Origin of the sequence: Planotetraspora phitsanulokensis (assembly GCF_016863295.1) — a bacterium.
GTDB lineage: Bacteria > Actinomycetota > Actinomycetes > Streptosporangiales > Streptosporangiaceae > Planotetraspora > Planotetraspora phitsanulokensis.
The window spans coordinates 54174-111315 of sequence record NZ_BOOP01000019.1 but is presented as its reverse complement, the minus strand read 5'-3'; the positions used below and the strand labels follow the sequence as shown (position 1 = coordinate 111315).

51 protein-coding genes and 1 tRNA gene (2 of these 52 only partly in view) are annotated in these 57142 nt (G+C 70.0%); 28 read left to right on the top strand and 24 right to left on the bottom strand.

Translation table 11 applies throughout. The features are described from left to right. The 3 genes in view from fdh to nrfD are tightly spaced (each overlapping or abutting the next) and all read left to right on the top strand, a layout consistent with a single transcriptional unit that may run on beyond the window. Window positions 1–3101: the 3' portion of a formate dehydrogenase gene (gene fdh / locus Pph01_RS20490; RefSeq protein ID WP_204074734.1), read on the top strand. Its footprint begins 73 nt before the window's first position; 3101 of the gene's 3174 nt are visible here — the last part of the coding sequence; its start codon lies off the left edge, out of view; its stop codon occupies window positions 3099–3101. Next, on the top strand, window positions 3094–3843 hold the full coding sequence (locus Pph01_RS20485) for a 4Fe-4S dicluster domain-containing protein (RefSeq protein ID WP_204074733.1): 750 nt from the start codon (window positions 3094–3096) through the stop codon (window positions 3841–3843). Before fdh ends, Pph01_RS20485 begins: the two co-directional genes overlap by 8 nt. Then, on the top strand, window positions 3840–4802 hold the full coding sequence (gene nrfD, locus Pph01_RS20480) for an NrfD/PsrC family molybdoenzyme membrane anchor subunit (protein ID WP_204074732.1): 963 nt from the start codon (window positions 3840–3842) through the stop codon (window positions 4800–4802). Before Pph01_RS20485 ends, nrfD begins: the two co-directional genes overlap by 4 nt. 51 nt (window positions 4803–4853) lie before the next feature. Here the strand turns inward: nrfD and selD are convergent, their stop codons facing one another. Continuing rightward, entirely contained in the window at window positions 4854–5861 is a 1008-nt protein-coding gene (gene selD / locus Pph01_RS20475; protein ID WP_204074731.1) for a selenide, water dikinase SelD, read from the bottom strand. Window positions 5862–5966: 105 nt separating this feature from the next. Between selD and Pph01_RS20470 the strand changes: the two genes are divergently transcribed. Continuing rightward, a tRNA-Sec gene (locus Pph01_RS20470) sits at window positions 5967–6062 on the top strand. Window positions 6063–6378: 316 nt separating this feature from the next. On the opposite strand, the gene Pph01_RS20465 is transcribed toward Pph01_RS20470, so the two are convergent. Then, on the bottom strand, window positions 6379–7221 hold the full coding sequence (locus tag Pph01_RS20465; protein ID WP_204074730.1) for a helix-turn-helix domain-containing protein: 843 nt from the start codon (window positions 7219–7221) through the stop codon (window positions 6379–6381). A gap of 111 nt (window positions 7222–7332) precedes the next feature. On the opposite strand from Pph01_RS20465, the gene Pph01_RS20460 reads away from it, so the two are divergent. Beyond that, window positions 7333–8181 (top strand): helix-turn-helix transcriptional regulator, encoded by an 849-nt coding sequence (locus Pph01_RS20460; protein WP_204074729.1) that lies wholly within the window; start codon window positions 7333–7335, stop codon window positions 8179–8181. A 293-nt stretch (window positions 8182–8474) separates the two neighbouring features. On the opposite strand, the gene Pph01_RS20455 is transcribed toward Pph01_RS20460, so the two are convergent. The 5 genes from Pph01_RS20455 to Pph01_RS20435 form a co-directional block, all read right to left on the bottom strand. Further along, window positions 8475–8756: a DUF8825 domain-containing protein gene (locus tag Pph01_RS20455; protein WP_204074728.1), complete on the bottom strand. Its 282-nt coding sequence runs from the start codon at window positions 8754–8756 to the stop codon at window positions 8475–8477. Between the two features lie 331 nt (window positions 8757–9087). Further along, entirely contained in the window at window positions 9088–9744 is a 657-nt protein-coding gene (locus Pph01_RS20450; protein WP_204074727.1) for a permease-like cell division protein FtsX, read from the bottom strand. Then, window positions 9741–10313, bottom strand: a complete 573-nt coding sequence (locus Pph01_RS20445; protein ID WP_204074726.1) for a sigma-70 family RNA polymerase sigma factor — start codon at window positions 10311–10313, stop codon at window positions 9741–9743. Before Pph01_RS20445 ends, Pph01_RS20450 begins: the two co-directional genes overlap by 4 nt. Window positions 10314–10782: 469 nt before the next feature. Then, entirely contained in the window at window positions 10783–11223 is a 441-nt protein-coding gene (locus Pph01_RS20440) for a hypothetical protein (RefSeq protein WP_204074725.1), read from the bottom strand. Window positions 11224–11601: 378 nt separating this feature from the next. Next, complete coding sequence (locus tag Pph01_RS20435; protein WP_204074724.1) at window positions 11602–12114, bottom strand: hypothetical protein; 513 nt, start codon at window positions 12112–12114, stop codon at window positions 11602–11604. 323 nt (window positions 12115–12437) lie between these two features. On the opposite strand from Pph01_RS20435, the gene selA reads away from it, so the two are divergent. The 3 genes from selA to fdhA all read left to right on the top strand — a co-directional run bounded on the left by selA (window position 12438) and on the right by fdhA (window position 16817). Further along, complete coding sequence (gene selA / locus Pph01_RS20430) at window positions 12438–13709, top strand: L-seryl-tRNA(Sec) selenium transferase (protein ID WP_239116871.1); 1272 nt, start codon at window positions 12438–12440, stop codon at window positions 13707–13709. Then, complete coding sequence (locus tag Pph01_RS20425; RefSeq protein WP_204074722.1) at window positions 13709–15469, top strand: SelB domain-containing protein; 1761 nt, start codon at window positions 13709–13711, stop codon at window positions 15467–15469. Before selA ends, Pph01_RS20425 begins: the two co-directional genes overlap by 1 nt. A 133-nt stretch (window positions 15470–15602) precedes the next feature. Next, the gene (fdhA, locus tag Pph01_RS20420) at window positions 15603–16817 is read left to right on the top strand and encodes a formaldehyde dehydrogenase, glutathione-independent (protein WP_204074721.1); all 1215 of its coding nucleotides are present in this window, start codon (window positions 15603–15605) and stop codon (window positions 16815–16817) included. A 13-nt stretch (window positions 16818–16830) separates the two neighbouring features. On the opposite strand, the gene Pph01_RS20415 is transcribed toward fdhA, so the two are convergent. Continuing rightward, window positions 16831–17463, bottom strand: a complete 633-nt coding sequence (locus Pph01_RS20415; RefSeq protein WP_204074720.1) for a TetR/AcrR family transcriptional regulator — start codon at window positions 17461–17463, stop codon at window positions 16831–16833. A gap of 114 nt (window positions 17464–17577) precedes the next feature. Here Pph01_RS20415 and Pph01_RS20410 point away from each other — a divergent pair, with 114 nt between their 5' ends. Continuing rightward, window positions 17578–18762 carry an FAD-dependent monooxygenase gene (locus Pph01_RS20410; protein WP_204074719.1) on the top strand — a complete coding sequence of 395 codons (1185 nt, stop codon included), beginning with the start codon at window positions 17578–17580 and terminating at the stop codon, window positions 18760–18762. On the opposite strand, the gene Pph01_RS20405 is transcribed toward Pph01_RS20410, so the two are convergent. Genes Pph01_RS20405 through Pph01_RS20390 form a run of 4 tightly spaced genes read right to left on the bottom strand, consistent with a single transcriptional unit; the run spans window position 18740 to window position 24165 of the window. Then, window positions 18740–20029: a cryptochrome/photolyase family protein gene (locus Pph01_RS20405; protein WP_204074718.1), complete on the bottom strand. Its 1290-nt coding sequence runs from the start codon at window positions 20027–20029 to the stop codon at window positions 18740–18742. The two genes, Pph01_RS20410 and Pph01_RS20405, sit on opposite strands and share 23 nt — an antisense overlap. Window positions 20030–20071: 42 nt before the next feature. Continuing rightward, window positions 20072–21601, bottom strand: coding sequence for a cobyric acid synthase (locus Pph01_RS20400; RefSeq protein WP_204074860.1), 1530 nt, complete (start codon window positions 21599–21601; stop codon window positions 20072–20074). A 16-nt stretch (window positions 21602–21617) separates the two neighbouring features. Next, window positions 21618–23423, bottom strand: a complete 1806-nt coding sequence (locus tag Pph01_RS20395) for a sensor histidine kinase (RefSeq protein ID WP_239116869.1) — start codon at window positions 23421–23423, stop codon at window positions 21618–21620. Between the two features lies 1 nt (window position 23424). Beyond that, entirely contained in the window at window positions 23425–24165 is a 741-nt protein-coding gene (locus tag Pph01_RS20390) for a response regulator transcription factor (RefSeq protein WP_204074716.1), read from the bottom strand. Between the two features lie 217 nt (window positions 24166–24382). On the opposite strand from Pph01_RS20390, the gene Pph01_RS20385 reads away from it, so the two are divergent. The 4 genes from Pph01_RS20385 to Pph01_RS20370 all read left to right on the top strand — a co-directional run bounded on the left by Pph01_RS20385 (window position 24383) and on the right by Pph01_RS20370 (window position 28187). Further along, window positions 24383–25498 carry a peptidoglycan-binding protein gene (locus Pph01_RS20385; protein WP_204074715.1) on the top strand — a complete coding sequence of 372 codons (1116 nt, stop codon included), beginning with the start codon at window positions 24383–24385 and terminating at the stop codon, window positions 25496–25498. Continuing rightward, window positions 25495–26220 (top strand): ABC transporter ATP-binding protein, encoded by a 726-nt coding sequence (locus Pph01_RS20380; RefSeq protein WP_204074714.1) that lies wholly within the window; start codon window positions 25495–25497, stop codon window positions 26218–26220. The genes Pph01_RS20385 and Pph01_RS20380 overlap by 4 nt, the downstream gene beginning before the upstream one ends. A 28-nt stretch (window positions 26221–26248) precedes the next feature. Beyond that, on the top strand, window positions 26249–27460 hold the full coding sequence (locus tag Pph01_RS20375; protein ID WP_204074713.1) for an ABC transporter permease: 1212 nt from the start codon (window positions 26249–26251) through the stop codon (window positions 27458–27460). Between the two features lie 88 nt (window positions 27461–27548). Further along, window positions 27549–28187: a hypothetical protein gene (locus Pph01_RS20370; RefSeq protein ID WP_204074712.1), complete on the top strand. Its 639-nt coding sequence runs from the start codon at window positions 27549–27551 to the stop codon at window positions 28185–28187. A 178-nt stretch (window positions 28188–28365) separates the two neighbouring features. Here Pph01_RS20370 and Pph01_RS20365 read toward each other — a convergent pair whose 3' ends face one another. After that, complete coding sequence (locus Pph01_RS20365) at window positions 28366–29004, bottom strand: HD domain-containing protein (RefSeq protein ID WP_204074711.1); 639 nt, start codon at window positions 29002–29004, stop codon at window positions 28366–28368. Between the two features lie 194 nt (window positions 29005–29198). Between Pph01_RS20365 and Pph01_RS20360 the strand changes: the two genes are divergently transcribed. Beyond that, window positions 29199–30419 (top strand): DUF2786 domain-containing protein, encoded by a 1221-nt coding sequence (locus tag Pph01_RS20360; RefSeq protein ID WP_204074710.1) that lies wholly within the window; start codon window positions 29199–29201, stop codon window positions 30417–30419. A gap of 499 nt (window positions 30420–30918) precedes the next feature. Further along, a complete protein-coding gene (locus Pph01_RS20355) occupies window positions 30919–32841 on the top strand; it encodes an APC family permease (protein WP_239116868.1) in 1923 nt (640 codons plus the stop codon). Between the two features lie 69 nt (window positions 32842–32910). On the opposite strand, the gene Pph01_RS20350 is transcribed toward Pph01_RS20355, so the two are convergent. Then, window positions 32911–33198: a hypothetical protein gene (locus Pph01_RS20350; RefSeq protein ID WP_204074709.1), complete on the bottom strand. Its 288-nt coding sequence runs from the start codon at window positions 33196–33198 to the stop codon at window positions 32911–32913. Between the two features lie 253 nt (window positions 33199–33451). Between Pph01_RS20350 and Pph01_RS20345 the strand changes: the two genes are divergently transcribed. Continuing rightward, entirely contained in the window at window positions 33452–33967 is a 516-nt protein-coding gene (locus Pph01_RS20345) for a hypothetical protein (protein ID WP_204074708.1), read from the top strand. A gap of 477 nt (window positions 33968–34444) precedes the next feature. Here the strand turns inward: Pph01_RS20345 and lysA are convergent, their stop codons facing one another. Together lysA and Pph01_RS20335 are read right to left on the bottom strand one after the other, a co-directional pair. Then, window positions 34445–35758 (bottom strand): diaminopimelate decarboxylase, encoded by a 1314-nt coding sequence (gene lysA / locus Pph01_RS20340; RefSeq protein WP_204074707.1) that lies wholly within the window; start codon window positions 35756–35758, stop codon window positions 34445–34447. Beyond that, on the bottom strand, window positions 35755–36258 hold the full coding sequence (locus tag Pph01_RS20335) for an Lrp/AsnC family transcriptional regulator (RefSeq protein WP_204074706.1): 504 nt from the start codon (window positions 36256–36258) through the stop codon (window positions 35755–35757). The genes lysA and Pph01_RS20335 overlap by 4 nt, the downstream gene beginning before the upstream one ends. Before the next feature lie 213 nt (window positions 36259–36471). On the opposite strand from Pph01_RS20335, the gene Pph01_RS20330 reads away from it, so the two are divergent. Then, window positions 36472–37290 carry a histidine phosphatase family protein gene (locus Pph01_RS20330; RefSeq protein WP_204074705.1) on the top strand — a complete coding sequence of 273 codons (819 nt, stop codon included), beginning with the start codon at window positions 36472–36474 and terminating at the stop codon, window positions 37288–37290. A 9-nt stretch (window positions 37291–37299) separates the two neighbouring features. On the opposite strand, the gene Pph01_RS20325 is transcribed toward Pph01_RS20330, so the two are convergent. Continuing rightward, on the bottom strand, window positions 37300–38823 hold the full coding sequence (locus Pph01_RS20325) for an aldehyde dehydrogenase (protein WP_204074704.1): 1524 nt from the start codon (window positions 38821–38823) through the stop codon (window positions 37300–37302). 133 nt (window positions 38824–38956) lie between these two features. On the opposite strand from Pph01_RS20325, the gene Pph01_RS20320 reads away from it, so the two are divergent. From Pph01_RS20320 to Pph01_RS20300, 5 genes are all read left to right on the top strand, one after another. Beyond that, complete coding sequence (locus tag Pph01_RS20320) at window positions 38957–39598, top strand: GntR family transcriptional regulator (RefSeq protein ID WP_204074703.1); 642 nt, start codon at window positions 38957–38959, stop codon at window positions 39596–39598. Window positions 39599–40002: 404 nt separating this feature from the next. Beyond that, window positions 40003–41382, top strand: a complete 1380-nt coding sequence (locus tag Pph01_RS42855) for a galactose-binding domain-containing protein (RefSeq protein WP_239116867.1) — start codon at window positions 40003–40005, stop codon at window positions 41380–41382. Window positions 41383–41690: 308 nt separating this feature from the next. Further along, window positions 41691–42335 (top strand): LysE family translocator, encoded by a 645-nt coding sequence (locus Pph01_RS20310; protein ID WP_204074702.1) that lies wholly within the window; start codon window positions 41691–41693, stop codon window positions 42333–42335. A 516-nt stretch (window positions 42336–42851) separates the two neighbouring features. Next, window positions 42852–44636, top strand: coding sequence for a pectate lyase-like domain-containing protein (locus Pph01_RS20305; RefSeq protein WP_204074701.1), 1785 nt, complete (start codon window positions 42852–42854; stop codon window positions 44634–44636). Window positions 44637–44773: 137 nt separating this feature from the next. Continuing rightward, window positions 44774–45211, top strand: a complete 438-nt coding sequence (locus tag Pph01_RS20300) for a hypothetical protein (RefSeq protein WP_204074700.1) — start codon at window positions 44774–44776, stop codon at window positions 45209–45211. A gap of 16 nt (window positions 45212–45227) precedes the next feature. Here Pph01_RS20300 and Pph01_RS20295 read toward each other — a convergent pair whose 3' ends face one another. Further along, window positions 45228–45857 (bottom strand): SRPBCC family protein, encoded by a 630-nt coding sequence (locus Pph01_RS20295; RefSeq protein WP_204074699.1) that lies wholly within the window; start codon window positions 45855–45857, stop codon window positions 45228–45230. 269 nt (window positions 45858–46126) lie between these two features. On the opposite strand from Pph01_RS20295, the gene Pph01_RS20290 reads away from it, so the two are divergent. The 3 genes from Pph01_RS20290 (at window position 46127) to Pph01_RS20280 (ending at window position 48590) form a co-directional block, all read left to right on the top strand. Further along, window positions 46127–47119, top strand: a complete 993-nt coding sequence (locus Pph01_RS20290; protein ID WP_204074698.1) for an NADPH:quinone oxidoreductase family protein — start codon at window positions 46127–46129, stop codon at window positions 47117–47119. 309 nt (window positions 47120–47428) lie between these two features. Beyond that, window positions 47429–48253 (top strand): MOSC domain-containing protein, encoded by an 825-nt coding sequence (locus tag Pph01_RS20285; protein ID WP_204074697.1) that lies wholly within the window; start codon window positions 47429–47431, stop codon window positions 48251–48253. Between the two features lie 88 nt (window positions 48254–48341). Beyond that, entirely contained in the window at window positions 48342–48590 is a 249-nt protein-coding gene (locus tag Pph01_RS20280) for a hypothetical protein (RefSeq protein ID WP_204074696.1), read from the top strand. Window positions 48591–48619: 29 nt separating this feature from the next. Here the strand turns inward: Pph01_RS20280 and Pph01_RS20275 are convergent, their stop codons facing one another. Continuing rightward, a complete protein-coding gene (locus Pph01_RS20275) occupies window positions 48620–49522 on the bottom strand; it encodes an ADP-ribosylglycohydrolase family protein (RefSeq protein ID WP_204074695.1) in 903 nt (300 codons plus the stop codon). A gap of 194 nt (window positions 49523–49716) precedes the next feature. Here Pph01_RS20275 and Pph01_RS20270 point away from each other — a divergent pair, with 194 nt between their 5' ends. Next, a complete protein-coding gene (locus Pph01_RS20270; protein ID WP_239116866.1) occupies window positions 49717–50178 on the top strand; it encodes a cupin domain-containing protein in 462 nt (153 codons plus the stop codon). A 164-nt stretch (window positions 50179–50342) separates the two neighbouring features. Here Pph01_RS20270 and Pph01_RS20265 read toward each other — a convergent pair whose 3' ends face one another. Further along, window positions 50343–50795 carry a spore-associated protein A gene (locus Pph01_RS20265; protein ID WP_204074694.1) on the bottom strand — a complete coding sequence of 151 codons (453 nt, stop codon included), beginning with the start codon at window positions 50793–50795 and terminating at the stop codon, window positions 50343–50345. Window positions 50796–50902: 107 nt separating this feature from the next. After that, entirely contained in the window at window positions 50903–52339 is a 1437-nt protein-coding gene (locus Pph01_RS20260) for a BTAD domain-containing putative transcriptional regulator (protein ID WP_204074693.1), read from the bottom strand. A gap of 53 nt (window positions 52340–52392) precedes the next feature. On the opposite strand from Pph01_RS20260, the gene Pph01_RS20255 reads away from it, so the two are divergent. After that, on the top strand, window positions 52393–52596 hold the full coding sequence (locus Pph01_RS20255) for a helix-hairpin-helix domain-containing protein (RefSeq protein ID WP_239116865.1): 204 nt from the start codon (window positions 52393–52395) through the stop codon (window positions 52594–52596). Window positions 52597–52961: 365 nt separating this feature from the next. Here Pph01_RS20255 and Pph01_RS20250 read toward each other — a convergent pair whose 3' ends face one another. Continuing rightward, the gene (locus Pph01_RS20250; RefSeq protein WP_204074692.1) at window positions 52962–53231 is read right to left on the bottom strand and encodes a hypothetical protein; all 270 of its coding nucleotides are present in this window, start codon (window positions 53229–53231) and stop codon (window positions 52962–52964) included. A gap of 146 nt (window positions 53232–53377) precedes the next feature. Between Pph01_RS20250 and Pph01_RS20245 the strand changes: the two genes are divergently transcribed. Beyond that, complete coding sequence (locus Pph01_RS20245) at window positions 53378–54151, top strand: trypsin-like serine protease (protein ID WP_204074691.1); 774 nt, start codon at window positions 53378–53380, stop codon at window positions 54149–54151. 274 nt (window positions 54152–54425) lie between these two features. Here the strand turns inward: Pph01_RS20245 and Pph01_RS20240 are convergent, their stop codons facing one another. Next, the gene (locus tag Pph01_RS20240; protein ID WP_204074690.1) at window positions 54426–56987 is read right to left on the bottom strand and encodes a hypothetical protein; all 2562 of its coding nucleotides are present in this window, start codon (window positions 56985–56987) and stop codon (window positions 54426–54428) included. Between the two features lie 109 nt (window positions 56988–57096). Next, window positions 57097–57142: the 3' portion of a hypothetical protein gene (locus Pph01_RS20235; RefSeq protein ID WP_204074689.1), read on the bottom strand. Its footprint extends 275 nt past the window's final position; the window shows 46 of its 321 coding nt (coding positions 276–321); its start codon lies off the right edge, out of view; the stop codon is at window positions 57097–57099.

Below are 57142 nucleotides of genomic sequence, written 5' to 3'. Positions count from 1 at the left end.
CCGCGCGCTCGGCGCGGACCGACGCCCTTCGGCCGCGCACCGAGCAGGCCGAGACGATCGCCCGATCGGTGTGCCCCTACTGCGCGGTCGGCTGCGGTCAGCTCGTCTACGTCGAGGACGGCAAGGTCACCCAGATCGAGGGAGACCCCGACTCGCCGATCTCGCGTGGCCGTCTGTGCCCCAAGGGCTCGGCGAGCAAGCAGCTCGTGACCCACCCCGGACGTCAGACCCGGGTCCTCTACCGCCGGCCGTACGGCACCGAGTGGGAGCCGCTCGACCTCGAGACCGCGATGGACATGATCGCCGACAGAGTCGTCCGCACCCGGCGGGAGACCTGGGAGGAGACACACGAGGGCAAGGAGGTACGCCGGACGCTGGGCATCGCCGGCCTGGGCGGGGCGACGCTCGACAACGAAGAGAACTACCTGATGAAGAAGCTGTACACCGCCCTGGGCGCCATCCAGGTCGAGAACCAGGCGCGTATATGACACTCCTCCACCGTCCCCGGTCTGGGGACCAGCTTCGGACGCGGTGGCGCGACCTCCTTCCAGCAGGACCTGGCGGGCGCTGACTGCATCGTCATCCAGGGCTCCAACATGGCCGAATGCCATCCCGTGGGCTTCCAGTGGGTGATGGAGGCACGCCTTCGGGGCGCCAAGGTCTTCCACATCGATCCGCGTTTCTCGCGGACGAGCGCGGTCGCCGACAGGTATCTGCCGATCCGGGCGGGGACGGACATCGTGCTGCTCGGCGCGCTGATCAACCACGTGCTGAGCAACGAGCTCTACTTCCGCGAATACGTGCTGGCCTACACCAACGCGGCCACGCTGGTGTCGGAGCGGTTCCGGGACACCGAGGACCTGGACGGCCTGTTCTCCGGCTTCGATCCGGAGACCCGCCGGTACGACCCGTCGAGCTGGGCCTACGAGGGCGACGAGGGGGCCACGACGGACGAGATGCGGGAGGGCGGCGTGTGCCACGCCGAGGCCGCCGGGTCCGACTCGTACGGAGCCCGCGGCGCGGGGGCGTCGGCCACCCCGCCCACCGACCCGACGCTGCGGCACCCCCGCTGCGTCCTTCAGGTCCTGAAACGCCACTTCGCCCGCTACACGCCGGAGATGGTCGCCGAGCTGTGCGGGATCCCGCCGGAGGACTTCGCCGAACTCGCCGAGGCGATCACCGCCAACTCCGGACGCGAGCGCACCACCGCGTGGGTCTACTCGGTCGGCTGGACGCAGCACTCGGTGGGCGCGCAGTACATCAGGGCGGCGGCCATCCTGCAGCTCCTGCTCGGCAACATAGGCCGCCCCGGCGGCGGGATCATGGCCCTGCGCGGCCATGCCAGCATCCAGGGCTCCACCGACATCCCGACGCTGTTCAACCTGCTGCCCGGCTACCTCGCGATGCCGCACGCGCAGCGGCACGAGGGCCTGGCCCACTATCTCGAGACGGAGGGCGCGGACACCGGGTACTGGGGCCACAGGCGCTCCTACCTGGTCAGCCTGCTCAAGGCGTGGTGGGGCGACGCGGCCACCGAGGACAACGACTTCTGCTTCGGCTACCTGCCCCGGCTCACCGGCGACCACGGGCACTACACCACGGTGATGGGGCAGATCGACGGGACCGTCAAGGGGTACTTCGTCATCGGGGAGAACCCCGCGGTCGGCTCGGCGAACGGCAAGGCGCAGCGCCTCGGCCTGGCCAACCTCGACTGGCTCGTGGTGCGCGACCTGACCCTGGTGGAGACGGCCACGTTCTGGAAGAACGGACCCGAACTGGAGACCGGAGAGCTTCGAACCGAGGACATCGCCACCGAGGTCTTCTTCCTGCCCGCCGCCAGTCATGTGGAGAAGGAGGGCACGTTCACCAACACCCAGCGGCTCCTCCAGTGGCGGGAGAAGGCGCTCGATCCGCCCGGGGAGTGCCGCAGCGACCTGTGGTTCTACTACCACCTCGGCAAGCGGATCAGGCAGCGCCTGGGCGACGACGAGATCGACCGGCCGGCAAAGGAGCTGACCTGGGACTACCCCGAAGAGGGCGAGCACCGGGAGCCGTCCGCGGCGGCCGTGCTCCGGGAGATCAACGGCACCGGGCCCGACGGGCGCGCGCTGTCGTCCTATCGCGAACTCGCGCCCGACGGGTCGACGCGGTGCGGCTGCTGGATCTACTGCGGCGTCTACGCGGACGAGGTCAACCAGGCGGCCCGGCGCGAGCCGGGGAGCCGGCAGTCGTGGGTCGCGCCGGAATGGGGCTGGGCGTGGCCGGCCAACCGCCGCATCCTCTACAACCGGGCCTCCGCCGATCCCGACGGCCGGCCGTGGAGCGCGCGCAAGGCGTACGTCTGGTGGGACGCGGACAGGGGTGAGTGGACCGGCCACGACGTACCGGACTTCGACCTGCGCAAACCACCGGACTACGAGCCGCCCGAGGGCGCCCGCGCCGAGGCCGCACTCGCCGGGACCGACCCGTTCATCATGCAGTCGGACGGCAAGGGCTGGCTGTACGTGCCCTCCGGCCTGTCCGACGGGCCGATGCCCGCGCACTACGAGCCGCACGAGTCTCCCGTCCTCAACACCCTGTACGGCCGGCAGGCCAATCCGGCGCGCCGGATCTACGACCGGCCGGAGAACCCGTACAACCCGTCGGGGGCGGCTCGGTTCCCCTACGTGTTCACGACCTCCAGGCTCACCGAGCACCACACGGCCGGCGGAATGAGCCGGACGCTCGCCTACCTCGCCGAACTGCAGCCGGAACTGTTCTGCGAGGTGTCGCCGCAGCTCGCGGGGGAGGTGGGACTGGTCAACGGGGGCTGGGCGACGATCGTGACCAGCCGCACGGCGATCGAGTTGCGTGTGCTGGTGACGGATCGGGTCAGGCCGCTGCGGGTGCAGAGGCAGATCATCCACCAGGTCGTCGTGCCGTACCACTGGGGTCACGAGGGACTGGTGACGGGAGACGTCGCCAACGACCTGTTGCCGGTCGTGCTCGACCCGAACGTCTACATCCAGGAGAGCAAGGCGGGCACCTGTGCCGTCCTGCCGGGCAGGCGGCCCCGAGGGCAGGCGCTGCTCGATCTGATCGAGGAGTATCGCCATGGCTGAACGCGTCGGATTTTTCACCGATTCGTCCGTTTGTATCGGGTGTAAGGCCTGTGAGGTCGCGTGCAAGGAGTGGAACGGCGTGCCCGATGACGGGTTCGTCTTCCGCGCGACCTCCTACGACAACACCGGGCAACTCGGCGCCGACACCTGGCGGCACGTGGCGTTCATCGAGCAGGACGGCCGGTGGCTGATGTCGTCGGACGTGTGCAAGCACTGCACGAACGCGGCCTGCCTGGACGTTTGCCCGACGGGGGCGTTGTTCCGCACCGAGTTCGACACGGTGGTGGTGCAGCCGGACATCTGCAACGGGTGCGGCTACTGCGTGCCCGCCTGCCCGTTCGGTGTGATCGAACGCCGGGAGCGCGACGGCCGGGCCTGGAAGTGCACCATGTGCTACGACCGGTTGCGCGGCGGGCTCGAGCCTGCCTGCGCGAAGGCGTGCCCGACCGACTCGATCCAGTTCGGGCCGCTCGACGAGCTGCGGGAGCGGGCGGCGGCCCGCCTTGAACGGCTGCACGCGGACGGCGTGGACGAGGCCCGGCTGTACGGCGAGAGCCCCGAGGACGGTGTGGGCGGCACCGGGGCGTTCTTCCTGCTGCTGGACGAACCGGAGGTCTACGGACTGCCGCCGGAACCGGTCGTGACGACGCGTGACCTGCCGCAGATGTGGCGGTGGGCGGGCGGAGCGTCGATCGCCCTGGTCGGCGCCGTGGCGGCGTGCTTCCTGGGGAGCCGTCGATGAGCCGGGGCGGCGACTCAACGGCGACGGTGCCCGAGGCCGACTTCCGGTCCTACTACGGGCAGCCGGTGCTCAAGCCTCCGGTCTGGCACGTGCCCCACATGCCGCTCTACCTCTATCTGGGCGGGCTGTCGGGGGCCTCCTCGGTGATCGCCGCCGCTGCCCGCCTGTCCGGGCACGACCGGCTGGCCCTCGCCGCCGGGGTGACGGCCTTCGCCGGAGCGGGCCTGGGCTCCGGGTTCCTCGTGGCCGAGTTGGGCAGACCTGAGCGGTTCCTCAACATGTTGCGCGTCTTCAAGGTCACCTCTCCGATGAGTGTCGGATCCTGGACCCTCGCCGTGCACGGCGGTCTCACGGCGGCCGGAGCCGCCTCGGCGGTCACCGGCCTCCTCCCTCTCGCCGGGGACGCGGCCGTCTTGGCCGGCGCACTGACCGGTCCCGTCATGGCCACCTACACCGGAGTGCTCCTCGCGGACACCGCCGTGCCCGCGTGGCATGCCGCCCGGCGCGAGCTGCCCTTCCTGTTCGCGGGCAGTGCGCTGGCGAGCGCGGGCGCGGTCGGCATGCTGACGACCCCCCGCGCCGAGGCCGGGCCGGCCAGGGCGGCGGCGGCGCTGGGGGCCGTGATGGAGACCGCGGCGGCGGCCGTCATCGAGCGGCGTCTCGGCCTGGAGGGCGAGCCGTACCAGCGGGGAAAGGCGGGCCTGCTCATGAAGGCGTCACGCGCTCTGACCCTGGCGGGCGGGCTGCTGGCCACGGTCGCCGGGCGCAGCCGGACGCTCACCGCGGCCTCCGGCCTCGCCATCACCGCGGGTGTGCTGTGCACCCGGTTCGGCATGCTGGAGGCCGGCAAGGCGTCGGCGCTCGACCCGAAGTACACCGTGGTCCCCCAGCGGGAGCGGGCCGCGGGCAGAAGGCTCGCCGTCGTCCCTGACCAGGAGAACGGCTCGCACACGCCGTAGCGCCAGGTCGGCTCAGGCCGGCTCAGGTCGGCTCAGGTCGGTTCAGGCGGCTCAGCGCAGCCGCAGCGCCGCGCCCTCCTTGGGGACGAGTTCTCCGATGACGGGCGCGCCGGGTATCTCGCCCGCCACGAGCAGCCCGCCGGACGTCTGCGCGTCGGCGAGCAGCAGGAGTTCGTCCCCGTCCACCCGGCCGGAGTCCAGGTGCGGCTCCACCCAGGCGAGGTTGCGCCGGGTGCCGCCGCTCACGTAGCCGTCCCGCAGGGCCTCACGTGCCCCCTCCAGGTACGGCACGGCGGCCACGTCGACCACCGCGGTGACGCCGCTCGCCCTGGCCAGCTTGTAGAGGTGCCCGAGCAGGCCGAATCCGGTGACGTCGGTGGCGCATCGGGCGCCCGCCGCGAGAGCGGCCCAGGAGGCCGCGGCGTTCAGCGTGGTCATCGCCGCGACGGCCTGAGGGAAGACCTCACCGGTGGCCTTGTGCCGTGAGTTCAGCACGCCGATGCCGAGGGGTTTGGACAGGGAGATCGGCAGCCCGGCCCGTCCCCCGTCGATGCGCAGCAGCCGCCGGGCGTCGGCCAGGCCGGTCACCGCCATGCCGTACTTGGGCTCGGGATCGTCGACGCTGTGGCCGCCCGCGACATGGCATCCCACCGTCGCGGCCACGTCGAAGCCCCCGCGCAGGACCTCCCTCGCCAGGTCGAGCGGGAGCGTCTCCCGGGGCCAGCCCAGCAGGTTGACCGCGACGAGTGGCTCGCCGCCCACCGCGTAGACGTCCGACAACGCGTTCGCGGCGGCGATCCGCCCCCAGTCGTACGGGTCGTCCACGACGGGGGTGAAGAAGTCGGCCGTGGCGACGACCGCGCGGTCGCCCTCGACCCGGACCACGGCGGCGTCGTCTCCGTCGTCCAGGCCGATCAGCAGGTCGCGGGGCGGTCCTGAGCCGGCGAGGAGGCCGGAGACCACGGCCTCCAGCTCGCCGGGCGGGATCTTGCACGCGCAACCGCCTCCGTGCGCGTACTGGGTCAGCCGGATTCCGGCGGGCGCCGTCGTGTCGGTCATGCCGCACTCCTCAGGTCCGCGGATTCATCGGCTCCGCCTCTGACATGGCACGACACGGTCGTGGCGTGCCGCAAGAGCCGTACCCGGTCGAGTTAGGTTTCTCCCGGAGGCGTCTGGGCGCCTGGTGGCCCCCGCGGTCTTCAAAACCGACGAGGCCGAGGTCCTCGGCCTGGCGGGTTCGATTCCCGTCCGCCTCCGCCATGCGGATCTACCTGCGGTGACGCCCGGAGCGTGGGCGCGATGGCTTCTTTTGTCGGCTCCTCTCCGGCCCGTAACAGGGCGCGAGGGGAGCAAAAGGGGAGCAGCGTGTTTACGCTTCGACGACGATCTGGAGCTGGCCGCGCTCGACGCCCTGTAGGTACGAGGTCGAAGCGAGCAACCTCGACGGCCGGCGGCGGCCGCGGGTTTCCCGGATGGTGGGCGGCCGCCGCTACCTGATCGCGTACTGCCGCACGCCCGCGGAGGTGGCGGCCCACGTCGACCTGGCGGACCTGGTCGAGGTGACGGACTTCAGCGCCTATCGCCGCCTGTGACTAGTACAGACTAGGCCCATCATGGCGCCCAACTTGGCCAGAGCCTCTTCGGAGGGACTGCCTGGCTCCGCTTGGGTGGTGACAAGACGCTGGCCGGGGGCGCTGTCGACGGAGAACGACTCCTGCCAGAGGATCAGGTCGCCGACAAGGGGGTGGCGAACGTGAACGGCGTCGCCGCGCCTGTAGCGTACGTCGTGGCGAGCCCACATCTGTTGAAAGTCTTCGCTTTCCTCTGAGAGCTCCTCGACCAGCTCGAGAAGGGACGGATCCTCGTGGTCTGCCCCCACGACGGCACGTAGGTGGGCCACCACGCGATGGGCCTCCTGTTCCCAGGCCGTCCAGAACCCCTTGGCGGCCGGGTTGAGAAAAAGCATCCGCAGAACGTTGTCCGTGTGCTCTAAACCGTCGAGGAGGGCGACACACAGCGCGTTTTGGGCCAGCACGTCCGTTCGACGGTTCAGCACGTGCGCCGGCCCGTAGTTCCAGCTGTCCAGGAGTCGCAGGACATGCGGCTTGACCTGTTCGTCCTCGCCATCGACCCCACACCTGCGCGCCCGGGTACGGGCGAGCTGGTGAAGATACTCGGCGGCTTCGGCGTCAAGGTGAAACACGCGTGCCAGGGCGTCGAGCACCTGATCCGACGGGCGGCGTTCTCTGCCCTGCTCCAGCCTCGTGTAGTAGTCGAGACTGACCCCCGCCAGCAAGGCCACCTCATCGCGGCGCAAGCCCGGCGTGCGCCGGCGGTCGTCACCGCTTGGCAAACCGACCTCATCGGGGGACAAGAGCTGACGCCGAGCACGGAGGAACTCGGCAAGGGGGCTCCGCATAGCGGAGAGCATACGAAGAGCCAGGTCAAAGCCATGCAAAGCGAGGGAGACTCAAATGGGCCAGGACGCGGAGCCACCCTCACCGCGACAAATAAAGCACATACTGGACATATGGACCGCCTCGTGAGACTGGGGGACTTTCTCCGCTCACGCCGGGCCCGCCTCACTCCTGAGGACGTCGGGATGGAGGTGCAGCGACATAGACGTGTCCCCGGGCTGCGGCGCGAGGAGCTCGCACAGCTGGCCGGCGTCAGCGTCGACTACTACAGGAGGCTGGAGCAGGGCCGCAGCACGAACGCCTCACCGGTGGTGCTCGACGCCATCGCCCGCACCCTTCGGCTCAGCGAGACGGAACGCGCGCATCTGTTCGACCTGGCCAATCCCGTCTGCAACCCGACCCGCTGCGCCCCCGTGGCCCAGACGGTGCGACCCGCGACCCTCCAGTTGCTCGACACGCTCGACCGTGGCGACACCCCGGCCGCCGTGCTCGGCCGCTACACGAACTTCCTGGCCACCAACCGGTTGTATCGGGCCTTGCTGATGTGGGACGACGGCCCGCCGCAGAATCGGAACCTGGCGCAGCTCACCTTCCTGGATGAGAGTTGCCGCATACTGCTCCGGAACTGGGACATCGTGTCGGGCGACGTCACCGCCATGCTGCGGTTCGGCATCGGCCGGCATCCTCGGGACCCCGTACTCAATGATCTGATCGAGGAACTCCTGGCATCCAGTGACGCCTTCCGCCGACTGTGGGCCAATCACAACGTTCACGACCGCCCCTCGGGAATCAAGCATTACCACCATCCGGTCGCCGGAGACTTCAGCCTCAACTATCAAGGTCTGACACTGGCGGACCCCGACCAGTACATGTGCGTCCACACCGCCGACCCCGAGTCTCCGTCCGCCGCCGCTCTGGCCTTGCTCGCGAAGTGGGCCAGGACGCGGAGCTCGCCACCTTGACCTGGCCGATCTCGTCGAGGTCGTGGAGTTGCCTGCCCGGTAGCCGAACGGGCGTTCCCATTGGCATCACCAGAGCCAAGAGTTACGGTCCGGCCATGGAAGAGCTCGACGTCGACCAGGCCGCCGCGAAGCTGTCAGACCTCGCTGGAGAAGCCCGGGCCCGCGGGGCCGCTCACCTTCATCCTCGACGACGGCGACCGTCGGACGGCCGCTATCGTGCCAGCCGAGGTGGCAGAGCAGGCGCTGCGTCTCCGCGCGGAGGCCGAGGCGATCGAAGTCTGAACCGTCAGGCCTCAGGCCTTGGCTGCCTTCCGGAGTTCGAGCCCCGCTAGGTGCCGGTTGTCGACGGTGCTCCACCATTCGTGCCTGTGGAGCTTCATGACGAGGTCCAGCTGTTCCGCGCGGGCCGCCTGGAGAGCTTCCCGCTGCTCGTCGGTGATCTCGGCCTCCATGTTGGCGACGTCGATCGACGACGGCAGGGCGTCGCAGAGTTCCTTCACGCGGGCCTCGGCCGCGAAGAAGTCACGCTGCGCCTGGAGTAGGTCTGCCGGAAACGCGTACGTCGACTCGGCCATCGTCTTCCCCCGGGTTGCTCGGCTGTCGCCCGGGGCCACCCCCACGCCAGTGTCCGGTCCCCGTGGGTCCAGATCGCCGTCGGGCATTCCCCTTCCCTGTCGAGGGACAGGCACCAGTTCCAGGTGAGGTCCCCGATGTGCCGGTATCCCGTCGCCGGGAAACTCTGGACGGCCAGGGCCTGCATGGCGCGCACCGCCACAGGACCGGCGTATTCGCGGCGTCGCATGGCGCCATGCTGCCCGCTCTGGCACCGGAAACGATTCATCCCGGCGCCGGACATCGCGGCCGATGGACAGACCGCATCCTCTTGAATTCAGCAGATGGTCCGGGTCACCGTCCTGTGCCCCCGAAGGAACACTCGTCCTTCGATCCCAGCCACCTCTTGACGGATCCCCACGCGGAGAGGCTGTCGGCGATGCAGGCACCGTCGACGCTGTTGGACACGCCGGGGAACTCGCTCGCGGCACGGGCCACGGCGGAGAAGTCCGCATCCGGCCTGATCTGGACGCGGAAGGACTCGGACAGGTCCGACGCTACGACCGTCCGGAGGAGTTCCGGCTTGTCGGTCATGTTCCTGCGGAAGTTCTCCCATGCGTGTTGCTGATCTTCGAAGGAGACGACTTCCACATCGGGCCGTCTTTCCAGCGCCCGCCGAAGCTTCTCCCGTTCCGCATCGGTTGCCTTGCCGCCCTTGCAACTCGCGAAGACGTCGTTCTCCATGCAGAGGAAGACCGACACCACAGGCCTACCGGATGACTCGACGGCGCTCAGGGACACGGCGAGGGTGGTCTCCTCCTGCGGTTCCGGGGCCGGTGACGCCAGCCGTACCAACCCGAAAGCCGTCACAGTGACGGCGAGAGCCGCGGCGGCGATCTTGACTCGGCCTGTTCCGGCGGTACGCGGTGCGGGCAACGGGAGGTCGTCGTCCCGGACGGTCCGCGCACGGGCCGCCATGGCGTCGCGCAGCCGATCCTCGATGTCGCTCATGGGTTCTCTCCGGATTCGTCTTGTACGTCGCCCAGTTCGCGGAGCAATCTGGCCAGAGCCCGCGCGGTCGTGGACCTGACCGTGCTCCGCCTGACGCGCATGATCTCCGCGATCTCGGCCTCGGGCAGGTCGAGGTAGTAGCGCAGGACCAGGGCCTCTCGCTGGCGGCGCGGCAGCCGGCTGAGCGCCAGAAGCACCTCTCGTCGTGACTCTCCGATCAACGCGGCGGTCTCCGCCGAGTCGACCAGGTCCGTGGCCCGCTCGGCCCGCCGCAAGGCGACCGCCCTGCGGCGGAGCACCGATCGGGCGGCGTTAAGGACACAGGTCCTCACGTAGGCGAGTGTCGTGACGCCCGGCCGCCACTTGCCGTGCAGTCGTGCGAACACGTCCTGCACGATGTCCTCGGCCGTCTCCTGGTCGCCGACGAGGAGCACCGCCAGTCGGACCAGGTCGAGCCGGTGGTCGCGGTAGAGGGCGACCAACTCGACGTCGGGGGAGTCGGGGGTCAGGACCGACGGAGCGGGCGCCTGGGGCACCCGCTCCGTCAGTCGTAAGGTTTCACCGTCCATGTCATATGAACGCCGACCTCGGCCGATCCGCTGCTTCTCCGAATGATTCACCTGGTTCCTCGGCCGTCATCCGGGCCGCTATCTTCCGCGCCGTTGATGGTCCGTCCCTACCTGGGGCCGGCAGGTTCCCGGCGGGCCGCCTGCCTACAAGGAGTGTCGGCACCTACCGGTGGCGGGTGACTGTGGTCTTGCTGCGCCGGCTGAGCCAGATGAACGGCCACGCCATCCCGGCCCTGACGATGATGGCGTCTGGCCGACCGTCCACGCGGGCTTGGTGACCGACTTGTCGACTTGCTGCACCTGCATCGGCTGCTGGGGGTACGGCTGCGCGTACCCGGGAGGTGGGTAGCCAGGCGGCGGGTAACCAGGTTGACCGTACGGCGGCGCCTGCACGTACCCGGCATCGGGGTAGCCGCCCCCGCCGTAGCCGCCCTGGCTGTACGGCTGCTGCGGCGGGTAACCGGGCGAGCTACGAAGGCTTCCCGACTGGGGCTTCGGCGGGCGGATCGTCGCTAGACGACTGAGAGAGGGCTGCCAGGAAGCGATACGTTTTTAGGGCGTCCAGTCGCGAGGGGTCCACATACACGGTGCGGATTTCTCGGATTCGGCCCAGCTCTTCCGCTTCTGCGGCCAGTCGGCGCGCCGCCTCCCGCCGCTCCTCTTCGTCGCGGTCAGGTGCCACAACCTCTTGCTCTAGTTCCTCCACCTGGGCCTCTTTGCCGGCGATTACTCCGGAGAGGTCGATCTCGCCTCCCGGGAAGCCCACTTTCGTGATGCGGTCGATCAGGCGCTCTATCGCGTTGCGGTGCCGGCGCATGATCAGCCACACGGCGACGATGACGGCTAATGGCCAGGCGATTGCATCCACCAGCCCGGCGATCGAGTCGATCACCTTGGCCCAGTCGTCCAAAGCTGCCGATCATGCCGTGAAGCGGGTCGGCGGACGGGGGAGTCGTCCGATCGTGATGCTGGATGCCCCAAGCCGTCGGCCTCCAGCCGGACGGCTGATCGGTTCCCGATGGGAACACGATGGGCACAACAGGCCCGAAGACAACCGGTCGCAGTCAACGACAACCAACGGTCTTTTTCCCGGCAGAGCAGCACAGTCAACGACAACCAACGGTTGCCGACGTCAGCCGATGACGGCAGCAGCTGTCTTCGAAACCGACGAGGCCGAGGTCCTCGGCCTGGCGGGTTCGATTCCCGTCCGCCTCCGCCATGTGCATCTACCTGCGGTGACGCCCGGAGCGTGGGCGCGATGGCTCCGCCGCGTACCGTCTGAGATGTCCTATACACGGCCCTGAAGGATCTTTGCCAATCCCAGCCCGGCCTCTTGGCGCCCATCCGAGCTGGCGGTTCTCACCTTGATCCCGCAGTAGTCCCCGCCACGGCAAGGGAACCACAGCTCGCCGTGCGTCTCGTCGTACGTGGCGCCCTCGACGAATCCGCCCAGCGGCTCCCCGATTTCGGCCACGGACTCGTACTGCGCCTTGGGCAGCACCGCCGCGTAAATCGCCTCGTTGATGCCGTCCTTGGCGCTTGAGGCCGTCCAGACGCATCCGCCGAACATGTAGTCGTGCTGGCCGCCGTCATTCGGGCCGATCACGTCGGCGACCTCGTTCTCGGTAAGGAAATCGCAGCTGCCGTCGCTGTTTCCGGAGCCTTCCCCGGCGGGGGCTTCCACACCGGGCAGGCCGACCGGGCTGGAATCTTCCGAGCCACCGCCGCCTCCGCAAGCCGTGACCAACGCCAGCGCGCCGGCGAGAATCGCCGCCTGCGTGAACTTTTTGAAGACGTTCATGATTCATCCTTTTCATACATAGGGGTGATGACGGGAGAATTCCGGAGTCGGGTCGGGGCTTGCATCACCAGTGATAAGCCGGGCCGCTTGCAAAGTGCTTTCAGCGGCCTGACCTCCAGTTGAGGAACCCGACATCACCGCGACGCTCACCAACGGCGAGGCGGTGGTGAGCATGTGCCTCACCCGTCCGGAGGCCGGGTGTTCGCATCGCCGCTTGTCTGATCCACCTCCGAACCGCCGTCCGTCATCAGGCAGAGGCTGCGCGTCTTCCCAGGTGAAGCGGGATGGCGCTTGTACGTTGAGGTGTGGACCGACGAAGGCGCGTGCCGCGCACCGACGCCGTGCTCGCCGACCCGCGCCTGGCCGCGACGGCGGAGCGGCTCGGCCGCGCCGTGGTCAAGGACGCGGTCGCCGCCGCCCAGCAGCGCGTACGGCAGGGCGAGATCGAGCCCGAGGACGTCGCCGACGCGGCTCTGGCGGCCCTTCCCCGGCACGCCGCCCGACTGCGTGCTGTGATCAACATGACCGGGGTGCTCCTCCACACCAACCTCGGCAGGGCGCCCCTGTCGCCGGCGGCCGTCGAGGCCGCGGCCGTGGCGGCGGGTGCGGTCGACGTGGAGTTCGACCTGGCCGCGGGCGTCCGGGCCAGGCGCGGCAGGACCGCCCTGGCGGCGCTCGCCGACGCCGTGCCCGTGGCGGACGACGTGCACGTGGTCAACAACAACGCCGCCGCGCTGGTCCTGGTCGCCACCGCCCTCGCGGCGGGGCGGGAGATCGTGATCAGCCGCGGCGAACTGGTGGAGATCGGGGACGGTTTCCGCATCCCCGACCTCCTGGTCTCGACCGGGGCGCGCCTGCGCGAGGTCGGCACCACCAACCGCACCGCGCTCGCCGACTATCGCGCCGCCGTGGGGCCGGAGACCGGGTTCGTGCTCAAGGTCCATCCCTCGAACTTCAGGATCGAGGGGTTCACCGGTTCGCCCGCAGTGGCGGAGCTGGCCGGGCTCGGCGTCCCGGTCGTGTCGGACATCGGTTCGGGGCTGCTGGAGCGGGAGCCACTCCTCCCCGGCGAGCCCGACGCGACGAGCACCCTGAAGGCCGGCGCCCACCTGGTCACGGCGAGCGCCGACAAACTCCTCGGCGGTCCCCAGGCGGGGCTTCTGCTCGGGCGGCGCGACCTCGTCGAGCGGTGCAGGCGGCATCCGCTCGCTAGAGCGCTGCGGGTCGGCAAGGTGACGCTCGCGGCGCTCGAGGCCACCCTCCGGGGTCCCGTCACCCCTCTCCACCAGGCGCTGCACGCGGACTCTCGGGCGCTGCTCGACCGCGCCCAGGCGTTGGCGAGCGTGCTGGCCAAGTCGGGGATCGACGCGAGAGCCGTACCGGCGGAGGCGACCGTGGGCGGCGGCGCGGCTCCCGGAGCGCGCCTGGCCAGTGCGGCGGTGAGCCTGCCGGAGCGGCTCGCGGCGCCGCTGCGGACGGGGGATCCGCCCGTCGTGGGGCGGGTGGAGGGCGGCAGGCTGCTGCTCGACCTGCGTGCCGTCCCCGCGGACCGGGACGGCGACGTGGCGCGGGCCGTGGTGACGGCGAGCCGCTGATGCATGTCATCGCGACCGCGGGCCACGTCGACCACGGGAAGTCGACCCTGGTCAGGGCCCTCACGGGGATGGAGCCCGACCGGCTGGAGGAGGAGCGCAGGCGGGGGCTGACGATCGAGCTCGGCCATGCCTGGACAGCCCTGCCGTCGGGGGAGCGGATCGCCTTCGTCGACGTCCCCGGCCACGAGCGCTTCCTCGGCACGATGCTCGCCGGAGTCGGCCCGGTTCCGGTCGTGATGTTCGTGGTGGCCGCCGACGAGGGATGGATGCCCCAGTCGGAGGAGCACCTGGTGGCGCTGGAGACCCTCGGCGTACGGCTGGGCCTGCTGGTCGTGACCCGCGCGGACCTGGCCGACCCCGGGCCCGCGCTCCTGGACGCCCGGGCGCGTCTGGCGCGGGGCGGTCTCGGTCAGGCGGAGGCGCTGGCCGTGAGTGGTCGCACGGGTGAGGGCCTGGCCGAGTTGCGGGCGGCGCTGGACCGGCTGGTGGCGGGCCTGCCCGCTCCCGACCCCGGGGCGCCGGTGCGGTTGTGGATCGACCGGGTCTTCAGCGTGCGCGGCAGCGGGACGGTGGTGACGGGGACGCTCCCAGCGGGCCGCGTCTCCACCGGCGACGAGTTGGAGATCGACGGCGAGGCCGTACGGATTCGCGCCATGGAGTCGCTGAAGGAGCCGGTGGACTCGGCGACCGGCGTGGCGAGGGTGGCGCTCAATCTGCGGGGCAGGGTCGCGCCGGAACGGGGACGTGCCCTCGTGACCGCGGGCGCCTGGACCTCGACCGACCTGGTCGACGTGCGGATCCACGCCGCGCCGGGCTTCGACGGTCCGCTGCCGAGGCGGCTGACCGCCCACATCGGCTCGGCGGCGATCACGTGCGACGTGCGGCCGCTCGGCGGCCAGGTCGCGCGGCTGCGCCTCGGCCGGCGGGTGCCGCTCCACCTCGGTGATCTCCTGCTGCTGCGTGATCCCGGCGGACACCGGGCGCCGCGCGTGCTCGCCGGGGCGCGGGTCCTCGATCCGCGGCCGCCCGATCTGGTACGGCGGGGCGCGGCCCGGGCACGCGCCACCCAGCTCGCCGCGGCGACCCTGGACGCGGAGTCCCTGCTCCGCGTGCACCGTCTGCTCCGCGGCGAGCAACTCCTGGCCATGGGCTGCGATCTCCCCGGCCCGCCGGTGGAGGGGGACTGGTACGCGGACCCGGCCCACTGGTCCCGGCTGGGCGAACGGCTGGCCGAGGCCGTGCGCAGGCACGGGGACGACCACCCGCTCGAGCGGGGGATGCCACTGGAGGCGGCCCGCCACGAGCTGGAGCTGCCCGACCGGAGGCTGGTCACCGCGCTCATCCGCCCCCCGCTGGAGACGGCGGGCGGCCGGATCGTCTCGGGACCGTCCGGCGGCCTTCCCGCGTCCGTGGCCGGAGCCGTTCAGCGGCTGGCAGCCGAGTTGTCCGAGCACCCCTTCCTCGCGCCGGAGGCGGGACGCCTCACGACTCTCGGCCTGGGCTCCCGAGAGGTGGCCGCCGCCGTACGGGCCGGGGCGCTGCTGCGAGTGGCCGACGGGATCGTGCTGCTCCCGGGCGCGGACGCGCGGGCGGCGGCGGTGCTGGCGGAGCTGCCGCAGCCCTTCACGGTCAGCCAGGCCAAGGTCGCACTGGGCACCAGCCGCAGGGTCGCGGTGCCCCTCCTGGAGCATCTCGACCGCCGCGGGTTCACCGAACGGGTGGACGACTACCTGCGCATATGCCGGGTAGGCGGCTCCTGACAGGCAGGTATACCGTCGATTCAAGGGGCCGTCGTCGCCCGAGGGCCCGGTGACGGCCTCGCGGCCGCCCCCCACCCCCCGTGCTCGTCGCAGGCGGCGGCCGGAGTCTCGGCAAGGAAGGAAGGCCGCCATCATGCCGGGCAACAAGGCTGTCGTCTACGAGGGGCCAGGACGTGTAGAGGTCGTCGACACCGACTATCCCGAGTTCGAGCTCAAAGAGGGACCGGGGGTGCCTCCGGCCAACGTCGGCAGGAAGGTCGGGCACGGCGCGATCGTGCGACCGGTCGCCACCAACATCTGCGGGAGCGACCAGCACATGGTCAGGGGCCGCACGACCGCTCCGCCCGGGCTGGTGCTCGGACACGAGATCACCGGTGAGGTGGTGGAGGTCGGGCCCGACGTCGAGGTCGTCAAGGTCGGCGACCTGGTGTCGGTGCCGTTCAACATCGCGTGCGGCCGCTGCCGCAACTGCAAGGCGGGCGACACCCACATCTGCGAGCGGGTCAACCCCGAGCAGCCGGGCGGGGCCTACGGCTATGTGGACATGGGCGGCTGGCCGGGCGGCCAGGCGGAGTACGTCCTGGTGCCCTACGCCGATTGGAACCTGCTCAGGTTCCCCGACAGGGATCAGGCGATGGAGAAGATCCTCGACCTGGCCATGCTCGCGGACATCTTCCCGACGGGCTACCACGGCTGCGTCTCCGCCGGTGTGACCAGCGGGTCGACGGTGTACATCGCGGGCGCCGGCCCGGTGGGGCTCGCCGCGGCGTGCTCGGCCCAGTTCCTCGGGGCGGCCGTGGTCATCGTCGGCGATCTCAACAAGGACCGGCTGGCCCAGGCGCACAGCTTCGGCTGCGAGACCGTCAACGTGGCGGACGGCGACCCGGGCGAGCAGATCGATCACATCCTCGGCGTGCCCGAGGTGGACTGCGGCGTCGACGCGGTCGGCTTCGAGGCGAAGGGACACGGCCCGGGAGGCGAGGAGGCGCCCGCCACCGTGCTCAACTCGCTGATGCGGGTCACCAGGGCCGGCGGCAGGCTGGGCATCCCCGGGCTGTACGTCACGGGCGATCCCGGAGCGAAGGACGAGGCGGCCAAGGAGGGGTCGCTGTCGATCCGGCTGGGCCTGGGATGGGCCAAGGCGCACGCGTTCGTCACCGGCCAGTGCCCGGTGATGCGGTACCACCGCAAGCTCATGATGGCGATACTCAACGACCGCGTGCAGATCGCGAACGCGGTCAACCCGACCGTCCTGCCGCTCGACCAGGCGCCGCACGGTTATGAGGAGTTCGACCACGGCGCGGCGCGCAAGTACGTCCTCGACCCGCACGGTCTGATCAACGTCTGACGCGTTCAGCCGATCACGACGGGCGGGACGGCGTTCCGGCGAGGCCGCGGTGCAGCAGGGCGGTGAGAGCATCGATGATCTCGTCGTCCGCCGCCCCCGGGCCGTGCTCGCCCGCCGTGAGGACGGCATATCCCAGCATCGAGATCATGGCGCCCATGGCGGCGGCCACGAGCGCGGGGTCGCCGGGAAGCGCGCGGCCCTGATCACGCATGTACTCCAGGTGTTCCCGCAGGTCACCGGTCTGGTCGGCGAGGCTCTGCCACGCGCGTCCCGAGCCCGGCGGGTCGGTCATCATCGACTGGGTCAGGGCGACGACCACCGGGAGATGGTCCCGGTAGGTGCGCCAGGCCACCGCCACGTGCTCGCGGAGCGGGCCGGCTTCGGCGAGATCGTGCTCGTGGGGACGCTCGGCCGCGCGCCCCGCGCCGATCGTTGCGTCCACCTGCGACTCCATGTCGGCCAGCAGGGACTGGAGGAGGTCCTCCTTGCTGCTGAAGTGGTCGTAGAACGAGCCGGTGGCCCGGCCCGCGGCCCGGGTGATGTCGGTGATCTTCGTATTGAGGTAGCCGCGCTCGACGAAGAGCCGCCGCGCCGCCTCCTTGAGCGCGGCCTCGGTTCCCGCCGCCTTCTCCTTGCGCACTCCCACCGGCGTGCTCCCCTTCCCTGTCCCTCAACGGGTTGACATCCATCTTGGCGGCTCTCCATACTGAATGTATATTCACCGAATAGAGATTCAGTGAATGGGTGTTCAGGAGGGCTCATGGAAGTCATCGTGGCGGGCGGAGGCGTGGCCGGGGCGGCGAGCGCGATCGCGTTGCGGCGGATCGGCGCGGAGGTCACCGTCTACGAGGCGTACCCCGACCCGGCGGGAGAGGTGGGCTCGTTCCTGAGCCTGGCGAGCAACGGCCTGCGCGGTCTCGAGGTGCTCGGGTGCCTGGGGGAGGTCCAGGGACTCGGCTTCGCCGTACCGACCCAGCGGATGATCGCGAGCTCGGGCCGCGTGCTCGGAGAGATGGCCCGCGGGCGGATGCCGGACGCCCGACTGCTCAGCGTGGCCCTGATGTGCGGCCGGCTGGTGGAGACGCTGCGCGACCAGGCGATCGACGCGGGTGCGCGGATCGTCACCGGAAGGCGGCTGGTCGGCGCGGCCCCGGCGGGCGACGGGGTCGAGGCCGAGTTCTCCGACGGTTCCGCCGCGAGCGCCGACCTGCTCGTGGGCGCGGACGGCCTGTGGTCGGCGACCCGCTCGATCCTCGATCCGGACGCCCCTCGTCCCGCCTACGCGGGGATGTACAGCGTCTCCGGGGTCGCGGAGGGCGTCCCCGGCGTGTCCGGTCGGCCCCCCGTCTTCACCATGGTCTACGCACGCAACGGCGCCTTCATCCACATCCCCGCACCCGACGGCACGGTCTGGTGGTCGGCGCAGGTCATCGCTCCACGGCAGCCGGAGACGTCGGGCGTCGGCGACGCCGATTGGCTGGAACACCTCGCGGAGCTGTACCGCTTCGAGAAGACGCCCTCGGCGATCATCGAGGCCACCGGCCGGCTGCACCGTCCGACGTTCATGCACGTCCTCGCCGAGGTCCCCGCCTGGCACGACGACCGAATCGTGCTCGTCGGGGACGCCGCGCACCCGGTCGGCGCCGGGCAGGGGGCGTCGATGGCGATCGAGGACGCGGTGGTCCTCGCGCAGGCGCTGAAGCGGAACACCTCCACCGCCGCCGCCCTGGCGGACTACGACCGATTGAGGCGGGCCAGGATCGGCAAGATGGTGAAGATGGCGAGCGCCAACCGCGAGGCCAAGAAGGCGGGCCCCCTGGGCCGCCGCCTGAGCGACGTCTTCATGCCCGTCGCGTTCCGTCTCTTCTACACGAGGGCCACGTCCTGGCTGTACACCCATGACCTGGGGACGTTGCCCGAGGTCACGAGAGGAGCCGCTCGTTGAGCATCGGCGCCGGGTACCCGGGGACACGAGCCGGATGCCGCCACGGCTCGTGGACGACCGACCCGGGAAGGTCGGCGAGCTCCGGGACGTACCGCCTCACGCACTCGCCGTCGGGGTCGACCTTCTTGGCCTGGCGCAGGGGGTTGAGCACGCGGTTCGGCCGGGTGTCGTTGCCGGTGCCCGCGACCCACTGCCAGTTGCCGCAGTTGTTGGGGATGTCGGCGTCCAGCAGCAGGTCGTTGAAGTGGTCCGCGCCCACCCGCCAGTCGACACCGAGCCGTTTGGTGAGGAAGGAACCGACGATCATCCGGAGCCGGTTGTGCATCCAGCCCTCGGCCCTGAGCTGGCGCATCCCGGCGTCCACGATCGGCACGCCGGTCATCCCCTGACGCCAGGCCTCCGCGGCCTCCTCGTCGTCCTCCCATTTCGCCCGCCTCGGCCGGTAGTCCCGCCGGGGCAGCTCGGGGAAGGCGTGGGCGACCTGGTAGTAGAAGTCGCGCCAGCACAACTGCCGCACGTACTCCTCGCCGCCGGGCCGGTCCGCCGACCTCGCCACCACCTCGATCGGGGAGACGCACCCGAAACGCAGGTAGGGGCTCAGCATCGAGGTGCGCCCGGCCGCCAGGTCACGGCCTTCGGCGTACCCGGCCAGCCCGCCGCGCAGCCATTCGTCCAGGTGGCGTCTTCCCTCGGTCTCACCCCCCTTGAGCAGCCCGAACGGATTCCGCGACGGCTCGGGGAGCGACCCGGTCGCCACCTTGGCCGGCAGCCGCACCTGGGCGGGGGGATCGAGGACCCGCCGCTTGGGGGCCTGCGACCAGGCCCGCCAGTAGGGGGTGAACACCCGGTAGTGATCACCCCCGATGGGCACGAGGTCACCGGGCGGGACCACGGTCAGGCCCTGGAACAGCCGGAAGTCGAGCCGTTCGCCCGCGCACGCGTCCGCGAGGCGCTCCTCGCGCCGGCGGGCGAACGCGCTGACGTCCGCCGCCGCCCAGATTCCGCCCGCCTCCACCTGACGCGCCAGCTTGATCGCTTCGGCGACCGGTTCGCCGTGCCGTACCACCAGGTCGCCGCCCAGCTCGCGGAGGCGGCCCCTCAGGTCGTGCAGGGCGGCGTACAGGAAGTCGGCACGGTGCCGCGGTTCGATGGCCGGATCGACCACGAACAGCGGGACGACGTGCCGCGCCTGCTCGCACGCCTCCGCCAGGGCCGGGTTGTCGTGGACGCGCAGATCCCTGGTGAGCAGCACGATGACCGTCTCCACACACTTCTCTTCGAGACGGATCCGGTGATCGGTTGCCGCGACTCAGGAACCCCCGCCGGGCGGGAGCGCGGGCAGCCCCGCCGGGACCCCCTTCTCGATCAGGGCGAGCAGCGCGTCGGTGTCGACGTACCTCTCGATCATGTCCCCCAGCGCGTCGAGCTGGCGCTCCCGCAGCGCGGAGAAGGAGACGCCGGGAGCCGGTGAGAAGTCGTCCTTCCCGGCCATGGAGGCGACCTCGGCCAGGAAGGCCCGCCGGAAGGCGTCGTTCTCCAGCGCGCCGTGCCAGGTGGTGCCCCAGACCGCGCCCACCCGGCACCCATCGAGGAACGGCTCGGCCTCCCCGTCGAACGACACGACCCCGTGGTGGATCTCGTAGGCCGCGACCGGCTGGCCGTACGCCTCGCCGACCGGGCGGGAGAGGATCTTCTCCGGCCCGAACTCCACGGTGGTGGGAAGCAGCCCGAGCCCCTCGACCAGCCCTTCGCCGGACTCCACGTCGTCCATGATCGAGCGGGAGAGCATCTGGTAGCCGCCGCAGATCCCCAGGACGGGACCCCGCCGTGCGGCCACGGCCGAGGCGAGGCCCGTACGGCGCAGCCAGTCGAGATCGCTCACCGTCGCCCGGGACCCCGGCAGGACCACCAGGTCGGCCTCCCTTACCTCCGCCGCCTCGGCGGCCGAGGACACGAACCTGACCACGACCCCCGGCTCGGCCGCGAGGGCGTCGATGTCGGTGAAGTTCGAGATCCTCGGATAGCGCACCACGGCCACCCGCAGGCTCCCCCCGGTGTGTGATCCGGCGTACGGCTCGGCCGGCGGCTCCGCGGTCCGCCTGTTGTCCAGGGCGAGGGAGTCCTCGAGGTCCATCCACAGGCCGTCGAGCCAGGGCAGCACGCCGTACACCGGGCGTCCGGTGAGCTCTCTGAGCGTGTCGAGCCCGGGTTCGAGCAGCTCACGCGCCCCACGGAACTTGTTGACCAGGAAGCCGGCGATCAGGGCCTGGTCCTCGGCCTCCAGCAGGGCCAGCGTGCCGTACAGCGAGGCGAACACGCCGCCCCTGTCGATGTCGCCGACCACGACGACGGGGATGTCCGCCGCGCGGGCCAGCCCCATGTTGGCGATGTCACCCCTGCGCAGGTTGATCTCCGCCGGGCTGCCCGCGCCCTCGCACACGACGACGTCGTACTCCGAGCGCAGCCGCCGGTAGGACTCGAGGGCGACGGACCTGAGCCGGTCCTTGTAGGCGAGGTACTCCATGGCGTCCACGTCGGCCAGGGGTTTGCCGAGCACGACCACCTGGCTTCGCCGTTCGCCGCCCGGCTTCAGCAGGATCGGGTTCATGTCGGCGGTGGGCTCCAGCCCGGCGGCCTGCGCCTGGGCGACCTGGGCCCGCCCGATCTCGGCTCCGTCGGCGGTCACGAACGAGTTCAGCGACATGTTCTGCGCCTTGAACGGCGCCACCCGCACGCCCTGGCGGGCCAGCCACCGGCAGATTCCGGCCGTCACCACGCTCTTGCCCGCGTCCGAAGTCGTCCCGGCGACCAGCAGTGTCCCCTTCGGGGTCCCTTTCAGCACGGACCCAACCCTTTCAGGCGGGCAGGCGCAGGGTGAAGACCGATCCCCGTCCCGGCTCGCTCGTCGCGGAGACGGTCCCGCCGTGCGCCTCGGCGAGCTTCCGGACGATGGACAGGCCGAGCCCGCTGCCGCCGGTGGCCCGGTTGCGCGATTTGTCGGCCCGCCAGAACCTCTCGAAGACGTGCGCGAGGTCCTCGGCGGCGATCCCGGAGCCGGTGTCCTCCACGTCGATCACGAGGTGATCGCCTTCGAGACGGGTGCGCACGGCAACGGATCCCCCGCGAGGCGTGTGCCGTACGGCGTTGGAGACGAGATTGCCCACGGCCTGGCGCAACCGCAGCGGGTCGGCGACGATCTCGAGACGGCCCTCCGCCTGCGAGGTCAGCGTGACGCCCGCGGCGTCCGCGCCTCCTCGGTGGGCGGTGACGACCTGGGCCACGAGGTCGGGCACGCCGACCGGCTCCTTGTGCAGTCTGAGCTCGCCCGCGTCGGCCATCGCAAGGTCCTGCAGGTCGTCGATGACGTGTTGCAGGAGCACGGCCTCCTCCAGCAGTGAGGCGGTCAACGTGCGGTCGGGGTCGACGACGCCGTCCTCCGCCGCCTCGAGCCAGCCCCGGATGTTGCTGAGCGGGGTGCGCAACTCGTGCGCCACGTCGCTGACCATCGCCTTGCGCAGGTTCTCCAACTGCTCGCGCCGCTCCGACATCGCGTTGAAGGCCGTCGCGAGCCTGCCGATCTCGTCGCCACGCTCGACGTCGACGCGGGCGGAGACGTCGCCCTCCGCCATCCGCCTGGCCGCGCCGGTCAGCGCCCGCAGCGGGCCGATCAGCCGGATGCCCGCCAGGGTGGTGACGGTCACGGTGATCAGCAGCACCAGTGCCGCCACCCCCGCGATGCGGGCCTGGTTGGCCGAGGAGAGGTCGAAGATCGTCGACGGTGCGGAGCTGCGGCTGCTGACGAACATCAGCGTGGTGGGCGCGACGTACGGCGCGAGTTGCTCGCGCCTGCCGGAGGTGACGCAGTCCTGCACGATCTTCCGGTTCTTCGCGCTGTCCTGGCGGGGGGCCGTCTCCCTGGCGGTGGTGACGCTCGCCGGTGCGGGTATCAGCGACCAGCTGAAGTCGAGGGCGAGCTTCACGTCCGGTTGCCCCTGATGCGCGAGGCAGCTGTGGACGAGATCGCTGAGCCGGGTGAGCGCCTTCGCCTCGGTGCGGCTCGGCGCGTCCAGGACCGGGGCGGCGCACCTACTGGACTGATCCAGGCTCGAATTGGAGGTCTCGACGTGCGGCCGCCCGTTGGGGCTCTCCACGATCTTCGTGGTCAGGGCGAGGAAGGCGTCACGCAGGCATGCCGCGCGCCGCAGGGCGGCCGCGCGCAGCGTGTCACGCTCCGCGCGGGTCAGCCGGTACGGGCCGACGGCGCGAGGATCGATGTGGTCGGCCGGGGAATCGGCCACCAGGGCGCCGTCGACGGACAGCGGGTCGATCACCGCCGTCGGCTTCGCGGGCAACGAGATCGGGCCGGTGTCGGAGTCGAGGATCGGCGTGCGGTCCTCGGTGGTCAGCGTGATCCTGTGCTTGATCTTCCGTGCCAGGTCGCTCACCGCCTGCCGTGCCCCGTCCCAGTCGGGGTGGGTGGCCGCGTAGCCGACGAGCGCGTCGTAGGTCCTGGCGTCGTCGGCGAGGGCCTGGCCCTGCTCCTGCTGGATGGCCACCGTGGTGCTCCGTACGGTCAGCCAGGCGGTCGCGGCGATGGAGCAGACGGACACGAGCACGGACACCGCCAGCAACCGCATGAGCAGGCTGCGGCGAAACGGCACGTCACGGCGCATCGTGGGTGTCCCGCCGGCCGTTCACGCCGTTCTCGGCGCCGTGGGAGCCGTCGGTCAGCTTGTAGCCCACGCCGTAGACGGTGACCAGCCGGACGGGACGGCGGGGCTCGGGCTCGATCTTCCGGCGGAGGTTCATCACGTGCACGTCGACCGTTCGCGAGGTGATGTAGCGGTCGAAACCGTGCAGGTGGGCGAGGATCTGCGTCCGGGTGAACACCCGGCCGGGCTCCGCGGCCATCAACTCCAGCACCTGGAACTCGCCGGGGGTGCACTCGATGCGCCGGCCGTCCACGCTGATCTCATGGCGGACCGGATCCACCGCCAGCGGGCCGACCCGGAGCATCGGGTCGATCTTCGGGGCCGTGGGGTGGGTCCGCCGGAGCAGGGTGCGGACGCGGGCGGTCAGCTCACGCGGGCTGTAGGGCTTGGTCATGTAGTCGTCGGCGCCCAGGTCGAGGCCGAGGAGCAGGTCGTCCTCCGTGGAGCGGGCGGTCAGCATCAGCACGGGGAGGTCCGACTCGGCCCTGAGAATGCGGCACACGTCCAGCCCGTCGACCTTGGGCATCATCACGTCGAGCACGAGGAGGTCGGGGGGCGTGCGGCGGACGGTGTCCAGTGCCTCACGGCCGTCGTGCACGGTGACGACCGAATGTCCCTCGCGCTCCAGATAGCGGCGGACCAGTTCGGCCTGCTTCACGTTGTCCTCCGCGACCAGGACGTATGCGCACATAACGGCGATCCTAGGCGCGGTCAGGGCGCGCTCGAACGCCACCTGCCTGGTGGTTCATGGGAGCGCTAAGGGTTCCTGACAGGTTTCTAACAACCCCGGCCCATCCTGTCCGCCATGCCGAGAACCAGTGGCCGAATCCGCAGGACGCCGTCCGCCGGCCTGCGCCCCGCGGCCGCGATGAACGAGATCGATGAGGACTGCATGATGGAGGCCTTCCGTGGCGGAAAGTGACGACGAGCCGCGGCGGGGGAGGAAGCGGGTCCTCCTGGGAGCGGTCGCCCTGCTCGCGATCGTGGCCGCCGGCGGGGCCGCGGTCGTCGTGATCGGCCACGGGGGCGAGCCTGAGAAGACCGGGGCGGCCAAGGCTCCGGTGGCGACAGCCTCCGTGGTCAAGACCGATCTCTCGGACACCCGTACCCTCCCGGGCACTCTGGGCTTCGGCGCCGAACGCTCGGTGCGAGGCGCGGGCACCGGACTGGTCACCCGGCTGCCGAAGGCGGGGGTCACGGTGGTCAGGGGCAAGCCGCTCTACTGGGTGGACGATCACCCCGTGCCGGCGTTCGTGGGGGACACTCCGCTGTTCCGCAAGCTGGACAAGGTGGGGACCCGGGGCCGTGACGTGACCGTGGTGGCGAACAACCTGCGGGCCCTCGGGTACGCCATCGGCTACCTGCCGCCCCAGACGCCGGTCACGGGGAAGCCCTCCGTGCCGGGTGACGTCTTCACCGCCTCTCTCAAGTCGGCGCTCAAGCAGTGGCAGGTGGCCGCCGGACTGCAGCCGACCGGCACGCTGGACGTCGGCCAGGTCGTCGTGCTCTCCGGACCGTCGCGGGTCGCGTCCGTGAAGGCCCAGCTCGGCGACCCCGTCGCGGAAGAGCTGATCACGGTCACCCCGACGGCCAAGGTCGTGACCGTGCCGGTGGACGCCACCGACGTGGGCACCATCCGCCCGAAGGCCCGCGTGAGCATCGTGCTCCCCAGCGGCAAGAAGATCGTCGGGCAGGTCACGGCGATCGGGAGGACCGTTCAGGACGTGACGGACGGCTCCGGCCAGAACACGGCCCAGCTCAACATCACCGTCACCCCGCGCAAGGCCGCCGACGTGAAGGCACTGGACGCCGCGGGCGTCGAGGTGACCTTCACCTCCCAGGTCCGGCGAGGTGTGCTCGCCGTTCCCGTCGGTGCGCTGCTGGCCCTGCGCGAGGGCGGCTACGCCCTCCAACTCCCCGACGGGAAGCTGGTCGCGGCGGAGACCGGGATGTTCGTCAGGGGAATGGTGGAGGTCACCGGCAAGGGCGTCACCGAGGGCCTCGAAGTGGTGACGAGCTCATGACCCCTGGGGTCCCCGTCATGCGCGTCGATCGGGCCAGCAAGCTTCATCCCGGTGGCGTCACCGCTCTCGACGACGTCTCGCTGCTGATCGACGAGGGTGAGCTGCTCGCGATCGTCGGGCCGTCGGGATCGGGCAAGTCCACGCTGTTGAACATCATGGGCACGCTCGACCTGCCGACCAGCGGCACCGTGGAGATCGGCGGCCAGGACGTCGCCGCCCTGAGCGACCGGAGGCTTTCCGCGCTGCGGGGCAGGCTCCTGGGCTTCGTCTTCCAGCAGTTCCACCTGACGGACGGGCTGAGCGCCGCCGAGAACGTGGCCACCGGGCTTCTCTACGCCGGGGTGCCGCACCGCAGGCGCCGCCCCATGGCGCTTGAGGCGTTGGCGCGGGTGGGGCTGGCCCATCGGGTCGGCCATCTGCCCCATCAGCTCTCCGGCGGGGAGAGACAGCGGGTCGCCATCGCGCGGGCCCTGGTCAACGAACCGGCGCTGGTCCTCGCGGACGAGCCCACGGGCGCCCTCGACACGGCCAACGGCCAGGCCGTACTCGAACTGCTGATCAAGCTGAACGCCGAGGGCACCACGATCGCGATCGTCACCCATGACAGGGACATCGCGGCACGGGTGCCCCGGCGGGTGGAGATCCTCGACGGCCGGATCGTGCGCGACACCCGTTCGGGGCAGGTCATGAGGCGGGTCACGCCTCCAGGAGGTATGTCATGAGGCGGGTCACGCCTCCGGGAGGCAGGTCATGAGGCGGGCCACCCGGACCGATCCCGTCCGTCTCGCCCCGGGAGACATCCTGCGGCTCGGGCTCCTGGGCATCCGCACCAGGAAGATGCGAGCCGCGCTGTCCGCGCTGGGCATCTCGATCGGCATCGCCACCCTGATCATCGTGATGGGGATCCCGGCCTCCAGCCAGAAGGCCCTGATGAACGAGTTGTCCGCGCTCGGCACCAACATGTTGCGCGCGGAACCCATGCCCAACCAGGACCCCCCGGTCCTGCTGCCCGATTCGGCCGACGGCATGGCCGCCCGCATCGCCCCCGTCACCGTGGCGAGCGCGGTCGCCAACACGCACGCCGTCGTGGCCCGGTCGGACAAGGTGGACGCCGGCGACGCCGCCGGCATCAGCGTGCTCGCGAGCCGCGTCAACCTGCTCGCCGCGGTCAACGGCTCGGTCCAGTACGGACGATTCCTCACCACCTCGACCGACAGGTTCCCGACCGTCGTCCTCGGCTATGAGGCCGCGTCACGTCTCGGGGTCAACGAGCTGGTGCCCGGCCAGGAGCCCCCGCAGGTGTTCGTCGGCGACCACTGGTTCACCGTGATCGGCATTCTGCGGCCGATGCCGCTCGCTCCCGAGCTGGAGCGCTCGGTTCTGGTCGGCTGGGAGGCCGCACGGAGGTACCTGCACTTCGACGGGCACCCGACGGTCGTCTACGTGCAGGCCAGGGAGGACGCTCTGGAGGACGTGCGGGACGTCCTGCCCGCCACCCTCCACCCGGAGACTCCCGACCTGGTCGTGGTCAGCCGTCCCTCGGACGCGCTCGCGGCCAAGCGCGTGACGGAGACGACGTTCTCGGCGCTGTTCCTGGGGCTCGCGGGCGTCGCGCTGCTGGTCGGCGGCATCGGCGTGGCCAACACCATGGTGGTCTCGGTCCTGGAACGCCGCCGTGAGATCGGCCTGCGCCGAGCGCTGGGCGCCACCCGCGGCCACATCCGGGCCCAGTTCCTCACCGAGTCGGTCGCGCTCTCCGGGCTGGGAGGTGTGATCGGCACCCTGCTGGGGGTGGCGGTGGCCGTGGGCTACTCGGCGTACCAGGGGTGGCCGCCGGTGATCCCGCCGGCTGCGGCCTTCGGCGGCATCGGCGGGGCCGTGGTGGTCGGCATGGTGGCCGGGGTCTACCCCTCGATCCGCGCGTCCCGCCTGACCCCGACTGACGCTCTTTCCGCGCCGTGATTTTTCGTGATTTTTCGCTCTCTGACCACGACGGGAACCTCATCGCTCCCTGACAGGTTCCTCACAACTCCTGGAGATGCTCGGCCCCATGATTTCCCTCACTGATCGCACCGTCCGGCTCGCCGCCGTGATGCTCGTCGGTTGTTGCTGGCTCACCGCGTGCGGGGGCTCGGACGGCAAGGCGGCGACGCAGAACGACGGCGTCGCATCCCTGGTGACCGAGTCTCCCGCCAGTACGTCCGGTACGGCGAAGGCCGATCCGGCGGGAGATTCCTCTTCTTCTTCCGATTCCTCTTCGGAGTCCAAGCGGCCCCAGTTGCGCCTGGACAGCACCGCGGAGGACGTGGCGATGTACCGGAAGGCCTACGCCGACTGTCTGACGGACCATGGATCGCCCACCAAGACGAGCGGCGAGCCCACCAAGGCGGAAGTGAAGGCGTACGAGGCCGCGAGGAAGGCCTGCGTGAACAAGATGCCGCTCATGCCGCCGGAGTTCAGCCCCAAGACGAACCCCCACTACGCCGACGACGTGCGTAAAGAGGTGGCGTGCCTGAAGCGGCACGGGTTCAAGGTGCACATCACGCCGGCCACGGGTTCCGACCCCAACGCGATCGGGTGGACGTACGACAGCATCCCCGGAGAGGGCGTGGACATCGAGAAGATCCAGAACCAGTGCCGAGCGGAGGGATACGGCGGCGGAGCGGCCCTAGCCCCAGGCGCCGCCTGACCTTCAAGGTGATTGAGCCGCCAACCCCAGCGTGATCATGCACAGGTTCGGCGAAGTGTGCGTTGAGCTGCGGAGATACACGGCGTGATCATGCATGGATTCGGAAGATGACGCGCTGAGCTGGGAAGACCGACCCCGTGATCATGCACGTGCGGGGGCCGTGCATGATCACAGCGGGTCACTCGGGCCAGGCGGAATTCCGGATGACGTCGACGAAGTCGATGTGGCGGAAGCCCGGGACGAAGTGCTCGAGCACGTCCGCGTTGACCGTGCCGAACGTGGACGCCGGCCGATCCTTGAACCCGTTGGTGAACGCCGCCAGGATCTGGCGCTTGAAGTCGGGACGCGGGTGGGCCGCGACGACCGCAGCGACGTCGCCGGGGTCGAGATCGCCGTACCCGATGCCGAGGACGTCCGTCTCCACACCCGCTGTCACCAGGGCGATCTCGGGATCCAGCCGGTACGGGATCTCCGGCGTGGTGTGCAGGGCGATCGCCTCCCAAACCCTGCGGACGTCGGCCGCGGGCACGCCGTGGGAGTCGAGGAACCGGCGAGCCTCGTCGGCCCCGTCGAGCTCGAACCGCTGGTCGGTGCGGCGGTAGGTCTCGGTCAGCCCCAGGTCGTGGAACATCGCGCCGATGTACAGCAACTCAGCGTCGGCCGACAGCCCGAGTCGCCTGCCCTGCAACATCCCGAAGAGGTAGACCCGCCGGGAGTGGTGATAGAGCAGGGGAGGCGCCGCGTCCCGGACGAGTTCGGTCGCCTCGGCGGCGAGTTGCGAGTCGGGTACGGCGACGCCCGCGATGGTCTCCGACATGACAACGATCTCCTTAGCCCGCCTGCGGTTCTGGCTGGAACATGCCCTGGAGTTCGACCGAATTGACTCCCCAAAAAGACAAGAACGCCTGGTAGGACATGATCTGCCCGGCTTGCGGCGCACACCCGAGACCGTCGGTGGCGTCTGCGAGGATGCGGTCTCCGGACGTTCGAGGGGGTCGGCCGATGGGCCAGATGGATGCAGCCGCGATGACCCGCAAGGCCGAGGCGCTCGTCTCCGAGGCGCTGCGCACCTGGCGGCACTGGGACGAGCCCCGGTTCCGCCGGTCGGTGGAGGTTCTGGCCGATCGGTCCGATCATGCGGGGTGGGAGCGGGTGGTCGACCGTACGCTGCTGTCCGGTCTGCGGCAGACCGTCACCGCGGCGTGGCACGGTGGCTGGCAGCCCGCGGACGTCGCCCGGAGGATTCGCCGCGCATTCGGCGGCGAGCACGTGCAACTCGCCGTCGACGCGATGGCCGAGGAGATGCGGGCGTACGCCGCCGCGACCGTGGCCGACCGGTGGCTGGCGCAGCTTTCCGCGCTCGACGCCCACGTGTGGTGGGAGGCCGACGAGGAGATCCTGCGCGAGAAGGGCGACCGGCTCGCGATGGTGACCCGCGCCGTCGAGGTCCTGTCGGTGCTGACCATGCTTCCCCGGCTGGAGCGGCTCTGCCCGCTGCCCGGCATGGCCCGCCGTGCCGTACACGTCTCGGGCCGGGCGGCGGGCGAGCGGACCCTCGCCCGCATCCGCGCCCTGCTGGCCAAGGCCGAGTCCACCGAGTTCCCCGCGGAGGCGGAGACCTTCACGTCGGCGGCGCAGTCGTTGATGGCCAAGCACAGCATCGACGCCGCGATGCTTGCCGCCGAGCCGGGCGGCGCGGAGGAACCGACCGGCCGCCGGGTGGGAATCGATCCCCCTTACGAGAAGCCCAAGGCGATCCTGCTCGACGTCGTGGCCACGGCCAACCGGTGCCGCGCCGTCTGGAGCAAGGACCTCGGGTTCTCCACGGTGCTCGGGTTCGACCCCGACCTCGACGCGGTGGAGTTGTTGTTCACATCGTTGCTGGTGCAGGCGACCTCGGGGATGGTCCAGGCCGGCGCCCGCCGTGACCTCGCCGGCCGGTCGCGTACCCGGTCGTTCCGCCAGTCGTTCCTCGCGGCGTACGCCCAGCGCATCGGGGAGCGGCTCCGAGCGGCTTCGGGTGAGGCGGTACGGCAGGCCGTGGCCGAGGCGGGAAGTGATCTTCTGCCGGTGCTGGCCGCTCGGGAATTGGCGGTGGACCAGGCCGTCACCGTGCTGTTCCCCCGCCTGTCGCGGACCGGTGTCATGTCGGTCAACGACCGGGAGGGCTGGGTGTCCGGGAGGGCCGCCGCCGACCTGGCCACCCTTCACGCCCGCGACAAGATCGCCTGAGGGTACGGGGGGTTCGGGGGCTCATTGCGCCCCGGGCCTCACCTCTCGCGCCCTTTCTCGCGCGTGATCATGCTCACGTTCGGGCGTTGGCCGGATGAGCTGCGCGAACGTCTTGCGTGATCATGCACGGATTCTGTCAATGCCGCTCCGACCTGCCGTGATTCGTTTCGTGATCATGTAATGGCGCGTGATTGTCGGGCCGGTTGCAATGCGTGATCACGAAAATGCGAATGCCCAGGTCGGGACGTGCGTTGCCGAACCCGTGCATGATCACGAAATGTGAACGGCCTGCTCGCGAGGTGTTTCTTGTGCATGATCACGCGGGTGTGGGCCGTGTGTTGCCGAATCTGTGCATGATCACCCCAAAGGGGGGGCGTGATCACGCCGGGAGGGAGGTGGCGATATATACGTTTTCTTGACGCCCTGTGGCGGTAACAACCCTCTCCGGCCTTAGTAGTGTGCATTCGGCTTTATGCGCATTTGACGGGGAGGTGACCGAGTGGCCGGGTTAGTGCGGTCCCCGGTGGCGGGCGATCTGCGGACGTGGCTGCTCGACGGGCTCCAGCAGGAGGACCTGAAGGCTGTGGGGCCGCACGGTCCCGAGGCGCCGCACGTACGGCATCCGTGGTGGCAGGTGATGTGCCTGACCGGCGTCGACTACTTCTCGACGCTGGGTTATCAGCCGGGCATCGCCGCGCTCGCGGCGGGCGCGCTGTCCCCGATCGCCACGCTCTTCCTCGTACTGCTGACCTTGTTCGGGGCGTTGCCCGTCTATCGGCGGGTGGCGGCGGAGAGCCCGTACGGTCAGGGGTCGATCGCCATGCTGGAACGGCTGGCCCCGCAGTGGTGGGGCAAGCTGTTCGTGCTGGTCCTGCTCGGGTTCGCCGCGACGGACTTCGTCATCACGATGACCCTGTCGGCGGCCGACGCCACCGCGCACATCCTGGAGAACCCGTTCGTTCCCCGGCTGTTCGACGGCCATCAGGTCCTCGTCACCCTCGGCCTGCTGACGTTGCTGAGCGCGGTGTTCCTGAAGGGCTTCAAGGAGGCCATCGGCATCGCGGTGGTGCTGGTCGGCGTCTACCTGGCGCTCAACGCGGTGGTCGTGGTCACGGCGCTCACACATGTTCTGGAGCAGCCCGATCTGGTCGTGAACTGGAAGGCGGCCCTGACCACCGACCACAGCAGTCCGCTCGCGATGATCGCCGTCTCGTTGCTGGTGATGCCGAAACTGGCCCTCGGCATGTCCGGGTTCGAGACGGGGGCGGCGGTGATGCCGCTGGTCAAGGGGGATCTGAAGGGCCGGATCGCCGGGACCAAGCGCATGCTGACCGTCGCCGCGCTGATCATGAGCGTCTTCCTGATCTTCAGTAGCTTCGCGACGAGCGTGCTGATCCCGGAGAAGGAGTTCCATGAGGGGGGCAAGGCCTCCGGCCGTGCCCTGGCCTATGTCGCCCACGAATACCTGGGCAACTACTTCGGGACGCTCTACGACGTCAGCACGATCGCGATCCTGTGGTTCGCCGGGGCGTCGGCGATGGCGGGCCTGATCAACCTGGTGCCCCGCTACCTGCCCCGGTACGGCATGGCCCCCGACTGGACCCGGGCCGTCCGGCCCCTGGTCCTGGTGTTCACCGCGATCGCGTTCGCCATCACGATCATCTTCCACGCCGACGTCGAGGCCCAGGGCGGCGCGTACGCCACGGGCGTGCTCGTGCTGATCCTCTCCGCGGCCGTCGCGGTGGCCGTCGCCGCCGCCCGCGCCGGGCAGAAGAAGCTGATGGGCGCGTTCGCCGTGATCGGCGTCGTGCTCGTCTACACGCTGGTGGCCAACGTGATCGAACGGCCGGACGGCGTGAAGATCGCGTTCTTCTTCATCGTGGCGATCATCGTGACCTCCATCGTCTCGCGTGCCACGCGCTCCACCGAGTTGCGGGTGACGGAGGTCCATCTCGACCCGCTCGCGGAGAAGTTCGTCGTCGAGGCATGTGGCGAGGTTCACCTGATCGCGAACGAGCCGAACCAGCGCGACCAGAGCGAGTACACCGACAAGCGCCGCGAGCAGTGGCTGAACCATCGGCTGCCCAGCTCGGAACCGATCATGTTCGTCGAGGTGACCGTGCCGGACGCCTCGGAGTTCGAGACCGAGCTCCGGGTCAGCGGCGAGGAACTGTACGGCCACCGCATCCTGCGCATCGAGAGCTCGACGGTGCCGAACGCGCTGGCCGCCCTTCTTCTCTACCTGCGCGACCGCACGGGACAGGTGCCGCACATCTACTTCCACTGGACCGAGGGCAACCCGATCGCCGCGATGCTCCGTTACCTGCTCTTCGGCGGCGGGGACGTGCCGCCCCTGACCCGTGAGGTGCTGCGCCAGGCCGAGCCCGACGTCGAGCGACGGCCGCATGTTCATGTCGGCTAGCGCTGTGGCCGGAAGGGTTTCACCGGACGTCGGGGCCCCGGCCGTCAGCTCGGGACACGGACGAAGTGGTCACTCTCGGCCGGTCAGGCCGGGGGTGTCCGTCTGGGCGAAGGTGATCACGATGTCCCGGCCGTTGGCGTAGCTGACGACAGGTCGCTGGAGCAGGTCGCCCACCTTCCGGGCGACTCCCTGGAACATCTCCACCATGTCCGGCGTCTCGGCGGTCACTCGGAACCGCCCTTTGGCGACGAGCGTCTCGGCGACGAGGGGGGCGAAGTTCACCTCGCTCCGGGCCTTCTCCTCCGCGCTGAGAGGGGTGCGCCGGGGTGCGGGCTGCGTGCTGGGAGGGTGGGTCATCAATGATCTCCTCGTGATCGCCGTCCGTCCAGCATGCCACTCGTGGCTGCCCGGCGGGCAAGCGCCGAGCAGACGGCGACCCGGGCCTCAGCCGACGTGCTCGAACAACGGACGGCGCCGCACCCGAGTCGACGTCTGAGGAAGGTCAACATCGAATCCCGGATGATAGGGATTTCATCAATATCCGGCCTGGACACGTAGGAAGTGCGTCAAGACCGACGATCTGCCAGCTTGTCTGTACTTGGCTGGACACATGAGGATCGTAGGTCCGGCAGGTCCCCGGCACACCGAGTTGCTGGTCGCGGCGGGATTCGCCGTGGTCGTGGGGGGCTGCCTGCTGGCGACCGCGATCTTCTCCCCGGGGGAGACCACAGGACGTATCGCCGTTCTCGCCGTCGTTCTCACGGTGTTCGCCGCCCGGACGGCCGATCCTCTCGCGGCCCTGGCCACCGCCGTCATGGGCTGGCTGGTGGCCACCGGCTTCCTGGTGAACCACGAGGGTGAGCTCCGGCTCGCCGGCTGGCCCGATCTGTTGCGCCTCGGCGTCCTCGTCGCGGCCGTCATGGCCGGGACGCTCTGGGGGCGGATCCGGATCGCCCGCCGCGCCGCCGCCGCGAGGGTCATCGAGATCGCCCCTGACGACTCGCTGCTTCCCGCCGCCGCCATGATCCTCGACGCCACGCTGCCTGACGCCATGCTTTCCGGTGAACGTCGCTCCCGGACGGCGTCACGCTCGCCGGTGCCGGCCAGAGTCCGGCGTCCCGTCTGAGAACTCGCGCGGACAGGCGCGGGAGTCTCTGCAACCGGCCTATCTGAGAGCTCGCGCGCGGGCCGCGGGGACGTCCCTTGTGTCACCGGGCTATGAGGCCTATTGCGGTGTGGTCGTCTCCCGGATTCTGTGGAAACCCGAGAACTGCGGCAGCCCTGGGGAGTTGGGGAAACCCTGGGGGCTGTGGAAACGACGGGGAACTGCGGCGCCGGCGCGACCTGGCAGAGCTCGCCATGCGCCGCCGTACCGGCTCGCGTGCATGATCACGAAGAAGGTTTCGCGAGGTCACGTGGCATGTGAGCGGATCTGTGCATGATCACCAACCAGGTCGGCCCGGTTCACGGCCCACGTCCGCGAGCCTGTGCATGATCACGCGCAAAAGCGACGTCCTGGCCGGGTGCCACTGTGACATCGGCCAGGACGTGGTCTACGTACGGATGACTCGCCATCCCGAACCGGCTGACCGGTTCGTGGGGATCAGAGGCCGACGTCCCTGCGCGTCAGGTCCTCCAGGCTTTCGCGGCGGACGACCAGCCTGGCCTTGCTCTGGCCGACGGCCACCACCGGCGGGCGGCAGGTGAGGTTGTACGTGGACGCCATGGAGTGGTGGTAGGCGCCCGTGGCGGCGACGGCGAGGACGTCGCCCGGGTGGAGGTCGGCCGGCAGCGGCACGTCCTCCGCGATCACGTCGCCCGCCTCGCAGTGGTGCCCGACCACGGTCACCTCGCGGTCGCCCTCGTGGGACGCGCGGCCGATGAGCTTGACCTCGTAGCGAGAGCCGTACAGGGCAGGGCGGGGGTTGTCGCTCATGCCTCCGTCGACCGCCACGTAGGTGTGCCCGAGGCCCTTCTTGACGGAGATCACCCGGTAGAGCGTGACGCCGGCCGTTCCCGCGATCGCACGGCCGGGCTCGATGGTCAGGCGGGGGACGGGCAGCCCGAGTCCGGCGGCGCGTTCCTCGACCGCGTCGGTCACCCGGGCGGCGAACGCGTCCAGGTTCAGCCGGGAGTCTCCCGGCCGGTAGGCGATGCCGTGGCCGCCGCCGAGGTCGAGTTGGGGCAGGGCCACGCCATGGGTCTTCCAGACCCCCGCGAGATGCTCGATCATGGCACGGGCGGCCCTCTCGAACGGCTCGACCGAGGTGATCTGGGATCCGAGGTGGCAGTGGAGGCCGACCAGTTGCAGGCGCGGCTGCCTGAGCACCCGGCTCACCGCGTCTCCCGCGCCTCCGGTCGCGACGGACAGGCCGAACTTCTGGTTCTCCCCTCCGGTCCGGACCGCTGCGCTCTCCCCGGCCTCGATGTCCGGGATGACCCTGATCAGGACTTTCTGGCGGTAGCCGGCGGGGACCAGCGCGGCCAGCCGGTGGATCTCGTCCACGCTGTCCACGACGATCCGTCCCACACGCTGCTCCACGGCCAGGTGGAGCTCGTGCGGCGTCTTGGCGTTGCCATGAAAAATGATCTTCGAAGCGGGGAAGCCGACGGAACGCGCGACGGCCAGCTCGCCCGCCGAGCACACGTCGAGGCTCAGGCCTTCGCTGCTCAGCCAGCTCGCCATCGCGCGGCACAGGAACGCCTTGGCGGCGTAGGCGATCTCCGCCGAGGGCAGCGCGGCCCGGTAGGCGCGCGCCCGCAGGCGGACGTCGGTCTCGTCGATGACGTAGAGCGGCGTGCCGAACCGGTGGACGATCTCCATGAGCGACACGTTGCCGACGGTGGCAGTCCCGTCGTGCCGGAAGCGGGTGGTGGCCGACCACGGACCATGAGCGGTCTCGGTCATGACAGTCATGCGGGCTCCTCCTCGGTGAGCAGGGCCTGCCCCAGGCCCACGACGGTTCGTGCGATGAGTTGGGTGTGGGTGGTTTCGGCGCCGGCTGCGCGCAGTTCGGTGACGGCACGCTCGAGATCGACCATGTCGCGGCAGGCGAGGTGGACTTCCAGGTCGTAGTCCCCGACGAGGCTGACTGCGCCAAGCACCGATCGCATGGTGCGCAGCCGTCCTTCGTAGACGTGGGACGACGTGTGCGGGGCGAGCCTGACGCCGACGAGGGCCTGAGTCGTGAGGCCGAGCAGTGCGGGATCGAAGTCGGCGTGTACGCCCGCGAGAACACCCCGTTCACGCAGGCGGCGCAGCCGTACCGACACCGCGCTGTCGGCGAGCGCGAGTTCGCGGGCGAGCTCCCGGACCCGGGCACGCCCGTCCATCCACAACGCACGCAGTAGACGCAGGTCGACGTCGTCGACGACTTTCGCGCGCCTGGCCGGGGATTCGGCCTCCTCTGCCGCCATGGACTCCTCCAGGATCACCCCAATGGTTACAAAAAGGACGCTAAATCCTGGGTGGCGGCGAATTCGTGATCAAGACGCGATCCCTACGCGGACGCGGGGAATGTTGACGCGTGGTTGACGACGCCCCTCCGTCGCGGTGCCGTAGTCCCTGGTGAACGACCTGCGGACGGGCTGGGGCTGGATGTTCGGCCCGGCCCCACGTAGCGTCGAGTGGTGACCGTCTCCGTCTCACCGTGCGGCCACGCGGCATCGTCCGGTCCCGTCGTCCTCCGCGCGCTGCGGCACGGTCAGAGCACGGCGAACGCCGCCTGGGCCCAGCCCCCGGCCGATCATGCTGCGACGCCCCCTGCGGATCATGCGGCGACCTTCCCGGCCGATCATGCACCGACGTCTCGGGCGGATCATGCGGCGACGTCTCGGGACGGCCGCGCGGCGACCTTCCCCGCCGACGACATGAAGATCGCGCTCACCGGACTCGGACGCCGCCAGGCCGCCGACGTGGGGCGCTGGCTGTCGGCCCCGGACCGTGTGCCCGACATCGTGTGGTGCTCGCCGTACCTGCGGGCCGGGCAGACCTGGTCGCTGGCCCGGCGCGAACTGATCGCCACGGGACGGCGCGTGCCGTGTGTGCGGGTGGACGCCCGGCTCCGCGACCGCCATCGCGGCCTGCTCCACCATCTGCCGCCCGCCGAGGTCAGGGAGCGCTTCCCCGAGGAGGCGGGGCGCGAGGAGCGAGAAGGCATGCTGCGCTACCGGCCGCCGGACGGCGAGTCGTTCATGGACGTCGCGGCGCGGCTGCGCACGGTCTGGCAGGACATCAGTGGCGACATGGTCCACCAGCGCGTCCTGGTCGTGGCGCACGACGCGGTCGTCCTGTTCCTCCGGCAGATCATCGAGGAGCTGTCCGGCGACGAGATCATGCGGATCGCGTCCACCGGCCTGGCGGGCAACGGCTCGGTCACCACCTGGGAACGTCAGGAGGACGGCTTCCGCCTGGCCTCCTACGACTTCCGTGATCATCTGGGGGTCTGACGGCCGCCGTCAGTTGAGCCTGCCGGTGTTCGCGCCGTTGTACCAGCCCACGTCGTCGGGGGCCGTCCGCACCGTGATGACACGGATGTTCGTGAAGTCGTCGAACGACTCCCGGCCGCCTTCCCGGCCGATGCCGCTCGCCTTCACGCCGCCCCACGGCGCGGACGGGTCCAGGCGGTGGTGGTCGTTGACCCAGACCATCCCGGTCTCGAGCCGTTCCGACACCCGGTGCGCCCGGGCGACATCGCGGGTCCAGACCGCCGAGCCCAGGCCGTACGAGGAGTCGTTGGCCAGGGAGACGGCCTCGTCCTCGTCGTCGAAGGGGATGGCGACCACCAGGGGACCGAAGATCTCCTCCTGCGCGACGCGCATGTCGTTGCGGACGTCCGCGAGCACGGTCGGCTCGACGAAGAAGCCGCCCGGCAGCCCGGGAACCTCGGCCGGGCGCCCGCCCGTCACCAGGCGCGCGCCCTCGTGCAGCCCGATGCGGACGTAGTTGAGGATCCGATCCCTGGCCGCGGCCGAGATGACCGGGCCGAGCTGGGTGAGCTCCTCGGCCGGGTCGCCGATGCGGATCGAGCCGGCGACCTTGGCGAGCGCCTCGACCACCGCGTCGTACGCGCCGCGCTGCACGAGCAGCCGGCTGCCGGCGACACAGGTCTGCCCTGCGCCGACGAAGGCGGCGAAGGCGACCCCCTGGGCGACGGAGTCGGCGGGTGCGTCGTCGAACACCAGGATGGGGGTCTTGCCGCCGAGTTCGAGCGTCGCCTTGGCGAAGCGCCTCGCTGCGGCGAGGAAGATCGACCGGCCGGGCGCGGTCCCGCCCGTGAACACCACCTTCTCGACCATGGGGTGGGCCGCCAGGGCGGCCCCCGCGATCGGGCCGAACCCGGGGACGACGTTGAGCACCCCGTCCGGGATTCCGGCCTCGCCCGCGATGTCGGCGAGCAGAAGGGCGGTCAGCGGCGTGTGCTCCGACGGCTTGAGCACGACGGAGTTACCCGTCGCCAGCGCCGGGGCCAGGCTCTTGGACGTGATCATCAGCGGGTGGTTGAAGGACGACAGGATTCCGACCACCCCGAGCGGGAACCGGCTCGTGTAGGAGTGGTAGCCGTCCCCCATCGGGAACACGGCTCCCCGTTCGGCGAGCAGCAGCGCCGCGTTGTAGCGGTACCAGTCCGGGAGCCGGGAGATCTGGACCCTCGTCTCGGTGATCGGCCGCCCGTTGGTCATGGTCTCGAGGCGGTACAGCTCGTCGATCCTGGCCTCGATGTGGTCGGCGAAACGGTTGAGCACGCGGGCTCTGTGATGGATGGACGTGTCCCGCCACACCCCGGAGCGGAACGCCCTGTCCGCCGTCTGGACCGCACGATCGACGTCCTCGCCGGTCGCGGCCATGACCTGGATGAACACCTCTCCGGTCGCCGGGTTCGTCACGTCGAGCGCAGTGGCGTGCCCCTCGGCCACGCGTCCGCCTATCCGCAGGCCCGTGGCGAGCTCGTCGAGCATCGTGTCGCTGCCGTCGCCGGACATCGCACGTCGCCTCCTCGCCCGTATACCGATGGCTCTATCTGTATACAGGTTACCATATGTCTTGTAATGCTCTGTTTGTCGTTTTTTCGAGGTGGAAGGGATCGAGGGAGGACGTCGGGAGGGGGTGCCGACGGTGGAGTCAGCCGCGGCGCGGGTCACCGGTTCGCTGCGTCAGCGTGTGCTGACCGGGGAGCTCAAGCCCGGAGAACCCCTGTCCCAATCGCGCGTAGCCGCCGAGTACGGCGTCAGCCGCATCCCCGCACGCGACGCGCTGCAGACTCTGGCCGCGGAGGGCCTGGTGGACCTCGGTGCGTTCACCGCGGTCGTCAGGGGAACGTCGATCGCCGAGCTCCAGGAGCTTTACGAGCTGCGTGAGGCGATCGAGCCCCTCGTGACCAGGATCGCCGTGCCGAACGTCGGGCGGGCCGAGGTCGCCATGATGACGGCCCTCCTCGACGAGATGGTGTCGCACCCGTCGGCGATCGACTGGCTCGGCGCCAACGCGAGGTTCCACGCTCTGATCTACACGCGGGCCGACCGCACGCGCATGATCGAGCTGACCACGCAGCTCAGGCGGCTGACCGATCGCTACCTGTACCTGCATGTCGACATCTTCGGTGAGACGGGGCGTCTGAACCTCGAGCACCGCCGGATCCTTGAGGCCGTGGAGACGGGCGACCCCGCGGAAGTGGCCGAGCTGACCCGCCTGCACATCGCCGCGTCGCACGATTTCCTCCTGCGCCACCTGCTCCGGGAGCCGGCGCCGCGACGCTGAGTCGGGTGCCGCGACGTTGAGAGATGGCGCCGCGATGCCCAGCCGGTGCCGCGGCGTTGAGTCAGGTGCCGCGACGCCTGAGACGGTGTCGCGGCGTTGACACGGCGTTGAGACGGCCGCCCTCGGCCGGGGGTCCGGGCTCGGCCGGGGGTCCGGGCTCACGAAGCCGACTGCGACCGGGTGAGGAAATTTACTCCGGCATTGACAGTTCTGTGCGAACCGATGGTACTCTCGCGCAGAGAGCGCTCTCTTTCATGAGTACGACCGATCGACGTCCCGGCGACGTGCGCAGGCGAGTCGCGCCGGTGTACCCCTCCGTCCCCGCCCCGGGACCGGAGGGCGACATCCGTCCCGGCCTGGGACTCGCGCCGAGCTCCGATCGGTCCTCGACGAAGGGAGTGCCCATGTCGACCATGCGCGGGCGCGCAGACGTGGGAGCAAGCCCCGGCCGGAGGCTGGGACTTCGTCTCAAGGCGGGTGCCTCCGCCGTCCTCCTCGGAGTGGCCACGGTGGGCGTCGCACTCGTGACCGCCGTCGCCGTCCCCGGCGCCGCGAACGCCGCCGTTCCCGCCCCGCCCCCCGGATTCAGCCTCACCTGGAGCGACGATTTCAGCGCCGCCGCCGGAACGGGCGTGAACACGGGGACCTGGAAGTACGACACCGGTCCGGGAAGCAGTTTCGGCACCGGCGAGATCGAGACGATGACGAACAGCACGGCGAACGTCTTCCACGACGGCGCCGGGCATCTCGTCCTCAGGGCCCTGCATTCGGGGAGCAACCCCACCGCGGGCTGGACGTCCGGACGCATCGAGACGCAGGCGGCGACGTTCGGCGCACCACCGGGCGGCGTCGTGCGGATGGAGTCCTCGATCCAGCAGCCCAACGTGACCACCGCCAACGGCGCCGGCTACTGGCCGGCCTTCTGGATGCTGGGCGCCCCGCTGCGCACCGGCACCCCCTGGCCGACCAGCGGCGAGATCGACATCCTGGAGGACATCAACGGCCGCAGCTCGGTGTTCGGGACACTGCACTGCGGAACCAACCCGGGCGGCGTCTGCAACGAGTCGACCGGCATCGGCAGTGGTGAACGGCCCTGCCCGGGATGCCAGACGGGCTACCACACCTACGCGGTGGAGATCGACCGCTCGGTGTCGCCCGAACAGATCAGGTGGTATCTCGACGGCAACAACTACTTCTCCCTCTCGGCGAACCGCGTGGACGCCACGACCTGGGCGAACGCCGTCGACCACCCGTTCTTCATCATCTACGACCTCGCGATGGGCGGCGGTTTCCCCGCGGCCTTCGGCGGCGGCCCCAACGCCGCGACCGTCTCCGGCGGGCAGATGAACATCGACTACGTCGCCGTCTACAACAAGCCTCCCGGCGGGGGCGGCGGCGGGTCGAACCTCGCTCAGGGCAGGCCCACCACGGCCTCCTCGGTCGAGAACGGCGGCTTCGCCGCGGCGAACGCCACGGACGGGAACACCGGAACCCGGTGGTCGAGCGGGTTCAGCGATCCGCAGTGGATCCGGGTCGACCTCGGCTCGACACGGACGATCAACCGGGTCGTGCTGAACTGGGAGGCCGCGTACGGCAGGGCGTTCCAGGTCCAGACCTCGAACGACGGAACCTCCTGGACGACCGTCTACTCGACCACGACCGGGACGGGCGGTGTGCAGAGCATCAACGTCTCGGGGTCGGGCCGCTATGTGCGGGTGAACGGGACGCAGCGGGCGACGCCGTACGGCTACTCGCTCTGGGAATTCCAGGTCTTCGGACCTTAGTGATCAGGGGTGCCGAGGCGAAGCCGATCCGCCTCGGCACCCCGCACCTTCCGCCGCCGATGTGACGCGGCAGCTGGGAGAGCGCTCTCGCACAGCCTTGCTGACTCGTTGACGGAGATCGTCCGCCGATGCAGTCGCTGATCGCATGTTCCCGGTCGGTGCGGGGCGCTGTGAGAGCCGTTCCACGGGTGGGGCGGCGCGAAAAGGCGTTCCATGGGCGTGGGGCGATGCGGAAGCCCGGCCACGTGCCCGCCGCGACCACCCGGCCCCCGAGCGGCCGGGCCGCGGGGCGGGAGCACAATGACGCCATGACCATCCCCTCGGCCATAGCCTCCTTCGCCGTCGTCGCCGGCCTGCTCACGATCATCCCGGGTCTCGACACCGCACTGGTGTTGCGCAGCGCCGCAAGCCGCGGCCGCAGGCACGCCTTCGCCACCGCCCTGGGCATCAGCACGGGTGCCCTGGCGTGGGGAGCCGCCGCGGCCGGCGGAGCGACCGCCCTGCTGACGGTCTCGCACGGCGCCTACACGGTCCTGCGAATCGCGGGCGCGGTCTATCTGGTCTGGATGGGCGTCGGGATGTTGCGGTCGCTGCGCCGAGAGCAGGTGCTCGCCGTCCGCCAGGATCCGCAGTCGGCGCGGCTGTCCGGCTCCTATCTGCGCGGCCTCACCACCAACCTGCTCAACCCCAAGATCGGTGTCTTCTACACGGCGATGTTGCCGCAGTTCATCCCGCCGGACGCCTCGCATCTGGCCATGGGTCTCCTGCTGGCGCTGGTCCACGACATCGAGGGCTTGGTGTGGTTCGCCCTCCTGATCCTGGGCGCGCAGCAGATCGGAGCACTGCTGCGGCGCTTCAAGCTGAGCAGGCGGGCGGTGCGGCGTTCGATGGACGGGGTCACCGGGACGGTTCTCATCGGCTTCGGCCTGGAGTTGGCGCTTTCCGACCACTGACCCCGGCCGCCCTGGGGAAACGCTCTCTGGAACCGTACTCGGACCTGGCGACGACGACCGTCCTCAATTCGCGACGCCGACGGGTGCCGTGTCATTTATGGTGCGCGAGTCGATGTGATTGTCGTCCAGGAATCCCGGCGGGCCGCGAAACCGGCGGTGTCCAGCCGGCCGTGAGGAAGTTTCACGTCGACGCCTCCGTGTCCAGGTTCCTCCACCAGGTCAGGGCATCAGGATGATCGGGAGTGCTCCGGTCATTCCTCCCTGACCTGGGGAACAATGCCCGCGGCATTCTCCCGTGAAGGCGCTCGAACCACCCCGTCGTGCGGCCGGGCGGCGATTACAGAAAAGTGGCCATGGCGCGAATGGGATCGACCGGTTAGAAATAACTCATCACTTCTAATAAGGCCTGACGTGAGTTCACACTGACCAGGGAGCGCTCTCTCGTGGACCCGCGTCAGGCCGCCGTTCTCGATAGGCAGGTCGATGAGAACAGTACGTGATCAGGGTGCGCGGACGATGGCGCGCGCACGCGGAGGCACCTCCTTACGCCGGCTCGTCGGCGTCGCGGCCTCGGCGGTCGCGCTCACAGCCGTCGGCCTGGTGCCCCTGACGGGCACCGCGGCCGCGCACACGAGCAGGCAACCGGACTTCGGCCCCAACGTCTTCGTGTACGACCCGTCGACGCCCGTCGCGGAGATCCAGGCGAAGTTCGACCAGATCTTCGCCCAGCAAGAGCACAACGAGATGGGCACCAACCGGTACGCCGTGCTGTTCAAGCCGGGGCAGTACGACGTCGACGCGAGACTCGGTTACTACACCACCGTGGGCGGGCTCGGCCGTTCTCCCGACGACGTGAACATCCACGGCGCGGTGCGGGTCGTCGGGCAGCCCGACCCCGGCTCCGCGGCCGGCATCTCCGCGCTCACCAACTTCTGGCGCTCCGCCGAGAACCTGTCGGTGACGCCCACCGACTGGTCGAACCAGTGGGCGGTGTCGCAGGCCTCCCCGATGCGGCGGGTGCACATCAAGGGCATCCTCTGGCTGGAGCCGGGGAACGGCGGATTCTCGAGCGGCGGCTACATCGCCGACTCCCAGATCGACGGAATCACGATCAACGGCTCGCAGCAGCAGTGGCTGACCCGTGACAGCGTGCTCGGCGACGTCTGGACCAACGGCGTGTGGAACCAGGTCTTCTCCGGCGTCACCGGCGCACCCCAGCAGGGCTTCCCCAACCCGCCGTACACGACGCTCGCGACCAGTCCCGTGACGCGGGAGAAGCCGTACCTGTACGTGGACGACGCGGGCGGCTACCGGGTGTTCCTGCCGGCCCTGCGGCACGACACCTCAGGGACGACCTGGGACGCCGGTCAGCAGCAGCAGGGCTCGTCGGTGTCGATCGACGACTTCTACATCGCCAAGCCGGGAGACAGTGCGGCGAGGATCAACCTGGCTCTGCTGCTCGGCAAGAACCTCCTGCTCACGCCGGGCGTCTACCACCTTGACCAGCCGATTCACGTGCTCCGCAAGAACACGGTGATCCTGGGCCTCGGCATGCCGAGCCTGGCGCCGGACACCGGCAAGGCGGCGCTGCAGATCGCGGACGTGGACGGCGTCCGGGTCGCGGGCGTCCTCGTCGACGCGGGCAAGAAGGAGTCCGACACGCTCGTGCAGGTCGGCAGCGGGCTGAGCCACCGGGATCACTCCGCCAACCCGACCTCGCTCCAGGACGTGTTCTTCCGGATCGGCGGCCCGTGGGTCGGGAAGGCCGAAAAGAGCCTCGTGGTGAACAGCGACGACACGATCATCGACAACATCTGGGCGTGGCGCGGCGACCACGGCAACGGGATCGGCTGGACGCAGAACACGGCCGACACGGGCGTCGTGATCAACGGTGACGACGTGACGGCGTACGGCCTGTTCGTCGAGCACTACCAGAAGTACCAGACGATCTGGAACGGCGAACGCGGCCGGACGATCTTCTATCAGAGCGAGATGCCCTACGACCCGCCGAGCCAGGCCGCGTGGACCAGCCCGACCGGCAAGGGCTACGCGTCGTACAAGGTGGGTCCCCGGGTGAAGTCCCACGACGCGTGGGGCCTCGGCGTCTACTCCTACTTCAACCAGGGGGTGGACATCCGCGCGGACCGGGGGATCGAGGCGCCGAAGACGCCGAAGGTCCGGTTCAACGACATGATCACGGTCTTCCTGGACGGCAGCGGCGGCATCGAGCGGACGATCAACGACGCGGGCACCCCCGTCGTCGGTTCGTACGGCACGAGCACCATCGTCAGCTACCCGTGACCTGACCTGGGACGTCCGTCGCGCGGGCCGGGCCGGATCATTCCGGTCCGGCCCGCAGTACGTGGAAAACGTGTGATGACGGCGAACGGATGCTTTGGTACAACCGATGTTGATATTGGTCGTATCGGGAGGACACCGTGTCCGAGGCGGACGGCACTACGGCAAGCGATGCACCACGACGTCGTCCCGCGGTCGTGTGGCGCGTGGCCCTGGTGCTCGGGGTATGGGGGCTGTTCGGCGTCCTCATCACGTACATGTACCTGGACGAGTTGATCAACCGCGACAGCTACGACCACGGCAACTCCAGCTACCGGGTCCCCTTCCTGAACTTCCCCGCCGCGCTCGTGGCCACCGTCACGACGCTGGTGATCGCCTATCTGGTGTTCCGAGGCGCCACCAAGGATCAGCCGCGGACGCTCCGCCTGCTCGCCTGGGCCGTGGGCGCGAGCGTGGTCCTCGGCCTCGCGGCGCTCGTCGTGCGGCCGGAGGGGATCACCTTCTTCATGGCCGCGTCCGCGGTCATCGGCCTCGTCACGGCGTACTCCGCGGACGTCCGCGACTGGTGCCGATGGTGACCGCCGGGCGGCGCCGTCAGGAACCGGCGGTGTAGGCGGCCGTCGTCCGCTCGGCGGCGGCCCGCGCCACGGCCTCGTCCGTGCCCGCCGCGATGTCCGCGTCACCCCACCGCTCGCTGCTGAGCGTGATGAACCGCTTGCCCTCCTCGGTGGCGAACCAGGCTGCGGCCTCGGCCGGATCCACGGCCTGCTTCGACGCCAGGTGGAGGGTCAGGCCGATGAGGCCCATGTCCCAGCCGATGCCGACGGCGCCGGGGCCGAACTCGGTCCAGTGGTCGTCGACGGGTGCGGCGTGCTCGAGCTCGAACCGCGTGCCGCCCTCGGGGTCGGCCGTGAGCCGCACCTCGATCCAGCTCACCATCCCGCCGTACTCCCAGGTGGCGGCGTAGCTCTTCGGCGGGTCGCAGCGCTCGATCACGCCGCCGGCGTTGCCTTCGAGCTGGTAGCGGCCGCCGACGCGCAGGTCGCCCGACACCGGCAGGAACCATCGGGGGATGCGCTCGGGGTCGGTGCAGGCGTTCCAGAGGTCGTCGACGGTCGTGTCGTAGGTCTGGCTGATGGTCAGGACGCGCGCCTCACCCGCCTCCAGCACGCGGGTGCCCAGGTGCCGTCGTACGGCGTTGATCTGATGGGTGACATCGATCATGGAGTCTCGCCCTTCCGGGAGCGGGCCCACGGCCCTGTTCTGCACGCCCAGCCGCGCGCACGACGGAAACTACTCGGTTCTGCTTATATACGTCAACCCTTATAAGACCCGGTAGGAGCGTCGGGAAAGTTCAGACGATCCCTCATGTATTCCGGACGTTCGCGATAGGTCCTCGTCCACGGACGTCCCTAGCCTGAGTGGCTGGGTGCGCGGACCCCCAAGAGCGCCCCTCCGACGGCTCCCCATCGCAGACATTTGGCAGGGCGGACATGTTCCACGGAAAGTACTGGCAGGCGTCCACGTTCGGCACCCCGAGGGAGGTGCTGGAGCTGGTGGACACCACGTGGCCGGCGCCGTCGGAAGGGCGTCTGCTCGTCAAGGTGGACTTCAGCGCGATCGGCTATCCCGACGCCATCATCCTCGGAGGGCACTTCCCCGGCGTCACACAGCCTCCTGCGTTCCCCGGGCAGGAGGTGTCGGGAGAGGTCGTCGCCGTTCCCGAGGGCTCGGCGTTCGCCGTCGGCGACCGCGTCATGGGCATGACGCCCTTCTTCGAGTCCCTGGGCGCGCACGGGACGTACGCCTACACCATGGAGTCGCAGACCCGGCGCATCCCGTCCCCCCTGACCGGCGAGGAGGCGGCGGGCTTCCTCATCGGCTTCAAGACGGCCCACTACGGCCTGGTCGGCCGCCTCGGCCTGACCGAGGGTGAGGTGCTGGTCGTGCTCGGCGGCTCCGGCGGCTCCGGATCCACGGCCATCCAGCTGGGCAAGGCGCTCGGCGCCACGGTCATCGCGGTGGCCGGCAGCGAGGAGAAGGCGGACTTCTGCCGGAAGATCGGCGCCGATCACGCCGTGAACCACGCGGCCTCGGACGTCGTCGAGGAGATCCGGTCGCTGACCGGGGGCAGGGGTGCCGACGTCGTGTACGACCCGGTCGGAGGCGACCTGGGCACGCGGGTCCTGGGCGCGGTGGCCCATTCCGGCCGGTTCGGAGTGATCGGGTACGCCGCCGGTTCCTTCCCGCACATCGACGCCATGGGCTTGCTGCTGGGCAACTTCAGCGTCGTGGGGGTGTTCGGCGGCGGCATTCCGCCGGAGGAGGACGCCGCCACGGTTGACCGGGTCTGCGAACTCGCCGAGCAGGGCGCCATCCGGACTCCCGTCGGCGCCGTCGTCCCCTTCGAGGAGGTGCCCGGCGCGATCGAGCGGGTGATGACGGGGCAGACGGTCGGCAAGATCGTCGTACGCGTCGCCGGCTGATCCGCCCGGACGACCCCGGCCTGGTCGTCGCCTCCTGGGGGGCGGCGGCCAGGCCGTTCGGCTGTCCGCCCCTGCACCGGTGATCCCCCGGCCGCGGGAGCTTAAAAGCTCTTCGGGGAGCGGCCTGCTCCATCGAGTCGAGTCCTGACCGGCTGCGAAGATCGGCGGAGAATCCGAGCGCGCGGAGTCAGCGGGAAGTTGACGAGTGTGTGGTAGAAACTGCTGATTTTTCACCATGTCTACCCAGTTGCGGCATACCGTCTGGACGGGTTCGGGAACGCGTACGGCAGGCGGTGTCAGGGGGAGACGATGGCGACGGTGACCGGACTGACCTGTTACCCGATCAAGGGCTGTGCCGGAACGCCCCTTCCGGATGCGGACATGACGCGAGCGGGTCTCGCGCACGACCGGGCGTTCATGGTGATCGACGAGGGCGGCGTGTTCCGCAGCCAGCGGCGTGACCCCCGGCTCGCCCGCGTCCGTCCCGCGATCGAGGCGGGCGGAGAGGGGCTCACTCTCCACGCGGACGGCATGGACCCGGCGAGGGTCGAGGTGGATCTGACCTCCGCCAGGCGTGACGTGGAAATGTTCGGTGTGCGATACACGGGCATCGACCAGGGGGACACGGCGGCGGAATGGTTGTCGGAGATGCTCGGCCGCCCGAGCAGGCTCGTACGGGTGCCGCCGGAGCATGACCGCGTCACCGACGGGCTCACTCCGGGCACCTGCGGATACGCCGACAGCGGCGCCGTCCTCGTCACGACGGTGAGCTCGCTGGCCGAGCTGAATGCCCGGATCGAGGCACGAGGCGCCGAGCCGGTGCCGATGACCCGCTTCCGGCCGAACATCGTGATCGACGGCTGGGACACGACGCACACCGAGGACCGGGTGCGCCGGTTCGGGGTGGGGGACGCCGAGCTCGCCTACGGCAAACTCGCCATCAGGTGCGCCGTCACGACCGTCGACCAGGAGTCGGGCGGAAAGGCAGGCCCGGAGCCCCTCCGCACGCTCGCCGACTACCGGCGTGCGACACGGGGTGTCGCCTTCGGCGCCAAGTTCGCGGTGCTCCGTACGGGCAAGCTGTCCGTGGGCGACGAGGTGATCGTCACCGCGTGGGGCGAGTCCGAGCTGTGAGAAGCCGCCGGGGACGACCGCCGCGAACCCCGAACCTTCATCTCGCGTTGGTTGTCCAGGGAGCCGCCGGCTGCCCACGATGGCGGTCATGAGCGACCCCGAGGCGCAGCCTCAGCACCACCACGGCCCTCTCCACGGCCTGTCCGAGATGATCAGTGAGCATCACGACCGCGCCGTGCGCCGCCACGAGGAGGAGGCGCTGGCCGAGGCGGCTGAGCAGGCGGGTTTCGACCTCGAAACCGACATCGGGCACCCGACCGCACACCAGACGGCGGTCGGCTACGACGTGGAGACCGACCTCGGCATCGACGACGAGCCCCGCGAACCGCGCCCATAGCGCTCGCGGGGCTCAGGGTCGGCGTTCTCTCACGACCGGCTGGGGTGACGCGGTGCCCCCGCCCATTCAGGCAGCGGTTCGGCCTCCCGGGACCAGGTGGCCGGTAGACGGTCGAGGCCGACTCGGGCGCCCAGGATGCCGCCGACGATCGCACACGTGGTGTCGACGTCGCCGCCCGCCGACGCCGTGGCCCAGAAGGCCGCCTCGAAGGCATCGAGGTGGCGGGCCGCCGCCCACAGGGTGAAGGGGACGGTGTCGTGAGCGGACACGTTGCGCCCGTTGCCCAGTGTGCGGCCGGCGAGGAGAGGGTCGCCGATGGTCAGCAGCGCACGTGCCTCGGCGATGCCGTCGCGGACCATGCTCAGCGGCGTGTGATCGAGCACGTGGTCCAGGAATCGGCCGGGAGAGAGGTCGGGCTGGGTGGCCGCCGCCGTGGCGACGGCCACCGCCACGGCGCCGGCGATCGCTTCAGGATGGGCATGGGTGACGGTGGCGGACAGCTCCGCCTGCCGTACCGCCTCGTCGAGATCGCCGGCGAACCAGGCGCCGAGAGGCGCGACGCGCATCGCCGCGCCGTTCCCCCAGGAACCCTTGCCGTCGAACAGCCCGCCGGCCAGGGCACGCCAGTCGCCGCCTTCACGGACGAGGCGGAGCATGCGCCCGGTGGCCGGGCCGTAGCCTCGGTCGAAGTCGTGATGAGCGGCGAAACCGGCCGCGAGCGCGTCCTGGTCCACGGAGCCGTGGTCGGCCAGGACGCGATAGACCGAGCAGGCCATCTCGGTGTCGTCGGTCCACTGCCACGGTCCGGGCGGCGGAGTGTGCGCGGTGAGGTGTGTGCGGTTGGCGGGAACGAAGAACTGGGATCCGAGCGCGTCCCCCAGGGCCAGGCCGTACAGCGAGGCGGTCGCGCGCATCAGGGAATCTGTTGACATCGCCGCTCATTGTGCATCTGATCACGACGATCTCGCATACGGACTCACTCGACGGCCGTCTCCGGCACGATGTGACGTCCCGGGCTTCTGGACGGGTCGGGGCCGCTTGGGGGGCCAGACGGCGGCCGGTCGGCATCTCCGGGGGGTGAACGGCCGCGCCGAGCCGTACGGGAGCCGTGCTAGCGTCGCCGCTCGTGGCGGAGAACCTGGCGCAGGACCTGGCGGAGAACCCGGCGCTGAAGAACGTGTACGTGGGCCGCGCGGACGTGGACGCGGCCGGTGACCGCGGCTGGCTGCTCGGGCACTTCAAGCCACTCGGCGACGTGCGGCACAGCGAGGACGTCGAGATCAAGTGGGGCGTGCACCCGCGCGGGGACGAGCGCTCGCAGTGGGTGACCGGTGAGCATCGCACGGCTCTGCTGATACTGATCAGTGGCCGGTTCCGGGTGGAGTTGCCGGGACGCAGCGTGGTGCTCGCGGCGCAGGGCGACTACATCGTCTGGGGCCACGGCGTCGATCACTCGTGGTACGCCGAGGAGGATTCGGTGGTGCTCACCGTTCGCTGGCCGTCGGTCGCGGGTTACGCGGTTCCGGCGTCCGGCGACGAGCCCGCTGTTCCGGGACGGCGGGCGGAGAACGGCCGGCCCGGCAGCTAGCCCACGCGGAAGCCGTCTCAGGCGAGAGACCGGCCGGGAAGCCGTCTCAGGCGGAGCCGGGAAGGCGGCCGGCCCGCCTTCCGAGAAGACCGGCCGGGAAGCCGTCTCAGGCGGAGCCGGGAAGGCGGCCGGCCCGCCTTCCGAGAAGACGGGCCGGACCCAGGTCAGCCGCAGTGCACCTGGTAGGCGTGACCGGCGAAGCGCTCGCCGCCGTAGTCGAAGTAACCGCCGACGTCGACGCACTCACCACGGGCGGGGATGTAGATCGGGCCCGCCCACTGGTGGTAGTTCGCGTTGAGGCCGTCGTCGACGAACCCGGGGTAGGAGTTCGTCGTCAGCTGCACGTCGAGGTGGTTGACCAGGCCCGACCAGGAGCTGATCGGCTTGGCGATCGCGCAGTTCTTGCCCGTCGAGCTGTTGTAATACAGCGAGACGTAGCCCCCGGTGCGGTTGGTGTCCAGCCCCTTGATCGGGTACGAGTCCAGGAACGCGTATCCGGATCCGCAGCTCGCCGTGGCGGCGGACGCGGGGGTGGCGATCAGCGCGGGAGTCATGGACAGGGCGAGCGCCGCGGCTGCCCCGGTGACGGCGCGGCGGAACGGCATCCAGTTCGACATCGTGTGATCCCTTTCGTTTCGGCGGCGCCACCTCACGGCGGCGGCCGTCGGTCAGCGTGCCGGGGACCGCTGCACTCTTCCTGTACGGCCGGGTCTGACACCCGAAGTCACAGGTCAGGGACCACCTGTACATCGAAGAAGATGCCCCTCAACTGCGGCAGGTAGGGGATGCCGCGGTCGTCCACCATCTTCCAGAAGACCTTGCAGCGCACCCGTACATCGGGGGCCACCACGGGGACCCGGACGAGCACCGACTCGCCGGGCCGGGTGTCGGGGATCCGCACGCGACGGGGGGAGTGGCACACGTCGTCCCCGTCCCACGGCAGTTGCCGATCGAGGTAGCGGCCGTGCCAGAACACGATGCCGTCGTTGGTCAGCTGCCAGACCTTCTCGAACCGTGCGCCCTCCCGCACCTTCGTCCCGTCCGGATAGGTGACGTCCGCGTCCAGCCGGGAGCTGTCGCCCGGGATCGGCCGCTGAACGTCGGGCATGACCACGACCGGGGGCTCGGACAGCCGGGCCACGACCGCCCCGCACACTCCCGCCGCCACGGCGAGGCCGGCCGCCGCCAAGGCCAGCGTCCGCCGCGACAGGCCGCGGTCCTGCCGTCCGGCCTCCTCGGCCTCAGGTTCGTCCTGATCGCCGTCCACCGGTGGAGGGGACACCGCACGGGGGGCCGCGGGCGCGGCGGCCGGTGCGAGATCAGCGAGCTCCGCGGGAGCCGTGGACGCGGAGGGAGCCCCGGCCGCCGGAGCCGTGGACGCCGGAGACGCCGTCGACGCCGCGGACGCGGCCGACGCCGTTGACACCGCGGCGAGGATCTCCTGGTGGAGCCGGCGCAGGTCGGGATGGGGGTCGGTGCCGAGTTCCTCGGCGAGGGTGGTGCGCAGGACGTCGTAGACGGCCAGGGCCTCGGCCGGACGGCCGGACATGTGGAGCGCGCGCATCAGGCGATGCTGGAGCGGCTCGCGGAGGGGACTGCGCGCGGCCTGCTCGGCCAGATCGGCCACGAGCGAGGCGGGGGGCGGTCCCGCGCCGAGACAGAGGTCCGCGTAGGCCTCGACCGCGCTCAGGCGCAACTCCTCCGACCGTGCGGCCTGCACGCGCACGCACGGAGTAGACGGCACATCGGCGAAGGGCGTGCCCCGCCAGAGCGCCAGCCCGTCCGCCAGGAGGGCGCTCGCCGCGGCGGGCCGGTCCTCCGCCTGGCGCACCGCCGCCTCGAAACAGGCCAGGTCGGTGGCCGACCGGTCGAGATCCAGCGCGTACCCGCCCGACTGCGTCCGGAGCACGCCGCCCCCGTCCTCCTGCCCGGTCAACGACCGGAGCGTCGCGCGCAGCCGCGAGGCCCGCACCTGTACGGCGTTCGCCGGATCGGCGGGCAGGCGGTCCGGCCAGAGGGCGTCGGCGAGATGGTCGGTGGAGACGAACCGCCCGGGGTGGGCGAGCAGTTCGCCGAGGAACGCGCGGTCCTTGGCGGCGGAAGGGGCGACGGTCCGCCCGTTGTGCATGATTTCGAGCGGACCGAGCACGCGGAATTCCACGCGCCGTAGTCTGACAGACGACATCAACAGATGATCAACAGGATGCGGAGGGCATGATGGAGTTCGGTGCCACGGATCTGCCCAAACTGTCGGCGCCCGCCCGGCGTGCGCTCGCCGGCGCCGGATACGCCACTCTCGAGCAGCTCAGCCAGGCCACCGAGGCCGAGGTGCTGAAGTTGCACGGCATGGGACCGAACGCGATGGCCGCCCTGCGCTCCGCTCTCGACGAGCGGGGCCTGCGCTTCCGCGATCAGTGATTGCCGGGCGCTCCCTCGGCGGGCCGGGATCGGCCCACGAGAATCCGCCGTTCCAGGCCCGGACATTGATCCACGGGACGTATCCCATCAGTAGGGCCGGGGCAATTACGCGCTCTGTTACTTCGGCGTGCGGGAAAACGCATCCTCACGTGCCGGAATGGAATGCCGGTTTCTTCTTCTCGGTGTGAGTCAACCCATCTAGACGCGCTCTGACATCGCTGCCAACGATGGATGGACATCGCAGTCGCCTCGCGCGAATGCGAATCCGAGAGGAGACGCTTATGCTCGGCAAGCGACTTACACTCCCGCTCGGCGCCGCTCTCCTGGCCGGCCTGGCCTTCGGGCCCGGGCAGGTGGCCCAAGCGTCAACCGCGCAGCACACCCCGGCGGTGGTCAGCACCGTCCAGGGCATGACCTCCTCGACCCCGAATCTGGTGAAGGCTCAGCCGGAACCCGACCGCCGCCGTCACCACCGTCACGAGCGGGGGCGTCACCACCGTGAGCACATGCGTCACGGCCGCCACCACCGCGAGCACCGCGAGCACATGCGCCACGGCCGCCACCACCGCGAGCACATGCGCCACCACCGCGAGCACCGCGAGCACATGCGGCACGGCCACATGCGCGAGCGCCACGTGGGGTGATCCGCCGCTGAACTAGCGGGTCGTCCGAGGGGGCCCCGCATCGCGGAGTGATCCGCGATGCGGGGCCCTTTGACATCTCCCGTAGATCTTTTGTCCTATTTCTGTCATATCCGGGTCTAGGCGCTTACAGTTCCTAAATGCGCTTTGTCCCCTTTGTGGTGATTCTTGCCGCCCTGATGACTGTCATCGCCTCACCCGCGTGGGCGATCACCAACGGCTCGGCCGACGGGGCCGGCCATCCTGAGGTGGGCGCCATGCTCGCGGCCAAGGCCCACGGCGACGGCACCTGGGCCGACTGCACCGGCACGCTCATCTCCCCGACCGTCTTCCTTACCGCCGCGCACTGCGGGGAGAAGGGCCAGAAGACGGCGCGAGTCACGTTCTCCAGCCACTACCGGCAGGGCGATCCGGTCTACACCGGCCGTTTCGTGCCCGACTCGAGGTTCGACGTCAAGGCCGACCCCTTCGACATGGCCGTCGTGGTCTTCAATGCCCCCGTCCCGGGCATCAAGCCCGCCGTCCTGCCCGAGACGGGGCTGCTCGATCGGCTCAAGGACACCGGCGAGCTCGCGGCGACCCGGTTCACCCCGGTCGGGTACGGCTCGCTGGACCCGACCAACGCCAAGCACGGGAGCCGGTACACCTACACCGACACGCGTAACCTGGCGTCGATCTCCTTCAAGAGGCTCACCGGCAGGTGGCTCCAGCTGTCGCTGAAGTCGTCGGCCGACGGCAGCACGTGCTTCGGCGACTCGGGCGGGCCGAACTTCCTGGGCGGGGCCACCTCCCACCTGCTCGTGGCGACGACGATCAGCGGCGACGACGACGCGTGCAAGTCGACCAACTTCGACTATCGCCTGGACTCCGCGTCGGCCCGGGAATTCCTCGGAAAGTACGTCACCCTTCCCTGAATCGCGGCCAATTCCACCGGCCGGTCGGAGAAATGGCCGCCCGGCCGGTAGATCTACGCCGAATTCCATGTCGATTCGCGTCGGCGTGACCGAAGCGGGGAAGGTGAGGGCGTGGAGAATTCCGCCCTCACGGCTTCGCCGGTGTTTCTCCGCCGAATACTTCCCCTTCGGATCCGGCCGTCCTGACGATCATGGGTGTGGGTGCGCGGCCCGAGGCGGCCGTACGGCCCGTCGCCGTCGGCCGCCCGGAGCACGCACGTGTGCCCGGCCGGGGTCAGCGCACGACGACGCCGTCGGCCGCGCTCGTGACGGCCACCGTCGTCGAACTTCCCGCGTAGACGTAGCGCCAGAAGCCGTTCGCGGAGGCGGCGACGGTGGTCCGCAGATTGCCGGACGCGTCGGTCTTCACGGTCTTCTTGGTCACGTATGTGCTGGTTCCGGACTTGCGGAACTGCAGCTTCACGTACTGGCCGGCGTAACCCGTGTAGGTCCCGGTCTCCCAGTTCGCCCGGGTGAGTTTGCCGGTGACCGTGAGGGTCCCGCCCTTGCGGACCGGTTCCGGCGTGGCGTTGGCGGTCAGCCTGGACAGGCCCGTGATCGAAACGGTCGCCACAGCATGCAGGTCGGCGTAGCTCTTCTTGTCGCCGGCGTTCGCCCAGGCGGCCACCTTCCACGGACCGGCCAGCGCGTTCCTGCCGAGGGTGTCCCGCGCGTCGATGTAGAACGTGACCTCGCAGGACGAGGTCCATACGGATGCCTTGGTGCAGGTGGCGGGGCTCCAGCCCATCAGCACACCGTCAGGCGCGGTGTATGAGCCGTGGTAGAGGTACAGGTCGCCGCCGATGATCCCGGACGGGTCGGTGGCGGTGAACCGGGCCTTGATCTCCTTGCTGCCGGAGGCGTCGAACCGGATGGGCTTGCCGCCGTTGACCGTCACATTGGCGATCTTCGTCGTGCCGACCGTCCGGTCGCCCTGCGGCTTCGGGCCGGCGAACGCCCGGATGACCGTACGCCTGAGGCTCGTCCCGTTGTCGTCCTTGGCCGAGGCGCGCAGCGAGACGAAGGACGCGGTCGACGGAACCTTGATCTCGGCGGAGACACTGGCCTTCGAGCCGGACACCGGCAGTGCCGCCCAGTGGGCGCCGTCGTCTGTGGAGTACTCCAGTCCGGTGACGGTGTTCGTCGCATTGGGGAAATGTCGCGTGGCGGCCGCCGCGGTGACGCGGACAGGTGTGGAGGACGTCGCCGTGTTGTTCGCGTTGATTCCCGACAGGGTGAAGTCGACGTCGACGAGGGGGAGATCTTCGTAGGCCGCGCCGGTGCTGTCGGAGCTGAACTTCCACTCACTCTCGATCCGGGTGGAGAGCCGAGAGTAGGGAACCGTGCGGGTGACGGTGTGATCGAGCTCGTACTCCGCCCGGTCCGCCGTGACGTCGGCCGCCAGCCCGTCATACGGCGCCAGGTTGCCGGCGGAGGCGATGGTCCGCCCCTTCGAGGTCAGGCGGTAGGACATCCTCGCCCTGGCGTCGAATCCGGAGTTGCCCCTGGCGTCGGTGAACGCGTACGGCTCGTACAGGTACATCTTCGCCGGGGTGCGCTGAGAGGCTCCGTGCGGGATCCGGCGCGGCGCGAACGGCGCGACGCCCAGTGTCTCCCCAGGCGAGGTTCCTGCGGGCGCCGTCAGCGTCGGGAGCTCCAGGCGATGATCGTTGCCCTGGCCGTAGATCAGGTCGCGGAGGAAGGACACTCCGGGTGTGAAGTACTGGGTGACGGACTTTCCCGTCTTCACAGGGGCGGAAAGGGTGGTGACGCTCCAGTCGCCGGTCATCGGTCCGGCGGAGAGCAACCCGATGCTGCTGTCGCCCTGAGCCCGCACCCAGGTGAGGGTCTTCGCGAGCGAACTCGACCGCACGTGGGTCACCGGCGAACTGGGAACGGTTCCCGCATACTCGCGGAACAGGTTGTAGATGTACGGCGTGGCCGTGGACGCCGACGTGCCCTGCTTCACCAGCAGGTCGTTCACGCGGAGAGTGACTCCGTTGCGGGAGAAGGGAGTCACGTAGACGTTCGCGGCCCCGCCTCCGGCGAATCCCGCCATGTCGCCGTTGGGCAGCGACAACCACACCGCAGAGGTGTGCCGGCGAGCGGTGGGGTCGTCGACCTTGATGGCCGTCTCCTTCGCCGTGCTCTCCTGGAACTGGACCGTCAGCCCGGCGTTGGCCACCTTGAACGACTTGACGAGCACATAGTTCGGCCTGCCCCACTCTCCGTAGAGGGCCACACTGAAGTAGTCACCGGCCGGCAGGCTCGCGGTCGCTCTCGGCGTGCCGTATTCGTTCTTCACGGGGTAGTAGACCCAGGTCTTGGTGTTCCAGATGTAGATGGACTTGCCGTAGACCCAGTCCTTGCTCGTGATGTCGAACTTCACCGGGTAGGTCGCCGCGGCGGCCGTACTGGCCTTGGCCAGCGGCTTCTGGGTGTTGGTGGCGATCTTCGTGGCCGGAAGGGACCGGGATCGGTCCAGTGGCTGCACGGTCAGCGCGCCGCCCGTGGACGCATACGCGTACGGGCCCACGCTCGTTCCCTGCACCGGGGCGATCTGGACTTTCGACCCGGGGCGGCGGATCACATCCAGTCGCTCACCCGTGGCGAGTTTCACGGTTGTCCTGGTTCCGGGCGCGTCCGCGGGGGTCACGGTCCCGGCTGCCGCGGAGACGGGCGCCGTTCGGTCGTCGGCCCAGCCGCTGCCGGGGACCGACAGCACCGAGGCCGTCACCGCCGTCCCGGCCAGTGCCGCGAGCGCGGCGCGTCGAATGGAGTTCCAGGCAGGGGGCATCGGCGGGCATCTCCTGTGTCAGCCTTGCTCCTGGAATGTCTCATCTGTCACAGGAGCTGATCGCTGCACACATTAATGGTGATCTTCTCCGTTTTCGTTACGGGGAAGCTCACAGCCCGATAACGTCCCCGGAGCCGTCGGCGTCGGGGACCTTC

Coding starts and splice junctions, on each gene's coding strand:
- Pph01_RS20485 (WP_204074733.1), top strand. CDS start 3,094: ATGGCTGAACGCGTCGGATTTTTCACCGATTCGTCCGTTTGTATCGGG.
- nrfD (WP_204074732.1), top strand. CDS start 3,840: ATGAGCCGGGGCGGCGACTCAACGGCGACGGTGCCCGAGGCCGACTTC.
- selD (WP_204074731.1), bottom strand. CDS start 5,861: ATGACCGACACGACGGCGCCCGCCGGAATCCGGCTGACCCAGTACGCG.
- Pph01_RS20465 (WP_204074730.1), bottom strand. CDS start 7,221: ATGCGGAGCCCCCTTGCCGAGTTCCTCCGTGCTCGGCGTCAGCTCTTG.
- Pph01_RS20460 (WP_204074729.1), top strand. CDS start 7,333: ATGGACCGCCTCGTGAGACTGGGGGACTTTCTCCGCTCACGCCGGGCC.
- Pph01_RS20455 (WP_204074728.1), bottom strand. CDS start 8,756: ATGGCCGAGTCGACGTACGCGTTTCCGGCAGACCTACTCCAGGCGCAG.
- Pph01_RS20450 (WP_204074727.1), bottom strand. CDS start 9,744: ATGAGCGACATCGAGGATCGGCTGCGCGACGCCATGGCGGCCCGTGCG.
- Pph01_RS20445 (WP_204074726.1), bottom strand. CDS start 10,313: ATGGACGGTGAAACCTTACGACTGACGGAGCGGGTGCCCCAGGCGCCC.
- Pph01_RS20435 (WP_204074724.1), bottom strand. CDS start 12,114: ATGAACGTCTTCAAAAAGTTCACGCAGGCGGCGATTCTCGCCGGCGCG.
- Pph01_RS20425 (WP_204074722.1), top strand. CDS start 13,709: ATGCATGTCATCGCGACCGCGGGCCACGTCGACCACGGGAAGTCGACC.
- fdhA (WP_204074721.1), top strand. CDS start 15,603: ATGCCGGGCAACAAGGCTGTCGTCTACGAGGGGCCAGGACGTGTAGAG.
- Pph01_RS20410 (WP_204074719.1), top strand. CDS start 17,578: ATGGAAGTCATCGTGGCGGGCGGAGGCGTGGCCGGGGCGGCGAGCGCG.
- Pph01_RS20390 (WP_204074716.1), bottom strand. CDS start 24,165: ATGTGCGCATACGTCCTGGTCGCGGAGGACAACGTGAAGCAGGCCGAA.
- Pph01_RS20380 (WP_204074714.1), top strand. CDS start 25,495: ATGACCCCTGGGGTCCCCGTCATGCGCGTCGATCGGGCCAGCAAGCTT.
- Pph01_RS20375 (WP_204074713.1), top strand. CDS start 26,249: ATGAGGCGGGCCACCCGGACCGATCCCGTCCGTCTCGCCCCGGGAGAC.
- Pph01_RS20370 (WP_204074712.1), top strand. CDS start 27,549: ATGATTTCCCTCACTGATCGCACCGTCCGGCTCGCCGCCGTGATGCTC.
- Pph01_RS20365 (WP_204074711.1), bottom strand. CDS start 29,004: ATGTCGGAGACCATCGCGGGCGTCGCCGTACCCGACTCGCAACTCGCC.
- Pph01_RS20360 (WP_204074710.1), top strand. CDS start 29,199: ATGGATGCAGCCGCGATGACCCGCAAGGCCGAGGCGCTCGTCTCCGAG.
- Pph01_RS20350 (WP_204074709.1), bottom strand. CDS start 33,198: ATGACCCACCCTCCCAGCACGCAGCCCGCACCCCGGCGCACCCCTCTC.
- Pph01_RS20345 (WP_204074708.1), top strand. CDS start 33,452: ATGAGGATCGTAGGTCCGGCAGGTCCCCGGCACACCGAGTTGCTGGTC.
- lysA (WP_204074707.1), bottom strand. CDS start 35,758: ATGACTGTCATGACCGAGACCGCTCATGGTCCGTGGTCGGCCACCACC.
- Pph01_RS20335 (WP_204074706.1), bottom strand. CDS start 36,258: ATGGCGGCAGAGGAGGCCGAATCCCCGGCCAGGCGCGCGAAAGTCGTC.
- Pph01_RS20325 (WP_204074704.1), bottom strand. CDS start 38,823: ATGTCCGGCGACGGCAGCGACACGATGCTCGACGAGCTCGCCACGGGC.
- Pph01_RS42855 (WP_239116867.1), top strand. CDS start 40,003: ATGTCGACCATGCGCGGGCGCGCAGACGTGGGAGCAAGCCCCGGCCGG.
- Pph01_RS20310 (WP_204074702.1), top strand. CDS start 41,691: ATGACCATCCCCTCGGCCATAGCCTCCTTCGCCGTCGTCGCCGGCCTG.
- Pph01_RS20305 (WP_204074701.1), top strand. CDS start 42,852: ATGGCGCGCGCACGCGGAGGCACCTCCTTACGCCGGCTCGTCGGCGTC.
- Pph01_RS20295 (WP_204074699.1), bottom strand. CDS start 45,857: ATGATCGATGTCACCCATCAGATCAACGCCGTACGACGGCACCTGGGC.
- Pph01_RS20290 (WP_204074698.1), top strand. CDS start 46,127: ATGTTCCACGGAAAGTACTGGCAGGCGTCCACGTTCGGCACCCCGAGG.
- Pph01_RS20285 (WP_204074697.1), top strand. CDS start 47,429: ATGGCGACGGTGACCGGACTGACCTGTTACCCGATCAAGGGCTGTGCC.
- Pph01_RS20280 (WP_204074696.1), top strand. CDS start 48,342: ATGAGCGACCCCGAGGCGCAGCCTCAGCACCACCACGGCCCTCTCCAC.
- Pph01_RS20275 (WP_204074695.1), bottom strand. CDS start 49,522: ATGTCAACAGATTCCCTGATGCGCGCGACCGCCTCGCTGTACGGCCTG.
- Pph01_RS20265 (WP_204074694.1), bottom strand. CDS start 50,795: ATGTCGAACTGGATGCCGTTCCGCCGCGCCGTCACCGGGGCAGCCGCG.
- Pph01_RS20255 (WP_239116865.1), top strand. CDS start 52,393: ATGATGGAGTTCGGTGCCACGGATCTGCCCAAACTGTCGGCGCCCGCC.
- Pph01_RS20245 (WP_204074691.1), top strand. CDS start 53,378: ATGCGCTTTGTCCCCTTTGTGGTGATTCTTGCCGCCCTGATGACTGTC.
- Pph01_RS20240 (WP_204074690.1), bottom strand. CDS start 56,987: ATGCCCCCTGCCTGGAACTCCATTCGACGCGCCGCGCTCGCGGCACTG.